Source organism: Candidatus Cryosericum septentrionale (genome assembly GCF_003570995.1).
Taxonomy (GTDB): domain Bacteria; phylum Caldisericota; class Caldisericia; order Cryosericales; family Cryosericaceae; genus Cryosericum; species Cryosericum septentrionale.
Genome location: NZ_QXIY01000002.1, coordinates 56,458 through 112,819 on the forward strand (window position 1 = coordinate 56,458; position 56,362 = coordinate 112,819).

General features: G+C 60.1%; 54 protein-coding genes and 1 tRNA gene (2 of these 55 running past the window's edge). 30 read left to right on the forward strand and 25 right to left on the reverse strand.

Annotated features, from left to right (window positions below; genetic code table 11):
* Together SMC1_RS00985 and SMC1_RS00990 are read left to right on the forward strand one after the other, a co-directional pair.
* On the forward strand, positions 1-693 hold the 3' portion of the coding sequence (locus SMC1_RS00985; RefSeq protein WP_119084949.1) for an ABC transporter permease. The gene continues 372 nt to the left of window position 1, outside the view; the window shows 693 of its 1,065 coding nt (coding positions 373-1,065); its start codon lies beyond the left edge, outside the window; its stop codon occupies positions 691-693.
* Positions 690-1,631, forward strand: a complete 942-nt coding sequence (locus tag SMC1_RS00990) for an ABC transporter permease (RefSeq protein WP_119084950.1) — start codon at positions 690-692, stop codon at positions 1,629-1,631. Before SMC1_RS00985 ends, SMC1_RS00990 begins: the two co-directional genes overlap by 4 nt.
* Before the next feature lie 177 nt (positions 1,632-1,808).
* Here SMC1_RS00990 and SMC1_RS00995 read toward each other — a convergent pair whose 3' ends face one another.
* From SMC1_RS00995 to SMC1_RS01005, 3 genes are read right to left on the reverse strand one after another with little or no spacing between them, the layout of a single operon-like run.
* On the reverse strand, positions 1,809-2,801 hold the full coding sequence (locus tag SMC1_RS00995) for a M42 family metallopeptidase (RefSeq protein WP_119084951.1): 993 nt from the start codon (positions 2,799-2,801) through the stop codon (positions 1,809-1,811).
* The gene (locus tag SMC1_RS01000; protein ID WP_119084952.1) at positions 2,802-3,842 is read right to left on the reverse strand and encodes a M42 family metallopeptidase; all 1,041 of its coding nucleotides are present in this window, start codon (positions 3,840-3,842) and stop codon (positions 2,802-2,804) included.
* On the reverse strand, positions 3,823-4,872 hold the full coding sequence (locus tag SMC1_RS01005; RefSeq protein ID WP_119084953.1) for a M20/M25/M40 family metallo-hydrolase: 1,050 nt from the start codon (positions 4,870-4,872) through the stop codon (positions 3,823-3,825). Before SMC1_RS01005 ends, SMC1_RS01000 begins: the two co-directional genes overlap by 20 nt.
* Before the next feature lie 111 nt (positions 4,873-4,983).
* Between SMC1_RS01005 and SMC1_RS01010 the strand changes: the two genes are divergently transcribed.
* The gene (locus tag SMC1_RS01010) at positions 4,984-6,483 is read left to right on the forward strand and encodes a PIG-L deacetylase family protein (protein WP_119084954.1); all 1,500 of its coding nucleotides are present in this window, start codon (positions 4,984-4,986) and stop codon (positions 6,481-6,483) included.
* Positions 6,484-6,553: 70 nt separating this feature from the next.
* On the opposite strand, the gene SMC1_RS01015 is transcribed toward SMC1_RS01010, so the two are convergent.
* Complete coding sequence (locus SMC1_RS01015; protein WP_119084955.1) at positions 6,554-6,832, reverse strand: HU family DNA-binding protein; 279 nt, start codon at positions 6,830-6,832, stop codon at positions 6,554-6,556.
* 516 nt (positions 6,833-7,348) lie between these two features.
* On the opposite strand from SMC1_RS01015, the gene SMC1_RS01020 reads away from it, so the two are divergent.
* The 13 genes from SMC1_RS01020 to SMC1_RS01080 all read left to right on the forward strand — a co-directional run bounded on the left by SMC1_RS01020 (position 7,349) and on the right by SMC1_RS01080 (position 19,231).
* Positions 7,349-7,810, forward strand: a complete 462-nt coding sequence (locus SMC1_RS01020) for a RidA family protein (RefSeq protein WP_119084956.1) — start codon at positions 7,349-7,351, stop codon at positions 7,808-7,810.
* 90 nt (positions 7,811-7,900) lie between these two features.
* Entirely contained in the window at positions 7,901-8,374 is a 474-nt protein-coding gene (locus tag SMC1_RS01025; RefSeq protein WP_119084957.1) for a (2Fe-2S)-binding protein, read from the forward strand.
* Positions 8,371-9,003, forward strand: a complete 633-nt coding sequence (locus tag SMC1_RS01030) for an NTP transferase domain-containing protein (protein ID WP_119084958.1) — start codon at positions 8,371-8,373, stop codon at positions 9,001-9,003. Before SMC1_RS01025 ends, SMC1_RS01030 begins: the two co-directional genes overlap by 4 nt.
* Positions 9,003-9,842 (forward strand): XdhC family protein, encoded by an 840-nt coding sequence (locus tag SMC1_RS01035; RefSeq protein ID WP_119084959.1) that lies wholly within the window; start codon positions 9,003-9,005, stop codon positions 9,840-9,842. The genes SMC1_RS01030 and SMC1_RS01035 overlap by 1 nt, the downstream gene beginning before the upstream one ends.
* Positions 9,839-10,720 carry an FAD binding domain-containing protein gene (locus SMC1_RS01040; RefSeq protein WP_119084960.1) on the forward strand — a complete coding sequence of 294 codons (882 nt, stop codon included), beginning with the start codon at positions 9,839-9,841 and terminating at the stop codon, positions 10,718-10,720. The genes SMC1_RS01035 and SMC1_RS01040 overlap by 4 nt, the downstream gene beginning before the upstream one ends.
* Positions 10,710-10,943 carry a MoaD/ThiS family protein gene (locus tag SMC1_RS01045; protein ID WP_119084961.1) on the forward strand — a complete coding sequence of 78 codons (234 nt, stop codon included), beginning with the start codon at positions 10,710-10,712 and terminating at the stop codon, positions 10,941-10,943. Before SMC1_RS01040 ends, SMC1_RS01045 begins: the two co-directional genes overlap by 11 nt.
* A 19-nt stretch (positions 10,944-10,962) precedes the next feature.
* A complete protein-coding gene (locus tag SMC1_RS01050) occupies positions 10,963-13,221 on the forward strand; it encodes a xanthine dehydrogenase family protein molybdopterin-binding subunit (RefSeq protein WP_119084962.1) in 2,259 nt (752 codons plus the stop codon).
* Positions 13,222-13,496: 275 nt separating this feature from the next.
* On the forward strand, positions 13,497-15,116 hold the full coding sequence (locus tag SMC1_RS01055; protein ID WP_119084963.1) for a stalk domain-containing protein: 1,620 nt from the start codon (positions 13,497-13,499) through the stop codon (positions 15,114-15,116).
* A gap of 44 nt (positions 15,117-15,160) precedes the next feature.
* Positions 15,161-15,871: an SIMPL domain-containing protein gene (locus SMC1_RS01060; RefSeq protein ID WP_119084964.1), complete on the forward strand. Its 711-nt coding sequence runs from the start codon at positions 15,161-15,163 to the stop codon at positions 15,869-15,871.
* Positions 15,872-16,126: 255 nt separating this feature from the next.
* Positions 16,127-16,819 (forward strand): response regulator transcription factor, encoded by a 693-nt coding sequence (locus tag SMC1_RS01065; protein WP_119084965.1) that lies wholly within the window; start codon positions 16,127-16,129, stop codon positions 16,817-16,819.
* 9 nt (positions 16,820-16,828) lie between these two features.
* A complete protein-coding gene (locus tag SMC1_RS01070) occupies positions 16,829-17,995 on the forward strand; it encodes a sensor histidine kinase (RefSeq protein WP_119084966.1) in 1,167 nt (388 codons plus the stop codon).
* Between the two features lie 84 nt (positions 17,996-18,079).
* Positions 18,080-18,541, forward strand: a complete 462-nt coding sequence (locus SMC1_RS01075; RefSeq protein WP_119084967.1) for an OsmC family protein — start codon at positions 18,080-18,082, stop codon at positions 18,539-18,541.
* Positions 18,542-18,796: 255 nt separating this feature from the next.
* The gene (locus SMC1_RS01080) at positions 18,797-19,231 is read left to right on the forward strand and encodes a hypothetical protein (protein WP_119084968.1); all 435 of its coding nucleotides are present in this window, start codon (positions 18,797-18,799) and stop codon (positions 19,229-19,231) included.
* Positions 19,232-19,334: 103 nt separating this feature from the next.
* On the opposite strand, the gene SMC1_RS01085 is transcribed toward SMC1_RS01080, so the two are convergent.
* Complete coding sequence (locus SMC1_RS01085) at positions 19,335-19,817, reverse strand: adenosine-specific kinase (RefSeq protein ID WP_119084969.1); 483 nt, start codon at positions 19,815-19,817, stop codon at positions 19,335-19,337.
* 1,075 nt (positions 19,818-20,892) lie between these two features.
* Between SMC1_RS01085 and SMC1_RS10300 the strand changes: the two genes are divergently transcribed.
* Together SMC1_RS10300 and SMC1_RS01095 are read left to right on the forward strand one after the other, a co-directional pair.
* Positions 20,893-22,614 carry a PxKF domain-containing protein gene (locus SMC1_RS10300; protein WP_126855130.1) on the forward strand — a complete coding sequence of 574 codons (1,722 nt, stop codon included), beginning with the start codon at positions 20,893-20,895 and terminating at the stop codon, positions 22,612-22,614.
* A 544-nt stretch (positions 22,615-23,158) separates the two neighbouring features.
* Complete coding sequence (locus SMC1_RS01095; RefSeq protein ID WP_119084971.1) at positions 23,159-23,833, forward strand: TIGR00266 family protein; 675 nt, start codon at positions 23,159-23,161, stop codon at positions 23,831-23,833.
* A gap of 88 nt (positions 23,834-23,921) precedes the next feature.
* On the opposite strand, the gene SMC1_RS01100 is transcribed toward SMC1_RS01095, so the two are convergent.
* The 12 genes from SMC1_RS01100 to acpS all read right to left on the reverse strand — a co-directional run bounded on the left by SMC1_RS01100 (position 23,922) and on the right by acpS (position 37,531).
* Complete coding sequence (locus tag SMC1_RS01100) at positions 23,922-25,943, reverse strand: hypothetical protein (RefSeq protein ID WP_119084972.1); 2,022 nt, start codon at positions 25,941-25,943, stop codon at positions 23,922-23,924.
* 252 nt (positions 25,944-26,195) lie between these two features.
* Positions 26,196-26,288: transfer RNA gene (locus tag SMC1_RS01105), tRNA-Ser, on the reverse strand.
* A 75-nt stretch (positions 26,289-26,363) separates the two neighbouring features.
* Positions 26,364-29,504 carry a diguanylate cyclase gene (locus SMC1_RS01110; RefSeq protein ID WP_126855131.1) on the reverse strand — a complete coding sequence of 1,047 codons (3,141 nt, stop codon included), beginning with the start codon at positions 29,502-29,504 and terminating at the stop codon, positions 26,364-26,366.
* Between the two features lie 123 nt (positions 29,505-29,627).
* On the reverse strand, positions 29,628-29,864 hold the full coding sequence (locus SMC1_RS01115; protein ID WP_119084974.1) for a hypothetical protein: 237 nt from the start codon (positions 29,862-29,864) through the stop codon (positions 29,628-29,630).
* Positions 29,845-30,333, reverse strand: a complete 489-nt coding sequence (locus tag SMC1_RS01120; RefSeq protein WP_165848906.1) for an RNA polymerase sigma factor — start codon at positions 30,331-30,333, stop codon at positions 29,845-29,847. The genes SMC1_RS01115 and SMC1_RS01120 overlap by 20 nt, the downstream gene beginning before the upstream one ends.
* A gap of 29 nt (positions 30,334-30,362) precedes the next feature.
* Positions 30,363-30,818 (reverse strand): hypothetical protein, encoded by a 456-nt coding sequence (locus SMC1_RS10410; protein WP_165849111.1) that lies wholly within the window; start codon positions 30,816-30,818, stop codon positions 30,363-30,365.
* Positions 30,779-31,333 carry a hypothetical protein gene (locus SMC1_RS01125; RefSeq protein ID WP_126855132.1) on the reverse strand — a complete coding sequence of 185 codons (555 nt, stop codon included), beginning with the start codon at positions 31,331-31,333 and terminating at the stop codon, positions 30,779-30,781. Before SMC1_RS01125 ends, SMC1_RS10410 begins: the two co-directional genes overlap by 40 nt.
* A gap of 75 nt (positions 31,334-31,408) precedes the next feature.
* Positions 31,409-32,803 (reverse strand): hypothetical protein, encoded by a 1,395-nt coding sequence (locus tag SMC1_RS01130; protein WP_119084977.1) that lies wholly within the window; start codon positions 32,801-32,803, stop codon positions 31,409-31,411.
* A gap of 101 nt (positions 32,804-32,904) precedes the next feature.
* Positions 32,905-34,893, reverse strand: coding sequence for a ferrous iron transport protein B (feoB, locus tag SMC1_RS01135; protein WP_119084978.1), 1,989 nt, complete (start codon positions 34,891-34,893; stop codon positions 32,905-32,907).
* A complete protein-coding gene (locus SMC1_RS01140) occupies positions 34,890-35,519 on the reverse strand; it encodes a DtxR family transcriptional regulator (RefSeq protein WP_165849112.1) in 630 nt (209 codons plus the stop codon). The genes feoB and SMC1_RS01140 overlap by 4 nt, the downstream gene beginning before the upstream one ends.
* Before the next feature lie 94 nt (positions 35,520-35,613).
* Complete coding sequence (locus SMC1_RS01145) at positions 35,614-37,170, reverse strand: NAD(P)H-hydrate dehydratase (protein WP_165849113.1); 1,557 nt, start codon at positions 37,168-37,170, stop codon at positions 35,614-35,616.
* Positions 37,151-37,531: a holo-ACP synthase gene (gene acpS, locus SMC1_RS01150; RefSeq protein WP_119084981.1), complete on the reverse strand. Its 381-nt coding sequence runs from the start codon at positions 37,529-37,531 to the stop codon at positions 37,151-37,153. The genes SMC1_RS01145 and acpS overlap by 20 nt, the downstream gene beginning before the upstream one ends.
* A 159-nt stretch (positions 37,532-37,690) precedes the next feature.
* On the opposite strand from acpS, the gene SMC1_RS01155 reads away from it, so the two are divergent.
* From SMC1_RS01155 to SMC1_RS01170, 4 genes are all read left to right on the forward strand, one after another.
* Entirely contained in the window at positions 37,691-38,206 is a 516-nt protein-coding gene (locus SMC1_RS01155) for a type 1 glutamine amidotransferase domain-containing protein (protein WP_119084982.1), read from the forward strand.
* A gap of 88 nt (positions 38,207-38,294) precedes the next feature.
* Positions 38,295-38,630 carry a helix-turn-helix domain-containing protein gene (locus tag SMC1_RS01160; protein WP_119084983.1) on the forward strand — a complete coding sequence of 112 codons (336 nt, stop codon included), beginning with the start codon at positions 38,295-38,297 and terminating at the stop codon, positions 38,628-38,630.
* Positions 38,631-38,743: 113 nt separating this feature from the next.
* Positions 38,744-40,348, forward strand: a complete 1,605-nt coding sequence (locus tag SMC1_RS01165; protein ID WP_119084984.1) for a CTP synthase — start codon at positions 38,744-38,746, stop codon at positions 40,346-40,348.
* Positions 40,338-42,545 (forward strand): hypothetical protein, encoded by a 2,208-nt coding sequence (locus SMC1_RS01170; RefSeq protein ID WP_119084985.1) that lies wholly within the window; start codon positions 40,338-40,340, stop codon positions 42,543-42,545. The genes SMC1_RS01165 and SMC1_RS01170 overlap by 11 nt, the downstream gene beginning before the upstream one ends.
* Positions 42,546-42,657: 112 nt before the next feature.
* On the opposite strand, the gene era is transcribed toward SMC1_RS01170, so the two are convergent.
* Positions 42,658-43,548 (reverse strand): GTPase Era, encoded by an 891-nt coding sequence (era, locus tag SMC1_RS01175; protein ID WP_119084986.1) that lies wholly within the window; start codon positions 43,546-43,548, stop codon positions 42,658-42,660.
* Positions 43,549-43,626: 78 nt separating this feature from the next.
* Here era and SMC1_RS01180 point away from each other — a divergent pair, with 78 nt between their 5' ends.
* From SMC1_RS01180 to SMC1_RS01195, 4 genes are all read left to right on the forward strand, one after another.
* Complete coding sequence (locus SMC1_RS01180; protein WP_119084987.1) at positions 43,627-44,202, forward strand: hypothetical protein; 576 nt, start codon at positions 43,627-43,629, stop codon at positions 44,200-44,202.
* 15 nt (positions 44,203-44,217) lie between these two features.
* Positions 44,218-44,988 (forward strand): DUF554 domain-containing protein, encoded by a 771-nt coding sequence (locus tag SMC1_RS01185; protein ID WP_119084988.1) that lies wholly within the window; start codon positions 44,218-44,220, stop codon positions 44,986-44,988.
* Positions 44,989-45,086: 98 nt separating this feature from the next.
* Positions 45,087-45,257, forward strand: coding sequence for a YvrJ family protein (locus SMC1_RS01190; protein WP_119084989.1), 171 nt, complete (start codon positions 45,087-45,089; stop codon positions 45,255-45,257).
* Positions 45,257-45,772, forward strand: coding sequence for a peptidoglycan recognition family protein (locus SMC1_RS01195; protein ID WP_119084990.1), 516 nt, complete (start codon positions 45,257-45,259; stop codon positions 45,770-45,772). Before SMC1_RS01190 ends, SMC1_RS01195 begins: the two co-directional genes overlap by 1 nt.
* Positions 45,773-45,836: 64 nt before the next feature.
* On the opposite strand, the gene alr is transcribed toward SMC1_RS01195, so the two are convergent.
* Positions 45,837-46,946 carry an alanine racemase gene (alr, locus tag SMC1_RS01200; RefSeq protein WP_207799254.1) on the reverse strand — a complete coding sequence of 370 codons (1,110 nt, stop codon included), beginning with the start codon at positions 46,944-46,946 and terminating at the stop codon, positions 45,837-45,839.
* 140 nt (positions 46,947-47,086) lie between these two features.
* On the opposite strand from alr, the gene pcp reads away from it, so the two are divergent.
* Positions 47,087-47,704: a pyroglutamyl-peptidase I gene (gene pcp, locus SMC1_RS01205; protein WP_119084992.1), complete on the forward strand. Its 618-nt coding sequence runs from the start codon at positions 47,087-47,089 to the stop codon at positions 47,702-47,704.
* 51 nt (positions 47,705-47,755) lie between these two features.
* Positions 47,756-48,724 (forward strand): hypothetical protein, encoded by a 969-nt coding sequence (locus SMC1_RS01210; protein ID WP_119084993.1) that lies wholly within the window; start codon positions 47,756-47,758, stop codon positions 48,722-48,724.
* 73 nt (positions 48,725-48,797) lie between these two features.
* On the opposite strand, the gene SMC1_RS01215 is transcribed toward SMC1_RS01210, so the two are convergent.
* The 6 genes from SMC1_RS01215 to SMC1_RS11085 form a co-directional block, all read right to left on the reverse strand.
* Positions 48,798-50,411 carry a DUF349 domain-containing protein gene (locus tag SMC1_RS01215; RefSeq protein WP_119084994.1) on the reverse strand — a complete coding sequence of 538 codons (1,614 nt, stop codon included), beginning with the start codon at positions 50,409-50,411 and terminating at the stop codon, positions 48,798-48,800.
* Positions 50,408-52,276 carry a molybdopterin-dependent oxidoreductase gene (locus tag SMC1_RS01220; protein ID WP_119084995.1) on the reverse strand — a complete coding sequence of 623 codons (1,869 nt, stop codon included), beginning with the start codon at positions 52,274-52,276 and terminating at the stop codon, positions 50,408-50,410. Before SMC1_RS01220 ends, SMC1_RS01215 begins: the two co-directional genes overlap by 4 nt.
* A gap of 156 nt (positions 52,277-52,432) precedes the next feature.
* On the reverse strand, positions 52,433-53,413 hold the full coding sequence (locus SMC1_RS01225; RefSeq protein ID WP_119084996.1) for a DUF4097 family beta strand repeat-containing protein: 981 nt from the start codon (positions 53,411-53,413) through the stop codon (positions 52,433-52,435).
* Positions 53,385-53,795 carry a DUF2089 domain-containing protein gene (locus tag SMC1_RS01230; RefSeq protein WP_119084997.1) on the reverse strand — a complete coding sequence of 137 codons (411 nt, stop codon included), beginning with the start codon at positions 53,793-53,795 and terminating at the stop codon, positions 53,385-53,387. The genes SMC1_RS01225 and SMC1_RS01230 overlap by 29 nt, the downstream gene beginning before the upstream one ends.
* 7 nt (positions 53,796-53,802) lie before the next feature.
* A complete protein-coding gene (locus SMC1_RS01235; protein ID WP_119084998.1) occupies positions 53,803-54,198 on the reverse strand; it encodes a hypothetical protein in 396 nt (131 codons plus the stop codon).
* Between the two features lie 27 nt (positions 54,199-54,225).
* Positions 54,226-54,354, reverse strand: a complete 129-nt coding sequence (locus tag SMC1_RS11085) for a hypothetical protein (RefSeq protein ID WP_279386556.1) — start codon at positions 54,352-54,354, stop codon at positions 54,226-54,228.
* A gap of 521 nt (positions 54,355-54,875) precedes the next feature.
* Between SMC1_RS11085 and SMC1_RS10835 the strand changes: the two genes are divergently transcribed.
* Both SMC1_RS10835 and SMC1_RS01250 read left to right on the forward strand, forming a co-directional pair.
* Positions 54,876-55,646: an acetyl-CoA carboxylase biotin carboxyl carrier protein gene (locus tag SMC1_RS10835; RefSeq protein ID WP_207799255.1), complete on the forward strand. Its 771-nt coding sequence runs from the start codon at positions 54,876-54,878 to the stop codon at positions 55,644-55,646.
* Between the two features lie 4 nt (positions 55,647-55,650).
* On the forward strand, positions 55,651-56,362 hold the 5' portion of the coding sequence (locus tag SMC1_RS01250; RefSeq protein WP_119085000.1) for a sodium ion-translocating decarboxylase subunit beta. Its footprint extends 461 nt past the window's final position; only the first 712 of its 1,173 coding nucleotides appear in the window; the start codon lies at positions 55,651-55,653; its stop codon lies off the right edge, out of view.

The window sequence follows — 56,362 nt, forward strand, 5'->3', positions numbered from 1 at the left end:
ACCCTTGGAGGAGCGCTGTGGGCTATCATCCCCGCACTTCTCAAGGTGTACTGGAATGTCAACGAGGTCATTGCGACACTTCTGCTCAACTACATCGCCTCGTACATTCTGTGGTTCTTCATGTATGGTACATGGGGCACCCGCGGGTTTCCACTCTCCAAGAACTTCGCCCTCAATGCTCAGCTTCCGCGCATCCTCCCGTCTCCCTCCCGGCTCCACATCGGGCTGTTCTTCGGGCTGGCCGCAGCGGTGATCGTCTGGATCATCATCCGGAAGACGCGCTTTGGGTATGAGGCCAGAGTCCTGGGAGAGAACGAGCGCGCAGCCAGATACGCCGGCATCAATGTGTTCAAGACGGTCATCATCGCTGCGGTCATCTCAGGAGGGCTTGCCGGCCTGGCCGGCATCGCGCACACCTCAGCCGTGCTGCGCGTCCTGCAACTCGAGATCAACTCAGACTACGGGTATACCGCTATTATCGCCGCCTGGCTGGCAGGGCTCGACCCGCTGGTCGCCGTCGGGATCTCGGTGCTCCTGGCGGCTCTCGAAGCCGGCGGCTACCAGATCCAGATCGTCATGCGGGTGCCCTTTGGCATCGTCGGCGTGATCGAGAGCTCGATCCTCTTCTGCCTGTTGGCAGGAGAGATCGTCACGCACTACCGCGTAACCCTGACGAGAAGGTTGGCCGCATGAATCCTACCTTTGGCAGCATCCTGATCAAGGTTCTCGCAGGAGCCGTCCAGTCGGGGACGATTCTTCTGCTCCCCACGCTGGGCGAAGTTCTGACGGAGCGCAGCGGCGTGCTGAACCTTGGGCTCGAGGGACTGATGTTGATTGGCGCGTTCTTCGGGTTCCTAGGAGCCATGAAGACTGGCAATCCTTATATCGGCCTGCTGCTCGGCATGGCAGCAGCAGCAGCAGCCGCCGCTATCCACGCATTCATCTGTGTGACTCTCCGTGGCAACCAGACGGTTACGGGCCTTGCGCTCACGATCTTCGGGACGGGCCTCACCAGTTTCTATGGTGACAGTTGGGTCTCTCAGCGTCTCACGACCGCCATCAAGCCTATGGCTATTCCCGGGCTGTCACAGATCCCGGTCGTCGGCCCAATTCTCTTCAGCCAGGACCTGATCGTTTATGCCGGCTACATCCTGGTAGCCCTATTCTGGTTCCTGCTGTTCAAGACGAAGGTCGGTGTGAACCTGAGGGCGGTCGGCGAAAACGCGAAGGCTGCAGACGCCATGGGCGTCAACGTCGTGGGCACGCGCTACTTCTGGACCATCCTGGGAGGGGCGCTTGCGGGTGCGGGAGGAGCGTACATTACGTGCTGCATCCACCCGTACTGGCTCAACGGCATCACCTCCGGCAAGGGGTGGATTGCCGTTGCCCTTGTAGTCTTTGCCATGTGGAATCCCTTTAACTCTCTCTTAGGAGCGTTCCTGTTCGGAAGTATCGAGGCCTTGCAGCTTCAACTCCAGGCGGCGGGCACCTACATCAACAGTGCTCTGCTGTCGATGCTGCCCTATATAGCGACGTTCTTGGTCATCATCGTGGCAACCCTGATTGTCCGTGTGCGTCACGTCGGGACGCCAAAGGAACTAGGGATACCCTACGCACGCGAGGAGAAGTAGAGGGCGTCTCTGAACCTGAGAGGTCAAGATCCATGCGAACCGGCAGCCCCCATTGTGGCTGTCGGTTCGGTTCATCCAGGGACGCCCGTCAGGATATTGCCGGTGAGAACAGAAAGGTCAGGGGCTTGTCCTCCACGGTCAGCGTGACCGAGATCATGCCACGAAGGCACCCCGCTGTTACTTTAGAAGGACGGCGACCAGGAGCTTGATGCAGCCTTCGACGTCCCCGAGGTCGACCATTTCGCTGGCGCTATGAACATAGCGGTCGGGGATGCTGATGACGCCGGTAGGGACGCCACTGGCGTTGGTCTGGATGGCAGCTGCGTCGGTCGTGCCACCTTGGAGGACCTCGAGCTGGAACGGGATGCCGTGTTTCTTTGCCGTCTCGATGAGGAGGTCACGGACGGCAGGCGTCGCGACCATCCCGGCGTCCTTGACCTTGATGGCGGGTCCCTTGCCCAGACCGATGTCCAGAACATAGCTTTCCGGGGTATCACCCCAGGCAGTGACGTCCAGAGCGATGGCGAGGTCCGGCTGGACGCCCCATGCGCCGACCTTGGCGCCCTTGATGCCGATCTCTTCCTGTACGCTGAACATGGCATATGTCTCGTAGTTCAGCTCCTTCCCCGCTGCGGCCTTGAAGGCCTCGATGAGGACATAGCAGCCAATACGGTCGTCGAGTGCCGCAGAGGTCACGCGGTTACCCACCTGCACACAGTCGCCTGCGTAGACTGCGAAATCGCCGACGGCGACATGCAGGAGGGCGTCATCCTTGGATGCTGCGCCGATATCAAGGAACAGTTTGTCCAGTGTCAGATGCTCAAGCGTCTTGTGTTCCTTGCTTTCGACGGCTGCAACGCCGACGGTGCCGTTCGCGAACACGAAGCGGTGTCCCAGGACCTTGTACGGGTCAAGCCCACCGACCGCGCCGAAGCGAAGGAATCCGTCCTTGTCGACGTGAGTGACGATGATACCGATCTGGTCCATGTGGGCGGATAGTAGCAGCTTCGGCTTTCCTGGAGCGCGGATGCAGTAAATCAGGTTCCCGAGCGCGTCCACCCTGCAGTCCACATGCAGAGAATCGAGTTCGCGCGTGATGACGCCGCGAATGCCCTCTTCGTAGCTGGTTGGTCCCCAGGTCTGTGTCAATGTGCGGATAAGTTCGTTCATCTATGCCTCCGTGGTGGCAAGTTGTGCCAGGAACTTTGAAAGAAGCGATACCGTATTCTCGTAGTCGCAGACCTTGATGAGCGACACGGGAGAGTGGATGTAGCGCGAAGGGACGGCGACTGCCAGTGCCCGCACACCCGCCTTGGTGAGCTGGATGCTGCGAGCATCCGTGCCGCCTGCCGGCATGCGCTTGAACTGCCAGGGAAGTCCGTTCGCCTTTGCGACCTCGATCAGCTGGTTGCGAAGCCGGTGGTCCGTGATCATGCCGCCGTCCTTGATGGTGAGGACGGTGCCGGCGCCCAGACTGGTGACCTCCTGGTAGTCCTTGACCTCGCCAATGTCGGCGGCGATGGTGCCCTCGACGGTGATGCTGATGTCAGGCGTGTATCGCCACGCTCCAACGGTGGCCCCTTTGGTTCCCACTTCTTCCTGTGTCGAGAACATCCCGATGACGGGGAAGGGCCAATCCATCTTGAGCAGCTCAGCCACGATGGCGCAGCCGACCCGGTCGTCAAACGCCTTGCCAACCAGATACCCATCGCCGAATGCTCCAAACACCGTGTCGAACGTGATCTGATCGCCGATGGCCACCTTACCCGCCAACTCCTTGTCCGATTTGGCGCCGATATCGACGACGATGTCGTCGGCTTTGACGACAGTGGTCTCGATTTCTTCGTGGGTGGACAGATGCACGGCCTTGATGGCTGTTACGCCGGGAAGGCGGTCCTTGCCAACCAGCACCTTCTTGCCCAGTAGCAGCCGGTCGTCGATGCCACCGGCCTTGCCGATGTGGAGGTACCCTTCCTTGGTGATGCAGGTCACGTACAGCCCGACCTCGTCCATGTGCGCGTTCAGCATGACCTTGGCCCCAGGCTTGTCCATGCCCTTGAGCGCAAAGAGATTCTTGATGGGGTCGCGCTCGAACCGGTCGACGTGACCCTCAAGCTCTGTTCTGAGGATGGCCGCAACCTCGTCTTCGTGCCCCGAAATGCCCCGTGCTTCGGTGAGCTTCTTCAGCAGCTCAATGCGTGTCTGTTCCATACAACTCTCCTATGAACGCCGCGTCGAAGTCCTTCGCGACCTCGGCAATGAGTCTCGCTGTCCTGTCGACATCAATCTGGTCGGCGGTCTCGACGGGGGAGTGCATATAGCGTAGCGGAATGCTCAGGACGCCGGTGGCGATACCGGAGCCGACAAGCTGCAACTCGTCCGCATCAGTGCCGGAATATGACATGCAGGGTTCTTCGCTGGTAGGGATCTCGACCGCTTTGGCTCTTCTGCGAATGAGTTCGAGGACGTGGTCATTGGTGACAGGGCCGACAGCGACGCCCGGGCCGCCGCCGAGCGGGATGGTCTTGTGCTCAGGAACACCGTCGGTGTCGGCATGCGTGACGTCGACGGCGATACCGACGTCTGGATGCGCGAAGTAGCCGCTGGTCCAGGCACCGTTCCCGGTGATTTCCTCCTGGACGGTGAAGGCCATGACGACGTCATATGGCAGCATCATGTCCTTGAGTAGTTCGAGGGCCTCCACCAGAGCCACGCCACAGAGGCGGTCGTCCTGGGTCTTTCCCGCGAAGCGCTCGTTCATGAGTTTGCTGATGCCAGCCGTGAAGGTGACGGTGGAACCGATGGGGACCATCTTGACGACCTGCTCGCGTGGGAGTCCGACATCGATCCAGAGTTCATCTGGGGCAACCGGCTTGTCCATTTCGTCGTGCGACATGACGTGGACCGGCTTGAGTCCGATAATGCCGGGCAGAGGCTCGGTGCCATGGACAACGACCTGCAGTCCCGGCCAGACGCGCTCGTCGATCGAGTGGCAATGGATGCCGAGAAAACCCTTATCGTTGATCCTTGTTACCCAGGCGCCAACCTCATCGAGATGTGCGGCGAAGAGGATGGAGTGTTCGCTCGAGCGGCCCTTGCGGATGGCGATGAGATTGCCAAGGGGTGTGTCGTGAATCTCGTCGGCGATGCCGTCAAGTGCGCTGCGCAAGATGTCATGGAGACGGCGTTCGTCTCCTGAAACTGCATAAGCACTTGTCAACTGTTCTACAAGCTTGTGCATGTTCGTCTCCTTTCCTGTGACCTGACTATTGTACGACAAACGAACAGAACGTCAAAGCCGGCTTCGCGGGACAGCTTGACCACGTCGTTCGCCACACTAGAATGAATTGCAATGAGGAGACACACTGACACGATACCGCACGAGAGCTCTCGCAACCGGCACGTTGCGACGGTGGTGGCTGCACTTATTCTCAGTGTCGCCATGTTCGCCTCGGCATTCATTATGGCACGTTTTCCGTCGGCAGTCGCGCCCGTTGTTCAGACAGACGTGACGATGACGAAGGCGGATCGGGTCCTCGTTGTGTCTCCGCATCCAGACGACGAGTCCATCGCATGCTCGGGTCTCATCCAGCACGCTCTCGAGGCAGGAGCACAGGTCCGGGTGCTGTGGATGACGGCGGGCGATCACAATATAGTGGGTCCGCCGTTGTTCTGGAGGACGGCGGCAGTCACACCCGCACAGTTTCGGAACATCGGCCACAGAAGGATGCAGGAGGCGATGGCTGCAGCACACGTGCTCGGCCTGAGTTCGAATGACCTCATTTTCCTCGGGTATCCTGACGGAGGACTGTCGGACATCTTCATGACGGTATGGACATCGAAGCCGTACCGGAGTGGCCTCACAAACGCGACGTCGGTTCCCTACGCGGAATCCGCAGTCGCAGGCCAGCCACAGACGGCCATGAACCTCCTCACCGACCTGGAGCAGGTCATGACGTCGTTCCAGCCGACGATTGTCGCCTATCCGAACCTGATCGACGACCACCCTGACCACCAAGCGACCGGGCTGTTCGTCACTGCCGCCTTTGCCGACCTGCATCTCTCTCCGCAGCGTCTGGAGTATGTCGTTCACGTCACGGGATGGCCGAGGCCCCTGCGATACGCGCCGTTTGTCGATGCCTATGCTCCTCCAGCTGCACGGATCCTGGGTCTGCGTCAGGAGGTCGTCCATCTCACTCCACAGGAGGTCGGTATCAAGACGCTCGCGATCAAGGCGCACGCCTCGGAGCTTCTTCCGTTTGCGACCCTGGTCGCGTTTGCCCGCCGGACCGAGGTGTTTCTGGCTCCTGCCGACCTGAATGATCGCACAGATGCAGTCCGAATGGCCCAGTTCTTTTTCCCGGTCAACCGCGTGGGGGACGAGGATCGCCCCGTCATTCAGACGTTCTCCGCTACGGAGGGCGGTGGCGGTCTCCAACTCTCGCTGGACTTGGGCCGTGTACTCAACAGGCTCGAAGAGATGGAGCTGTTCCTGTTTCCAGTCCCGGCGGGCGGTGCCTTTGGCTCCGCGGCGAAACTGCACGTGGTCTACCGCGGAGGCGCGACAACTGCAGAGGTGTCGGATCTGGAACATCCGACTGCGAAGCCTGTTACTGCTAGAGTCAGCAATGACGGGACAACGATCAGTCTGACGTTCGATAATGCGTTGACAGGGGGAAGCACTCCTCAGAAGCTCCCCTCGCATGGGACGAAAGTGCTCGGGGGCCTTGGACCAAAGGGCTCGGGGGGACACCTCCAAGGGTTTTTCCTCCGGATCGAGAAAGGACCGGGGCGCGTCGATCTGACGCGCAGTAGAACTGTCTGGATCGGCATCGTACCAGCTGTTTCGTGAGAGTAGCGGCGGCTCGATAACAATGAAGCGGCGCGCAAGCGCCGCTTCTGTTTTTCTATGCCAGAGAATACTACTTCTTGGCGATGGCGTCCTTCAGAGCCTTGCCGGGCTTGAAGAAGGGGGCCTTCTTTTTCGGAATAGTGATGGCCTTGAGGGTCTTGGGGTTGACGCCCTTGCGAGCCTTGCGCTCCTTGACACCGAACGTACCGAATCCAACGAGTGCGACCTTGTCGTTCTTCTTCATGGCTTCCTTGACGGCATCCATGAAAGCATTGACCATGACCTCGGACTCCTTCTTGGTCATCTTCGTCATGTCGGCGATTCTGGCTACAAGTTCTCCCTTGTTCATGCGATCTCCTTTCTTGTCTTTTATCGCGCTTTTCCCCGCGACTGGGAAGGTACGCACGTAGTATAGCACATTTTGGCAAAATCGGGTAGCGTTATAGCCGCTCCTCATGGGAGATGACAGCGAAACGCGCCCACGATGGGGCATCACCGCGTGGTGATATGCAGTCCTGGACAGCAGTTGGTGGATGTGACGGGAAAGTTGCCCCTCATGCCGGATAAGCCGAATCTCCCACCGGATTTGTCAAGATTGACCGAGGAAATTTGAAAGAACGGCAGGTCAGACACCCTGAAATTGGTTGTGTCGGGTCGGCCCGGGCACCCCTCGAGGTTGTTTGTGCGTGATGACGGAATGACGAAAAGGACATAGCCACCACTCATGGGGGCGCCAGCCACCTACGGCGGCTGGACGGCTCTTCCTGGAATGCTGACAGTCCGACTGCAAAGCGGGACATGGCAAGCACCATGTTGTGTGTATACTATGCATGAGAACTTGTCCACATCGTATCGGGAGGTATGTATGGCGATAGAGGAGAAGCTTGCAGAGCTGGGTATCATATTGCCAGAGGCGACGGCGTCCGTTGGCAGTTATATTCCGGTCAAGCTCACCGGCAACCTTGCGTTCGTGTCGGGAATGCTGCCGAGCGAGGGCGGTCGTGTCAAACAGACCGGGCGCGTTGGAGAAAGCGTCACTACCCAGGAAGCCTATGATCTTGCCCGCATCTGCGCCATCAACGGTCTCGCTGCGCTGAAGGGCGTCATCGGCACGCTGGACCGCGTCAAGGGCATCGCGATGGTGCAGGGATTCGTGCAGGGGGCTCCGGACTATGCGGAAGTACCCAAGGTGATCAATGGGGCTTCCGACCTGCTTGTCGCGCTCTTTGGCGATGCCGGTCGTCACGCGCGCTTCGCCGTTGGTGTCGCATCCCTTCCCATGAATGCGCCCGTCGAGGTCGCGTTCGTTGCGGAGTTCATGCCCTGACATGCGTCTGGGATCACCAGCAGTCGGGAGCCTTCGTTCAAAGCGACGCCCGGTCGTACTAGTATTGAGCCTGTTCAGGGGGTAGCCAGAATGACCAGCGAGGTACGTGTTGTCATGAAGGTCAACGGCACGGAGTATCACGTCACGACGCAGACTAACAGGACGCTCGCCGAAGTTCTGCGGGAGGACCTGGGGCTTCTCGGGACCAAGATCGGCTGCAACAAGGGCGAGTGTGGTGCTTGTACGGTCATCATGAACGGCCGTTCGGTCACCAGCTGCCTTGTGCTGGCGGTGCAGGCAGACGGAGTGACCATCACGACGATCGAAGGGCTGGCGGAGGGCGGCAAGCCCTCGGCACTCGAGCAGGCGTTCGTCGAAGAGGGAGCTGTCCAGTGCGGTTTCTGCACACCGGGAATGGTCATGTCCGCAGAGGCGCTGCTCGCTCTGAACCCCCATCCATCGGAAGCAGAGATAGAGACTGCCCTGGAGGGGAATCTCTGCCGTTGCACGGGCTACAGAAAGATCGTTGCCGCAGTACAGAAGGCAAGTCAGAGCCGCGAATGACTGCAGCAATTGTTCTTGCAGCTGGACATGCCGACAGGATGGGTTCAAACAAGCTGACATTGCCGCTTGGCCCTGGGACGGTTGTCGGCTGCGTTGTTGCAACTGCGCTCGCTGCCTGTGACAGCGTGATCGTGGTCATCGGGCTGCACGATCAGGGGACGAGGACTGCTGTGGAACAGGCAGCAAGAGCTCTTGGCGCCGAAGGACGACTCGATGTGGTCGAGGGCGTACCCTATGATCCAGGCATGTTTATCTCGGTTCAGGCGGGGCTGCGACGGGTCACGGGCGCCGATGTCGTCCTCATCTTTCCCGGGGACATCCCCCTCACCCTGCCCGAAACCGCAATTGCCGTGAAAGATGCGATATCGGAGGGCCAGGCCGACGTAGCCGTGCCGTCGTGCGGTGGACGGCGCGGCCATCCTGTTGCAATCAGCACGCGGTGTGTCCCGGAACTGCTTGCCATGTCGGAGCGCTCCACGTTGCGGCAGTTCATGACGGTACATGCGTCCACCACGAAGCTGGTCCCCGTCGACGACCGTGGCATGCTGCTGGACATGGATACTCCCGACGAGTATGACCGTGTCCTCGAGTGTCTCGGGTCTGCGGGAACGTCCACTAAGGAGGTCTGATGGATTCCATCTATCAGTATGTCGCGAAGCTTGAACAGGAGGGCCGTGAGTTCGCCATCTGCACGGTCATCGACGCCCAAGGCTCTTCTCCTGGGCGTACCAGCTTCAAGATGGTCGTCCTGCCCGACGGCACCCAGCGTGGGACCGTCGGTGGTGGCAAGCTGGAGCTGACCGTTCTGGGGGCCGCTCGCGATGCCATTGCCGAAGGAAAGTCACGCGTCGTCACCTTCGATCTGAGCCAGAATGGCAAGGACAGCCTCGGGATGCTGTGCGGCGGTCAGGTCACGCTGTACATCGAGTACGTGGGCAGTCGTCCTCTTCTGTATATCTACGGTGCCGGGCACGTCGGCCGTTTTCTGGCGACATTCGCGTCTCTTGTCGGTTTCGAAGTGACGGTGCTGGACGATCGGCCGGAGTTTGCCACCCCTGGTCGTCTCCCCGAAGCACACCACTTCCTGACCGGAGATTTCGTACAACTGGTGCAGACGACCGCCTATGGCCCGCAAGGGTACCATGTCATTCTCACGGACAAGCACGTGAGCGACGAGCGAGTGCTGCAGGCACTTCTGGAGCGCAAGCTGGACAACCGTTACATCGGTATGATCGGTTCCCGGTCGAAGACGCTTGAGGTCTTCCGCCGCCTTGAGGCCGCAGGAGTAGGCAGGGAAGACCTTGCACGGGTGTATGCCCCCGTCGGCATAGACCACGGCGGCCAGACTGCCGAGGAGATAGCACTTGCCATCTGCGCTGAACTCGTAGCCGTGCGTCACGATCGCACCCTGGCCGATTCGATGAAGAACAGGGCGAACATCATTGGACTTCTGGAGAGCAAACCATGATCAAGAAACTCAAGTATCACGCAGCACACGACCTGAAGGAAGCGCTGGAACTGGCAGAACAGTTTGGGTCACGCAAGCGCTTCCTGTCCGGCGGCACGGACGTGATGGTGCGTCTCAAGGAAGGACTCGTCAGGGAAGACGTTATCGTCGATCTCTCGCACGTGGCTGAGCTTCGCTTCGTGCGTGAGGAGTCAGGCGTCGTCCATGTCGGTGCTTGTGCCACCCATGCGGACCTCAGCGCTTCCCCCATCGTGCGGCAGCACGGCTGCGCGCTGGCCCTGGCGGCTTCACGGGTTGGCGGTACCCAGATTCGCAACATGGGGACGGTCGGCGGTAACGTGGCCAACGCGTCTCCCGCAGGTGACACGATCCCGGCGTTCATCGTTCTCGATGCCGTCGTGTCCATCGCCAGCCGTACGGGCACCCGGGACGTTCCCATCATCGACTTTTTTACGGGCCCGGGACGGTCCGTGCTTGCCGCAGAAGAACTCGTGAAGGAGCTCCATTTCCCTGCGACAGGGCCAGATGAGCTGACCGGCTTTGGCAAGCTGGGTGCACGGCAGGCGATGACGATCTCCACTGCCAACGTGGCCTTCTACTTCAGGATCGGCGACAACCGGCGCATCGTGGAGGCTCGCATCGCCTTCGGCTCGGTCGCGCCGACCGTGATCCGGGCATACAAGACCGAGCAGATGTTCTGTCAACTTCCCCCACTCCTGTCATGGGACGCCATTCGCGGCGCTGCCCAGATGGCCTGGAAGGAAGTAGCGCCCATCGATGACCTGAGAGCAACTGCCGTCTATCGCAAGGAAGCCGTCGTCGGGCTTCTTGCGGAGGCCGCCTACGAAGCGCTTGCCTCCTGCTGGCATGAACGTTAAGATCAAGCTCTTTCAGGACTACAAGCAGTACCACGACACGCCCGAATACGAGCTGGAACTCCCTGCAGGAACGACAGCCGGGGAGATCGTGAGACAGCTTGGTATCAAGGGCGCAGAACTGGCGTACCTGATCCTCATTCTGAAGGGGAAGCGCGTGTATGACGAGTACGTCCTTCAGGACGGCGACGAGCTGGTGTTTGCAGCCCCTATCGGTGGTGGCTGAGCGTGAAAGGAGCGATGTGATGGACGATATCCGTTTCGAGCAGATCGCCAGGGTCGACGCACAGGGCAAGGCGTGCGGCACCACGGCGTACATGTCCGATCTCTCATTCCCGGGGATGCTGTATGCGTGGTTTGTGCGCAGCAAGTACCCGCATGCCCTGATCAAAAGCGTCGATGTCAGCAAGGCAATGGTGCTCGACGGCGTCGTCACGGTGCTGACGGCCGCAGACGTGACCGGGTTCAACGGCTTCGGGATCGTCAATCCCGACATGCCGGTCATCTGCGGCGACAAGGTACGGTACATGGGAGATACCGTGGCGCTGGTGGCTGCCACGACCGAACGCATCGCCGAGCAGGCGGCGGCTCTGGTCGACGTGGACTACGAAGTCCTGCCGGTCGTCGACGACCCCATTGAGGCGCTGAAGCCCGATGCCCCCAAGGTCCATGACAAGGGCAACGTCTGCCTGCACACCCTCATCACAAAGGGCGACGTGGAGCAGGGACTCCGCGAAGCGGACGTGGTCATCGAGCACGAATACCGGACGCCACGTCAGGCCCATACACCGCTGGAGACCGAATCTGGTGTGGCCGTGCCGGAAGCCGACGGTTCGCTGTCGATGTATGCAGGTTCTCAATATGCGTTCCGGGACCAGCTGCAGCTTGCCCGTATCCTGGGGATGAATCCCCGGATGATCCGGGTCTACAGCAACCCCGTGGGTGGCGGTTTCGGAAGCAAGGACGAGCTGACCATCCAGGGTGGCATCGCCCTGCTTGCCATGAAGACGGGCAAACCCGTCAAGGTCTTCCTCTCGCGCGAGGAGTCGCTGGTTTCCGGCTGGAAACGCCATCCGTTCATCATCCGCATGAGAACCGGTTTCAAGAGCGACGGTACGATGCTTGCCAACGATGTTACCTGCTACGAAGACAAGGGGGCTTACTCGTCGCTCGGTGGGCCCATCCTCAACCTGGCCCTCGAACATGCTTCATCCCTGTACCGTGTCCCCAACACGCGCCACGAGGGCTGGGCGGTGTTCACCAACAACGGCGTCTGTGGCGCGATGCGTGGTTTCGGCGTGCCGCAGGTCCTGTTTGCGCTGGAATCCAACATGCACGAGGCGGCGGAGAAGCTAGGGCTGGATCCGGTCACGATACGGCGGAAGAACGTCCTGCACCAGGGCGAGGTTTCCCCTATCGGCCATACCCTGCGCACAGGTGTTTCCATGGACCTGGTTCTGGATGCCATTGAGAAATCCAATCTGTGGCAGCACCGCGAGGAGTACAAAAAGACGGACAAGCCATGGCTCCGGCGCGGGGTAGCCCTGGCGCTGGCTCCACAGGGAGCCGGGCTCGGGCTCGGGATTCCTGATTATGCCGGTGCGTACATCGATCTCGACCGGGACGGCAACTTCACGCTGCGTATTGGTCTCGTAGAATATGGTCAGGGCACGCATACCGGTTTCACACAGATGGCTGCAGGTCTGCTGCACGTCCATCCGTCGCGGGTCCGCATTGTCGCGGGCCAGACCGAAGGTTCGGTCGACGCGGGGCCCGCCACCGCTTCCCGCTCGACGTACACGGCCTCGAACGCCATTGCAGCAGCTTTCCGGGACTTCGGTGTCAAGGTGGCGGGCGCGCTGGATGCGAAGTACCATACTGGAGCGGATGCGGTCTGTGAGGCGAAGGACGGCGGCATGACGACGCCGGCGGGCTTCCGGACGTACGAGGAACTGGCTCAGGAGTTTTCGCAGGAATCGCCGTTGCGCGGTGAGGGCTACTTCGTGTGGCCGACCGCCGACCGCGAAATCCCCGGGGCTGCAGGGTTGCCACACTGGATCTACAGCTTCGCCGCCCAGGCGGCTTTAGTAGAAGTCAACACCTTGACCGGCGAAACCCACCTGCTCAAGGTCGCGACAGCCCTGGACACAGGACACACGGTCAACCCACAGCAGGTCGAGGGGCAGATCGACGGCGGCGTTGCGCAGGGCGAGGGGTTCGCCCTGTTCGAGGACACGCTGATCGCTAAGGGGCAGGTGCGCACGAAGAACTTCTCCACCTACATCATCCCGACGGTTCAGGATGTGCCCGAGCACGAGTACATCATCCTGGAGAATCCCGAGGGAACCAGTGCCCTCGGGGTGCGAGGTATTGGCGAAGTGGTGATGGTCCCCGTCATTCCTGCTGTTGCCCTGGCGATCCACGACGCCACGGGTGTCTGGGTTCGTCACTTGCCCGCGACGCCCGAGCGCGTCTATCGACTGTTGCATCCAGACGTCCAGTAGCCGAATCCAACGTTCAGAGCGCCCTCTCCGGTTTTCTTGTCCTGGCGGGGGCGCTTCTCACATGGTCTTGTCAGGAACTCGTGGCACGACAGAGCAGTCTAATGAGTGAATTTGTCGCTCCAGGAGGTTCATGGTATATGTGAAGAAAGTGTGAAGTTAGACCACCGGTCAAACGACGAGATTCGCGTTGTATAGATGAAGGTGATTTTCCTTGTTTTTGGATTGCAGGATGATCTGCAACCATCACACTGTACGCAACGACTAGGAGGGGCTTGATGAGGAAAGCTTCTATACTTCTCTTGATTATCGTTTCATTGCTGGCGACTTCGTTCGCAGGGATTGGCCGAATTCCCGCGGCAAGTGCTCTGACTGCTCCGACAGTCACCCTGAGTACATACCAGGCAGGAGCTGCTGCCACATACACGATCAGTTTCTGGACGGGGGCGGTTGGGGCGCTGCAGGCCAATTATGACAAGATCACCGTGACGTTCCCTAGTGGCACGGTGCTTCCCGCTACGATTGCCCACGACCTCGTCAAAGTCAACAACTACCCGGCGTACTTGGTGACGCCCTCTGGAAATCGTCTGGACATTACGCCGACGATGAATGCGACCGCCAACTCGCCCATCCAGATCGTGATCGACAAAACGGCCAACATCAAGAACCCTCCAACAGCCCAATCATATACGTTGCAGGCATCTACGAGCATCGAGACAACGCCCGTCACCAGTGCCGCCTACACAATTGCGAACCTGCCCCGGACGCTTATCATTGTCTCGCCCGCCAACCCGGACGGACTAGCGTTGTTCTACAAGACACGTCCGACCATTGTTCTTATGGCGACCAGTTCGACAGACCCGACGCCTGTCGTCTACTATTCCATCAACGGCGGCGCCCAGCAGACGTATGCAGCTCCATTCCAGCTCCCGGACGGCAACGTGACACTCACGTACCACGCGCGTGACCGTCAGGGCAACCAGGAGGACGTACAGACCTTCACTGCCAAAGTGGACGCGACAACCCCGAGCATCACCATTACCCTCCCCGCCGACGGAACAGTCACTGGACAGGCGACGATCGGCGTGCAGGGAAGGACGGAAGCAGGTGCGATGCTGACCGTAGCCGGAGCAGCAGTGCCCATTTCGGCGCAGGGAGAGTTCCAGACCCAGGTGACGCTGAAGGACGGACAGCAGTCTATCGTGTTCACCGCCATGGACGTCGCTGGAAACGTTGGCCAGGCACAGCTCAAGGTCACCCTTGACACGACGCCCCCAGTCCTGACGATAACGAAGCCCGTCATGTACTCCATAGTGCTCACGAATGTGTGTGAGGTTGTCGGCAAGACGGAGCCCGGCGCAATAGTGAAAATTGCTGGCGCTGCGGTCAGTGTGAACGCCGATGGCAGCTTCAGCTTCAACGTCATGCTGAAGGAGGGCAACAACCTCATCGACATGACGGCGACAGATGCTATCGGTAATCAGCGCAAGACTGCTATCCCAGTGACCTACAAGGCCCAGACGCTCATCCAGCTTCAGGTAGGCAACAAGAGCGCTATGGTCAACGATGTCAAGAAGACGCTGCAGGCGGCTCCCATCAACGTGAAGGGTGTCGTCATGGTCCCGCTCCGGTTCATCGGAGAGGCGTTCGGAGCCGTGGTTACCTGGGACCCTGTGTTCCAGATTATTGATATTGAACTGAAGGGTTTGTCGATTCGTCTTCAGCTCGGAACCAACTATGCATCCGTTGCAGGCAAGAAGGTCATATTGCAGGGTATCCCTGTCAGTATGAAGGGGACGACCATGGTCCCGATTCGTTTCATTGGAGAGGCATTTGGTGCCCAGGTTGTCTGGAACGCGCCTACCCAGGGCATCGACATCACGTATCCGAAGCCCTGAGTAAGGGCTGAGGGCGAAGGACCGTCCACAGAGGAGGTGTCATCATGAAACATGAGGGACTGATCGTCGGTCTGCTGGTCGTTACGGTCGTCTGTTCCACGGCAGCGCTTGCTCTGGGTATTGCACGCCTCCCGCGTGCGTCCAGGGTTGTCGCTGCCACCGGCACGGCCCAGAAGTCGTTTGTACCAGATATCGCCCAGTTGGACCTGGGTGTCCAGACGGATGCTCCGACAGTGCAGAAGGCTCAACAGGACAACCTGGCGACGATGAACGGCGTCCTGGCTACCCTGAAGGCGGCCGGCGCCAAGAGCGAAGACATCCAGACCAGCAGTTTCTACATCAACCAGAACTTCGACTATTCAAGTGGGAAGTCGGCGAAACCGACCGGGTGGCATGTCAGCAATACCGTGACCGTCCGCGTCAAGCCGGATCTCGTTTCGGCCGTCATCGACGCGGCTTCAAAGGCCGGGGCGAACATCTTCAACAGTATCAGCTTCGATATCAGCAATCGGGAGGAGCTGAAGGCAGGACTCATGAAGGATGCCATGGCGAACGCCCGGGCCAAAGCCCTCGGAACGCTGGCAGGCACAACTCATTCCCTGGGTGACATCGTTTCGATAGCGGCAGACTGGTCAGGGCCTTCTGTGGTCTATGCTGGTCCGCAGGGAATGGGGGGCGGTACAGGTTTCGTCCCCGTGGAAACCGGCACCAATGTTCTGTCGGTCTCGGTATCCATCAGTTTCGAGCTCGACTGAAGGTTTTGCTGGCATACTGTTCGTCCGTTTCGCCCCGTCGTTATGTCCGACGGGGCGAAACCATGTTGTAGGTGTTGCATACGGGCGGCAGGATGGTAGTATAATTTCATGTTCTTCACAATTGGGAATGGGAATCCAGTTGAATGCCACTTCTTGGCGTGATTGAACCGCACGCGCTATTCATGCTGACTTGCGGTTCACTGTCTGTTCACACAGAGCGATGACACAATCATCCATCGAGGGTAGAATACAGCCATGAAGAAAATACTTGTAGTCGAAGACGAAGAGAACATCCGTACGCTCGAGAAGCTCTATCTGCAGAAGGAAGGCTATGAACCCGTTCTGGCCGCGACCGGGCGCGAGGCATTGCGCCTGTTCGACGAGCAGAAACCTGATCTTGTGATCCTGGACCTCATGCTGCCCGAGCTGAGCGGCGAGGAGGTCTGCCGCGAAATCCGCAAGAAGTCGACTGTGCCGATTATCATAGTGACGGCCAAGAGTGATGAGATCCAGAAGCTGGAAGGCCTGGAGATCGGCGCAGATGACTATGTGACCAAGCCCTTCAGCCCGCGTGAGCTCATGGCCCGCATCAAGGCGGCGCTCAGGCGGTATGACTGGGAGCGTCTGGCTGACACGGCGCCGGTGGAGAAACTGGTCTTCAAGGATATCGTCGTCTATCCGGGCAAGCACCGCGTTGTCAAGGCGGGCAAGGACATCATGCTCACCCCCAAGGAATTCGAGGTGTTTACGCTACTGGTCAAAGCCAACGGCGAACCTGTCTCGCGTTCCAGCCTCATCAAAGAGATCTACGGCGGCAGCGATGACGAAGTCTTCGACCGTACCATCGATGCCTACATCAAGAATATCCGCAAGAAAATCCAGGACGACCCCGGAAACCCGACGTACATCGAATCCATCTACGGAGTCGGATACCGTATCCTGGTGTAACGTGACCTGTTGAAGAAGACGTCCAGCTTCCATACCAGGCTGATCCTCAGCTACGCGGCGCTTCTGGTACTGGTCATGGTGCTGTCGATCACCATAGCGGACGCCTTCTTCATACGGGCATTCAAGACCTTCCTGGCCGGCGGATATGGGTCGCCCTTTGGCATCGAGTCGATGGTCATCGAGCCAAACAGCTATCTGCTGACCACTACGTATCTCAAGTTCCATGACATGATGCGTCTCTCCGTGTGGATCGGCGGATGCGCCGTCATGTTGATCGCGCTCGGCGTGGCAAGCTGGTTCACGCGACGCTTCTCTCAGCCCATCTCCGGGTTCGCCAGCTTTGCCGACCGCATCGGCCATGGCGACTACGGCGCACAGACCTCGAACAATCAGGGACTGCGTGAGTTTGCCGAGCTGTCCGACTCGCTCAATCACATGGCACACGAACTGAAGTGCCGTGACGAGGTGGAGCAGGAACTCTTCTCCAACCTTTCTCACGAGCTTCGCACCCCCTTGACAGTCATCAAGGGCTACATGGAAGCTCTCGACGCCGGGCTGATCTCCAGCCCTCAGGAGCTGCACTCGGCGGCAGAGGCGATTTCCCAGGAGACGGCCAATCTCGAGATCATGATCAACGAATTGCGGCAGCTTGCCCAGATCGACAATAATGCCGTCATGCCCGAGGAGTCAGACTTCGACGTCAATGAGGTGCTGGGGTATATCTGGCGAAGATTCGCCCCCATCGCTGCGGCCCGTGGAGTCCTGCTGCCGCACCAGTTCGAGGCGAACGTGAAGGTTCATCTCGACCGTCAGCTTCTGGACAGGGCAGTGGCCAATCTGCTGAGCAACGCCATTACTGCCACGCCGTCGGGACACTGCGTGACCCTCTCCAGCGCAATCGATGAGTCGCGCGGGGTCAACATCGTCGTCGAGGACACCGGGTCCGGGATTCCCGAAGAAGACTTGGCTCATGTGTTCGAACGCTTCTTCAGGGGGGACCGTTCGCGCAACAGGAGGAGCGGAGGCCTGGGCCTCGGTCTTCCCATTGCCAGGGATCTCGTAGAGATCGAAGGTGGTCGTCTCGACATCAGGAGCACGGTAGGTGTCGGCACACGCGTAACCGTCTCCTATCCGCGGTCTGTCATCGTACGCGACGAGTCCCTTCTGACTTCCTGAAGAGCTCGTCTTGCACCTGTCGCCCTCAGAGTTACACTGACACCTGCGGCCCGGGACGGCCGACTTGTTCACAGGGGATGGTCCATGGCCGGAGACAACATGTTGCGCGCCGAAGTTCGTCAGACTGAAGGACTCACATTCGTGGCACGCGGTCCTTCCAATCACTGGGTTGTTCTGGATACATCCGAATCGGGTGGCGGTCACGGGGCGGGGTCCAACCCCATGGAACTGTTACTGATGGCGCTTGGTGGATGCACGGGGATGGACATCGTGTCGATCCTCGCCAAGATGAAAGAGTCGTATGCGGGATTCCGTGTCGAGCTGTCCGGCGAACGTGCGGAGGAGCACCCTCACCGGTTCACCCGCATCTACGTCGACTACTACCTGACGAGTGACAGTGTTCTGACGGACAACGTTGTCAAGGCGGTCAGACTGTCCGCCGAGAAGTACTGCTCCGTCGGCGGGACATTGGGCCCGGGTGTCGCCTTGGTCCACAGGTATCACATCATCCGTGGCACAGGCGAGGAGACCGGCGAGGTTGTCTGATCTCTATACGTCATTCCCGCGCCTCTGTCCTTCCCGCAGTGCTCTGTCATTCCCGCGAAGGCGGGAATCCATCCTTGCATCATCGCGTGGGTCCCCGCCTCCCTCCGTCATTCCCGCCTCCCTCCGTCATTCCCGCGAAGGCGGGAATCCATTCCTGTGTCACCATATGGATCGACGCCTTTTCTCTATTCACGCTGAATTGAGATGATGCAGCGCGTTTGTTTACTCTGGCCCATGATTTGATATGATAAGGATATGGGAGCCAGAAGACACAGGAAGGGACACCAGGATCAGCCACCCGTTGGGGCGTCGGTCGCCGTATCGCGCAAGAAGGATGCGGCTGCGCCGAGAGGTGTGACAGCAAACATCTCGCAGGACCATACGCTCGACGCGATCTTCGATCCCGCGCATATACGTCTGAGCAGCGTCATGCAGCGCCAGTCTGAGCTGGCGACGCTCGCTTGGCACTTCGCCCTTGCGTCCGTGTTCGTGCCGGTGGCCGGCATTGTCCTCGGTCTTCTCGCGGTCCTGTTCGCGCGCGAAGCCCAGGACATGTTCGACCTTGTCGGGGGGGCCGACTTCGACAGGCGCCGGGCGCACAAGTCTCTTGTCATTGGAGGCACGATGACAGGGGCCTGGCTGATCGGGACGATCGTGCTCATTTTTGTCCTCGCATCCAAGGGATCCTAGTGCCGTGTCGCGTCCACGCCGCAGTAATCCAGACAATCCGAACGACGCGACACCAGTCTCCGACACAGAGACTGGCCGGTTGTCACAAATGCAGTAGACTGCCTCAGAACTTGTAACCGAACCGTCGCAGCAGGGCCTTTCTGTCCGCCGCGTCGCCGTCGCTCTCAACGCCCTTTGGTTTCTCTCCGTCGATGACGCCGAGGATGCCGCGGCCGGCTCCGTCGTCCGCAACGATCACCTTGAGTGCGTTCGCCGTGGCAGCAAAGATGCTGCAGACCTCTGGCACGGTCTTGATGGCGTTCAGGACATTGACGGGGAAGGCATTGCCAAGCAACAGGACGAAGATGTGTCCCGCGCCGATGGCTAGGGCGTTGTCCCGTGCGAGGTTGATCAGGCGCTGATCGGTCCCCGCGCACCGCACCAGGCAGACCCCGGACGCCTCGTTGAACGCCAGCCCGAACTTCACGCCCGGCACGGCGTTCACCACAGCCTCGTAGATGTCCTCGACACTCTTGATGAAGTGCGTCTGCCCAATGATGACGTTCATGTCTTCGTCCTTTGTGACCGTTACCAGCTCCAGTTGCATGGCATCACCTCCACAGTCATTGTAGCGCTGGAAGCGCAGGAGCCAACCGCTCCGTCATTCCCGCGCTCTCCGTCATTTCCCCCGCCTCCCTCCGTCATTTCCCCATGCCTTCCGTCATTCCCGCGCAGGCGGGAATCCATTCTGTCCTCCTTTACCTCTATTTTGGATAAGTCGTAGAAGACGCAGGCCGTCGCTCAAAGGGCTGACGTGTCGACAGGATTGTATTAAGGCTGCCTCGGCGGTGCTGTGCAGCCGAATGTCCGATGAATACTGCGTAGACGTGGGGGAGTTGATAAGTCCGGGACACGTTGTAAACTAACCCGCGTTCTCAGGACTGGGGCCACGTTCCTTTTCGGGTCGTATGCAACCTTTTGGCACCAACTGGGATATCATAGTTGAAAGGCACTTGAAGGAAAAGTTCGCACATTGTGCTGACCATCCGGACCGCCGGGTCAATGATTGCAGTAGTCTGCCGGCAGGTCATCGACATGACAGCGCGCGAAGGTGACCAAGACTGGCCGTGGTTGTGCTTTTCGCACGCATTCAGGTTCTCCTCTGCATCAGCCCAGGCCCCTTCAAATTGGTTGGACAGCCGCCGTAGTCGAGTGTCTCAAGCTCGTCGACGTCGGCAGCCGCCTCGGGTCGTACCACCAGCGACCGGCGGTGTCCTCGAAAAGCTCCTGCGATGGTGGTGGGTAGTCACGTGTATCGGGGTCGGCAGGTTTATCGCGGTCGGACGTTGACAGGTCCGGCATAGGGTTTTCATCAATATCTGTCAGCTTACTTCCGAAGGTGGGCGTTAATGAAACTTGGTGAGCAAGAAGTACATGTGGGACCCTCTCCTATGGGTTCGTGTGTCTTCCTCCAGAGGAAACTCAGATTAAATTGGAAACCAGTTGGAGGGAACAATAAACTTCCAATTTTTGATATTGGCACCTTAACTAAGAAGGAATAGAGGTTTAGAAAGAAGGGAGCAAATGACGAGAGGAAAGACCGGTTGATATATGACATTCGGGAAAGACTGAAAAAATCCTATAAGTCTTGACCAGAAATGGCAAGCAAGGAAAGGAGACTTATGAAAAAGATTCTAAGTATTATTCTTACAGCAACAATGGTATTCTCCCTTGTTGCTGCATTCAGAGCACCAACTGCAAGCGCAGTATTATCATATGTAACAACAAACCCTGCAACCTTAGTAGCTCCAACAAGTGCAACACTGAACGGTATTGTTGGCGAAGCTGACGCAGACTACACTTCTTTCTGGTGGGGGACAACAGATCCTGATTATGATTATATTAAGGCAGGAGCCAACCCTACTATTGAATCAGGTTGGGCTTACTACGATATTAGCGGTGCTCAATCAGTGGGTACTTCATTCAGCCATAACCTTACAGGCCTTACATCAGGCACTCAATATTACTTCGTAGCATGGGCTCGGGTTGGTGGAGTTTGGCATCCTGATTCTGTTTTGTCATTTACCACCGTTTATGTAACAACAGACCTTGCAACCTCAATAACTCCAACAAGTGCAACACTGAACGGCACCAATGGGGGTAATGACGCAGATAATACTTCTTTCTGGTGGGGAACATCATCAGCTGGCCCATTTACGGCTGCAGTCGACCCCAGCGGTCAACTTCCATCTGGTTGGTCTTATTCTTCTACTGGTACTGGAGCCCGATTAGCTGGCAATCCATTCAACGACGCTCTTACAGGCCTTACACCAAGCACTCAATATTACTTCGTAGCTTGGTCTCTTGTCGGTGATACATGGTATCCCGGCGCAATCTTGAATTTCACCACGCAAGCAGCCGCTAATGTTATCACTAACCCTGCAACTGTTGTGACTTCAAATGATGCAACACTGAATGGCGTCAATGGGCCTGCTGGCGCTACGGGGCACTCATTCTGGGTTTCGCTAGCTACGTTCAGCACTGCGAGCCCGATAATTCCGGCTGACGTCTATTCTACGCCTGACTTTGGCGCTATTACTGCAAATACCGCTTTCTCCGCTTCTCTTTCGTCTATTACGACTACGGGTGTTCCTACTAATCTCCCTGCGGTAACACCGGGCACGACATACTACTTCGCAGCTTGGTCTTTTGTTGGCGGGACATGGTATCCCGGCGCAATCTTGAATTTCACCACGCAAGCAGCTGCTAATGTCATCACTAACCCTGCAACTGGTGTGACCTCGACTGATGCAACACTGAACGGCACCAATGGGGGTAATGACGCAGATAATACTTCTTTCTGGTGGGGAACATCATCAGCTGGCCCATTTACGGCTGCAGTCGACCCCAGCGGTCAACTTCCATCTGGTTGGTCTTATTCTTCTACTGGTACTGGAGCCCGATTAGCTGGCAATCCATTCAACGACGCTCTTACAGGCCTTACATCAGGCACTCAATATTACTTCGTAGCATGGGCTCAGGTTGATGGAATTTGGTACCCTGGTGATGTTTTGTCATTTACCACCTCGGCGACCTATACACCCTTGGAAGTCGTGGGTCCATTCGCACCGCTTATGAAGAATGGAATCGGAATAGGACAGTTCAAAGCTGGAAGCACCATTCCCGTCAAGTTCCAACTTACTGATGGCACGAGCCTGATAACAACCGCGACAGGTACGGTGACGATCGGTTCTGCCAGCGCTTCATTCCGATGGGACGCCACAGCACAACAGTACATCGCTAACGTCAAGACAGACAAGGCGGTAATTGGTACTAGTGTGTCAGTGGTATTGGCGGTAGATCAAGCTGGAAATCAGACAATCGCTACCATCGACCTGCGTTAGATAATTCCTTTTCTCTCTCTAAGTAATCCGAGGAGGGGTGTGTGATAAAATCACCACCCCTCCTTCATTTTGAATAAGGCTGACATTTTAAATTAATGCAAAACACCTATTTCTTAGGACGCTTCTAAGAGTGAACAGGGTCTAACATCGTCCAAGCCCCGTAGCGAAAGTAAAAATATTAAACATTAACTAACAATTCTTTCATCTGTTTTAGAGCGCCTTCTGGATAACCAAACATTTCTTCCCATCTTAAAGTTCTAAAATCGTCCGCTAGAGCGAGCCACGTAAAACAAAAAATCCTCTGTGATATGGGGTCAGCTGGTAATTAGCGGGCAGAGTGGTAAGTTCACCGCCTGAGACGAAGACGTGGATTCCCGCCTTCGCGGAGAAGCACCCCTCGCCTTAGACAAAAGGGTTCGGGGGAATGACGGAAGTCAGCGGGAATGACGGAACATCGTGGGTGGCTTGACAGCGAGCCGACCCTCAGTACCCTGCATGCGGGGCCAGCGTGCGTGAAGCTGCGCCCAATTGACAGGAGGCATCCATGCAATACAAGATCATGTATCAGCCGTCCTACTCCTTGCTGGAGCTGCAGCTTGACCTGTCTGAGTCTGTCGTCGCGGAATCGGACGCCATGGTCAGCATGACGCCGAATGCCAGGATGGACACAGGAGCCAAGGGAGGTCTCTTTGGCGCCCTGAAGCGTGCCGTCGGTGGTGAGAGCATGTTCCAGAACACGTTCACGGCTCAGGATGGCCCGGGCAGGGTGACCTTTGCCCCGACCATGGTGGGCGACATCGCAGCTCGCGAGATGAGGGGCGAGAGCCTGTTCGTCCAGTCAGGCTCATTTCTTGCGTCGTCTCCGACGATCGAGCTCGACACCAAGTGGGGCGGCGCCCGGACGTTTTTCTCCAGTGAGGGGTTGTTTGTCCTCAAGGCGACCGGCGTGGGCATGTTCTTCATGTCCAGCTACGGTGCCATCCATGCGGTCACACTTGCTCCGGGAGAGCAGCTGGTCATGGACACTGGCCATATGGTTGCCTTCGACGCGACGATGGGGTATCACGTACGGACGGTCGGAGGTCTGAAGCAGACACTGTTCTCCGGCGAGGGTCTGGTCGTGGATCTCACCGGACCGGGCACGATCTATATGCAGACGCGCAACTTTGGAGCTTTCGTGAATTACCTGGTCCCCAAGCTGCCCTTCAAGCGCGACTAATCGTCTCTCCCAGAAGGGGAAAAGGCCGGCAACGTTGCCGGCCTTTCCGCATGGCAGGTTGTTGACGGACACTGACTGCCCGGCAGAACTACTCGACGATGATGACCTTTGGCGCCGTCGCTGCCATGTTACTCTGGACGAGAGCTGCGCGTTCGGCGACGATTGCCCTGAGATCCCCGTCCTGTGCCAGTTCTTCGCGTTTGAGCAGCAGGACGTCATCGCGACGGTCCAGCCGCCCTCTCTCGACAAGAAGATTTCCCGCGTGCAACAGGAGCATCCGGGCGCGCGACAGCGACTTGGCGACGTAGAACCAAGCCTTTTCGGTAACGGCGGACGTCCGTATCATCGCCTGGTACCTCTTCCTGAGCCGGGCGTCGCCTCCGCCGGGCAGCGAATCCAGCCAGGCAAGCGGATCACGGGCTGCTTCCACGCGAGTCGCTGCCCCGGTTTCGCGTGCCCGCAGCAGGGCGACAGGAAGCAGGTCACTGCGTTCCTGCAGGGTCGGAGATCCGACGTCGACGATAGATGTCCTGAAGAAGGAGAACGCCCGCATGAAGGCTTCCAGGTCGCGCTCGACAGTGACGTCCGTGCACAGGGTGCGCAGGGCCTGTTCGGAATCGCCCTTCGCTATGGCTTCGGCAGCGAGGCGTGCGGTATCGTCGGAGACCCTGGCTGCGATGCGGTCGAGATGGGTCCACGGGTCCAGGCCGGCCGTGTCGCTGGCTGCCTGCAGTGCCTCGACGAAGCGGTCCTGAATACCGCGATGTGCCAGCGCACGCTTCAGGTCGTCTGCCCGGAACGAGGACGAAACGAGCAGCAGGAGGAGGTTCAGAACGAGAGGACGCATGAACGTTAGCAGCTGTTGCAGGTTGGCCTGCGTCTCGTCGCCGGTCAGGGTCTCGACGTGGGCACCGTCCAGCTCCGTGAGGCGGGTACTGTTGTCGCTGATCCATCGCTGCAGGCGGGGCACGGCAAGGCGAACGGCTACCGCTGCCCGGGACGCGCGTGGAAGACGGATGAGCGACTTGGCGGGCAGTCTGATGCTGGCAGTTGTCTGCTGCAGCAGCACGTCGTCCAGTGCGCCCGGTGGCAGCCCTGTGTGGTCGAGCAGGTAGCGGGCGAAGGTCAAGTCGATGTAGACGAAACCGTCGAACACTCTCGCGACATCCGGTGGAACCGGTGGCGTCCGGTTTCCGAGCAGCAGTGCCCCAGTGCCCTGCAACAAATCGTGGAGAAGTTCAACGACGATATCGGAGGCCATCGGACCCAGTGGACGTGGTATCAGACGAGCCAGCGAACGACGTGAGAATGTTCGTGCGCCGACGTGCGCTGGGGCAGGAAGGGCAGACAAAAACGTCAATTCCTGACCATCCCAGATCCAGTTGAGGGTGCAGGGCATGGCTGTGCGGTCACCGAGGAGCACGGCCAGACGCGCAGACTGGATAATTGGGCGTTCGTCAGCGGGTGACGGCGTTGGCCGGCGGAGGACCTCTCCGGTCGTGCTGACAGTCCACTCCCAGGCAGCGGCTTCACCATCGCCTGCGCCCAGTGTGCACTGCACCATGGCATTCAACTCCCCAAGGCTGGCATTCGGCGACCAGGCGCGGCCCGAGAGTCCGGGGTGGAGCTCGGCGCGTTGTACGAGGACCGCCATGGAGGCGGTCGACAGATACTCGGCCTCCGTCACGCCGGCGTCACGGGCTCTCTGGATGGTCTGAATGTCCAGAAGTTGCAGCCATGATTCCCGGATGCCGTCTTGCAGCTCCGCGAGTCCGCGGAAGATTTCCGCTGTGTCGAAGGTCGCAGGGTCGAACCAGGACCAGGCTCGTGGCACGACCGGGGAGCATCGTTCCATGATGTCGGGACCGATCGATTCGACAAGTCGGGTGAAGGAGGGAGCGTCGGCAGAGAAGTCGTACTTCTCCAGCGCACGCCGGGCGTCAGCCAGCGTTTTTGCTCCCGCGAGGGCATGACGATATGCGATTCCGGTCAGGACAAATGTCTCAGTGACGTTGAAGCTGGCTGCAATCATGGCGAGGGTGGCCTGGCTAGCCATGCCGACGTCGCGAAGAGGCAGGAGGCGTCGTTCCTGCAATCGGATCCATTTCATCGTGATACCGTGACCGGGATGATGGCGCCGACCCCGAGGAGACCGATAAAGATAGTAAGGAACACGGCAGCAAGGATCCGTCGCGTCTTGAGTTCAGTGCAAGCGTACTGTGCCATCAGGTCACCTCAATTGGCCGCTCATATGCTCAAATGAAGCCTTTGAGTTCAAAGACGATAGTATCGTATCTGTGCGTGGGAGGGCTTGAATTGATCCGACGTGAGCATCTGACCACAGACATGGACGGTTCCAGACTGGCGGAGAGGGTGGGATTTGAACCCACGAGGCAGGGGTTACCCACCTACTCGCTCTCCAGGCGAGTGCTTTCAGCCGCTCAGCCACCTCTCCGCATGGTAGGAACACGAACAGAACAAGTATAGAGAAAACGTCCCCAGATGCAACGAATTGGGAGCAAACGGCGGACTATTCTTGCGATCCCGGCGGAGCCTGCTTCTGGCTGGCCAGGCTTTCCAGGATGTAGATAGCGTTCTTGCCACTCTTCTTGGCCTGGTACATCGCAAGATCGGCGAGCAGGAGCAGGTTCTTTGGGTCGGACACGCGGTCCTCGAAGCTTGCCACGCCACCGCTCAGCGTGATCACGGAACGGAAATGGCGGTGGTCACGGGCGCTGTTGCGTTCGACAGACGCGAGGATACGCTCGGCGACCTTGCGGGCGTCGGTGGAAGAGGCCCCCGGCATCAGGATGACGAACTCCTCGCCGCCGTACCTGTAGGCTGAATCGACAGTCCGGATGCTATGGCGCAGGATATCCGCGATGCCCTGGAGGGCGAGGTTTCCATCCAGATGGGAGTAGGTGTCGTTGTACTTCTTGAAGTCGTCGATATCGAAGAACAGGAGGGAGAACACTTCACCAAATCGCGCTGTGCGTTCCGACTGTTCCGTGGAGTGTGTCACGAACGCGCGGTAGTTGCCGAGGCCCGTCAACTCGTCGGTCACCGAGAGTTCATCGATGCGATGCACGTAAAGGATGTTCTCGGCGACCAGACTGCAGTCTGAGACGAACGCCTCCACCATGTGCCGCTCTTCGTCTGTCAGAAGCACGGGGCGTTTGAATGCCACGTACAGGACTCCATAGAGAACGCCTTCGAGCGTCATGCGGAGTGTCAGCTCGGTCATGGCTCCTGGGGCGAGCGGGACCATCGTGTTCGAGACTTCAGAGTGGACGACTGCAAGGCTGGGACTGCTGAACGCTTCGCCCAGGATACCCGGCTCGACCCCGGCTTCGGGAATGAACCCGAAGATGTCGGCCTGGCTGACAACCAGCTGTCTGGACCCTGCTTCGAAGGGGATGTATGCCGATGCGTCCGCCTCCATGACATCTTGCAGCTTGTGAGCCGTGGCAGCCAGGAACTGCTGCAGGTCTGTGCGCTTGAACGAGGTGTCGAGCAGTTCCCTCGCCGCGAGTCGATACTTCGTGAGCAGGACGGAGCGCTGCTTCACGAAGATCTTCTGTACGATGGACTCCGCATAGGCCATGAAGAGGTCGAATGCGCTGGTTTCGCTGACTGTCAGCAGTCTGTGTTCTCCAATGCCCATGATGACGAAGCCGACGAGGCGTTGCTCGAAGTCAAGGTGACGCACCAGCAGGTCGTGGCCCTGCAATAGGCCGGTGACCGAGCGCGACAGCGAGTGTGTCATATCCAGTCGAGCCCGTAGCTCGCTTTCGAAGACACGGACAGGTTCCGTCTCTTCCGTGCCAGCGGCCCAGATGGCAGTCCAGGGGCGTGCCGTGTTGCCCGCGTTTTCCAGCAGGATGACACTCCCTGGCCCTGGCAGGATTCGCCGCAGGAGGCGACTGAGATGCGCTGTTGCCTGTTCGGCTGTCGAGACGTCGATGTTTTCCAGTTCCGCCCTGTTGATGGCTTCGCGGATATTGCGCTGCTCTTTGACTTCTTCCCAGATCAACCTTCCCTGCAGGAATTCCTGTACCTCTCCGGAAACCGCCAGGACGTCCGCGGAGACGTCGCTGGTGAAGTAGTCGCTCTGGCCACTTTCCAGGCTGAGCACGGCGATGACCCCCCCTTCCGCATTCTTCATCGGGATGGCCAGCTCACTGCGCGTGGCCTCATCGGCCATGATATAGTTGGCATACTCGGCGGTGTTGGGGACATTGACGATCGCTCGCTCACGCAGGGCCTGTCCAATGGCGCCTGCTCCTGCGTTCATACGGGCAATGATCTCCTGAGGTGGCACAGGGGACTTGGACGGCGGCACCGCAAAGAACCGGGTGAAGCGGTCGTTTTCCACCATAAGCAGGTTGATGCGCGACAGCTGGAACGCATTGTTCATGATGGAGAGGAAGCTGTTGACCTCGTCCTCGAACGGCAGGGGGGAGACGATGGCTGAGGACAGCTGGTTCGTGACGGTCAACGTGAAGTTCTTGCGCCTCAGTGCCTCCATGATCGTGGCATTGTCCAGCACCGAGGCAGCGATGTTCGCAAACGACGTGAACAGGGCGAGGTCGTCTTCGTTGAACGGATTCTCGACGCCAATGCGGCTGACGGAGACGAGACCGAACTTCTGGCCGCCCTTGCGCAGTGGAGCGGCCATCATCGATTCGGGCTCTTCGGGCGTGCCGTAGATCTGCATGGCGCGCGGGTCCAACAAGGCGTTCTTGATGAGTTCGGGGGCGTCGCCGTCGAAGATCTTGCCCAGAATTCCCCGTCCCCGTCGGATGTGCATGTGCGAGAGAACTTCGTGATATTCGCTCTTGGCGGCGACGACGGACAGGCCCTCCATGTCAGCGTCGATGGTTGCTATGATGGCGTCGTCGGCCGAGAAGAACAGCGCTGCGCGGTCCGTGATGGCCTCCAGAACCTGCTGATAGGCCTGAGACGCGGCCATATCCCGGATAATGGCGGTAAGGAAGGACAACTTGTGGAACGCAGCCTGCATGCGTTCCTTGTCACGATTGACATCAGCGACATGGGTATCCATGGCGCGAAGCCTGCGCCTGACATGTTTGTCTGCAGCATACGACAGGATCCCCACACCCGCGACAGCAAGCATCCCTGCACTGATGTCCCCCCAGTTGGCTGACCGGAGCGCCTGCATGAAGCCGCCGCCCTGCTGCTGAGCAATCGACAATCCCTGGCTTACCACGAGACTTGCAAGGGCTGCCGTCAGGTACAGGGGGAAGTGCCCGTTTTGCAGGAGGACGGACGCAATGACGACGAAGGTCCCACTGACGACGAAGCTGACGTCAAACGGCAGGATGCGCGTTCCGCCATAAAACACGGGCCTGCCCATCAGCAGGGGGCTGCCCATCGCGCCCAGGAAGAGGTTTATAGCGATGCTGTCGAACAGGATCTGGTGGCGGAGGATGGCGCGCACCGCGCCGCTGCGAGGCGCGAAGCGGTCTATGAGATCAAGCGCAACGTTGAAGGCGATTGCGGTGACAAGGAGTCCAACCAGAAACACGAGCCCGATGGGCCGAGGGGGCTGACTGAGCATGGCAAGAAGCCACCAGACACTGCCTCCGGCAATGATAACATACCGGAGCAGAATGAGTATCCTGGCTATGTTGCGTTCGCCAGGTTTCACGGTGTCCAAACCCTCTCCATAGAGAAACTATAGCGTGCCCATGGAAAATGCAAACCGCAGCGCAGGTCTCTCGCTGACAGGTCTGGACGAGAGTCAGGGAGAGCTTGTCAACGAGACGGCAGTCTAGAAGCTGAGCAGAACCTCGACAACGCGCGAGGAGGCGAGGATGATGAGGAACGAGGCGCCGGCCAGAGCGAAGGCCAGGACTGGCGTCCAGCGGGCCGTACACCCGCGTTGTGGTTCGGTTGCTGTCAGGACCTGGCGCAGGAGGTGCTCTGGTACCGTCACGCCGTCGACAGCCGCGTGATAGTGTGTCCGAAGCAGCTGGTCAAGCTCGTCGTCACTGTGTTCCATGGTCACGATGTGCCTCCAGGAAGGCCTTCAGCTCTTCCTTCGCGCGAAAGAGGCGCGATTTGACGGTTCCCACGGGCTTCCCAATGAGTTGTGCAATCTTCTCGTAGGGCATCTCCTTGTAGTAATAGAAGTACAACACGTCTCTCAGGTCGCTCGGGAGGTGCCGCATGCCTGCTGCGACGTCCCGTACGGTCTCGGCTTGCACCGGGTCATATCCCGTCCCGTCCGAACCCGGCTGCGGCAGGGCGTCTCCCGGGGTCAGCAGGGGAAGCTCCCGTCCCTTGCACTGGCGAAAGCTGCTTGCTTCATTCATGGCAATCCTCATGACCCACGTTGTTGGGCTGGAATCGCCGCGAAAGGACGGGAGGAAACGACGCACCTTGAAGAACGTGGACTGGAAGACGTCGTCCGCGTCGAACCGGTTGCCCATTCGTGAGACCAGGTATGTGTAGATTTCATCTGCACAACTGTTCATAAGCGTCTCGAAATCCAGGAGCATCGATGCTAGAAGAAATCCGTCAGGCTTGGCAGGAGGAGATACCTGTACGGCAGGACGACGGCCAGTGCCACAATCCAGCTGACAGCCAATGTGGCGGCGAACGCCATGCTCCACCATGACACGGCCTGTTTGAAGGACAGTCCCAGCACCGCCGAAACGACCAGACATGCAAGCACGAAGGCTGCGACGAACCAGAGGACCGCCCACGGCAGTGCCTGGAACAGCGTGCCTCGGATAAACGAAAATCGCAGCAGCGCTGTCGTACGAGGCAGGATCAGTGGCCCGAACAGCAGAAGAAACGAGATGGCAGACACCAGAAATGCCTTGAACCAGGAAAGCCTGACGGGCAGACGGTACGCATCGTAGCGCACCATAAACAGCATGACAAATGGTGCGACGACGACTCCGCCCAGCAGTCCGGTCAGTCGAGCCGTAATAAGGCCCGGAATGATGCCGAACATCTGTCCTCCTTACCCCCCATCCCCGTCAGGCCCTCCTTACCCCCCATCCCCGTCAGCTGGGCATGCAGTACGTTGCACCTGGCCACAAGAAGCCCGGTCCGCGTGATGGTTGTCAGGAAACGCTCCTGTCCTGCAGTACCTCTCTTCAGGAGTATCCATGCGGCTTCTACATGCTTCTCGGCGGTCAGTGCGAGGACGTCGGCGAGAAGGCGGTCACTGGTATGCTGGTCCCGGGCAACGCGTCGGGTTGCGCTGTTCACCTGATCGAGCGCAGTCAGGTAGGTGCGGGCGAGGAGACGGTACTGTGGCATAGTCCCCTTGACTGAGCGCGCAAAGAGCAGTTCAGCGGTGACGTAGGCCGCCAGCTCGTGCGCAGCGTCCGAAGTCGTCTTATTGTGAGTCCTGTAGAGGTCCAGATCGGCGGTGAACGTCGATGCCGCACTGGCGACTGGTGCCAGGAGGGAACAACACAGCAAGCCCACGATCAGGCAGGAAATCAATCTTAGTTTTCTCATCACATCACCTATTATTAGACGGCCGATGATCCGACATTGTTCAACGGACGGGCGCAGTCCTGCCCGGGCCGGAGGCTAGCTCTTATGACTCAGCTCCAGGAAGGCCTGCAGCGCTTCCTCGAATCGCGAATCTTCTAGTAGACTGTTCGCGTATCGCATCGTTATATGAGTGGGTTCGGCCGGTTGCGACGGTCGTTCGGAAGAAGTCAGCTCGGCGACGGATTCGGCTACGGATACTGGCTCCCGATTGGTGGTGGGGATCGGCTCAGGGACACTGGACACTGGGCTGGATTCTTTCGGCGCACGGGACAGCGGAGCCGGCGCGGGTGTCGGCCGCAAGTCGCGTGCGATGAGCTGTGCCTGTTCCAGCATGCTCGCCATGTGGGCCATGACAGGTTGTGAGGGACCTGCCGGCTCTTCGCTCGTCAGGGACGCGACCGCGGGGGAGACCTGGGGAGGTGCTTCCGGCTCAGGAACCTGAGGTTGCTGTGGAATGCTCGGCAGGGTGAACGTTTTCTCAAGCGAGGCAGCTTCCCTTTCCTCCCGCGGCGTCAGGGCTGTGATGTCGAGAGCATCCGCTTCCGTCGTTCCAATGAGGTTCTCCAGCTCCCGCACGGGCAGTACCCTGGCGAAGATGGAGTCGGGAAGGTCCTCGAGAGACTTGATGAAGTTGATATGGCGCAGCGTCTCCTCATCAAGGTTGGAGTAGCCTAGACCGGTAGCCCGATCGTTGAGTGGATCGACCTCGAGCAGGCGGCGGACGAAGAACTCTCCTTTCTGATGGTTACCGAGGTGGTCGTCATACGTCTTCCACAGCAGATAGAGTCTCTCAGGAAATGCTTCATAACTTGCCAGGCTGGTCTCAAGCAGGACGAGGGCCTCACGGATCTTGCCGCTGCGTCGCTGCAGAGAAGCAAACAGTGCCTTCAGCACAGGGTCGGTCGGGTTCTGCTCGACCAGTTGCTGCACGTCGGTCTCAGTCACGTCCGGGACGCGCAGCCTGAGGTTGCTGTATGCTGCGAGAAGCGGGTTCTGGAGCTGGGCGGCACAGATGGCCCTGCGGTTGCGGAGTCTGAGGTCGGTGAGGAAGGTGTTGTCAGAGGAGAGCGAGAGACACTTCAGGAACGCGAGTCTGGCTTCGTCGGTGCGCTGAAGGGCTAGCAGGATGCTCGCGTGGACCAGATGGCAGAGTGGACTCGCAGGATCGATGTTGAGCGCGTACCGGCTTTCGATGAGCGCTTCGCTGGGTTTGTTGCGAAGGTAGTACCCGAGTGCGATGGCCAGTTGGACGCGCAGGCTCTTGGAAGAGACCGACAACGATGCTTCCAGGGCGGACTTGAGTGCATCCTGCGGCCGATCGGAGAGGATGTACAGATACGTCTTGCCGACGCTGACCAGGCCGTCGCGCGGGGTGCGCTCGGACATTGCCTCGTACAGATTCAGCTGTTCACCCAGGTTTTCCTGTGTCATTGCGTCACCTCTCCTCGCTTATTATTGCCCTCGGAGTTGTTTTGTCAAAGTATTGTGGAGCGGCCGCGTCCTGCAAAACGGCAGCACGTCGTCACTCCCGCCTAGCGCATGAGTGACACCAGGTTCCAGCCCCAGTTGATCAGAGCGGCAAGGACGAGCGCCAGCACGACCTCTCCTGCACTGACGAGTGCCGCACGGCGATTGCCAAACTCGCGTCTCAGAGCCGCGATGGTGCTGACGCAGGGGACATAGAGCATGACGATCAGGGCGAAAATGTACATCTGCTGAGGTGTCATGACTGTCCCAAGGTGGGGGGTGTGCATCAGCGTGGCCAGCATGATGAGTGCAAGTTCCTTGCGCAGGACGCCAAAGATGAGGACGACCAGCGCCACAGGAGGAAGCCCCAGGACACCCTCGGTGAAGGGTGCCGCCCATGTCGTGAGAGGAGTCAGCCACCCCAGCTTGTCGACGACGTAGAGGACGACGGAGCCACCTGCGATGATGGGGAACGCGAAGACCACGAAGTCCTTGAGCCTGAACCAGGTCTGCTTGAACGTGATGCGCAGTGGCGGCCACTTCAGCTTGGGCATCTCCATGATGAGCCCGGGATTGGTACCCGGGATGAACCGGTTCAACACGCGTCCGACGATGAAGACGATGATGAGGCTGATGACGTACAACGACAGTGCGGGCCAAAAACCCATGAAGGCGCCCACAAGTCCCAGAATGACGACCGTACGTGCCGAGCACGGGATGAGCGTCGCAAGCACACCGGCGATGAAGCGATCCCGGTCGCGTTCCATGATGCGTGTCCCCAGGACTGCGGGTACGTTGCACCCAAACCCGAGGATGATGGGCATAAATGCTTTGCCATGCAGGCCCATGCGGTGCATGATGGCGTCGGTCAGAAATGCCATGCGTGCCAGGTATCCCGAGTTTTCCAGGAACGACAGGATAATGTAGAATGGAACGATATAGGGGAGGGCCACGGAGACGCCTGCCAGGATACCCTGCAAGACGCCGCCCCACAGGAAGTCCCGCAGCCACGGGACGATGGGGAGCGCCAGAAAGGCCTTTTGCAGAGAGCCGAAGAGAGCGTCCAGGACAGAGGAAAGCCGGCCCCCCAGGACGAAGATGAGACCGAAAACGGCGAACATGACGGCGACCAGTGTCACCCATCCGAAAACGCGATGGAGCAGGAGCTTGTCGAGGCGATCACCCGGCGCGTCGTCGCGAGCTTCGGGTCGCCGTACTGATGCGGCGGCAATGCGGGCACAGGCACTGTACCGTTCCGCCGACATGATGCTGGCGCCCGATTCCCCGTGGATCTGTTCCAGGTCGTGCGCAAGCCTGGCTGCCATTGTCGTCACGGAATCACACGCCTCGCAGCGGCCCATGATCTCGGCGTCTCCCTCCAGCAGCTTGATGGCGAGGAAACGCGGAGCGTAATGGACCAGGCTGTCAGGCAGGGCGATCGTCTTGAGTTTCGTCTCCAGCGCTTGGATGGCACCCTCGACCTCTTTGCCATAGGCCACCGGCGCGACGGGGGGTCTGCCCGCCGTCGCCAGGCATGCGTCGACCAAAGCGTCCAGCCCCTTGCCTGCAGCTCCTGACGTGCGGACGACGGGTACACCCAGGAGCGAGGAAAGCTTCGACTCGTCAATGACCAGACCCTCTCTGACGGCGAGGTCGATGAGGTTGAGCGCCGTGACGAGCGGGGCGCCCAGTTCCCTGAGCTGAAGGGTGAAATACAGATTGCGTTCCAGCACCGTCGAGTCGACCACGTTGACGACGACGTCCGGCTGGGCCTCAGCGATGAACTCGCGGCTCACCACCTCTTCCTGTGAGTAGGTCGACAGGGAGTAGATGCCCGGCAGGTCGACGACCCGGATGTGCTTCCCCTTGTAGTCGAAGGAACCCTCTGCCAGCTCGACGGTCTTGCCTGGCCAGTTGCCGATGATTTGGTTCATGCCGGTCAGGGCGTTGAAGATGACGGACTTGCCGACGTTCGCATTGCCGGCCAGTGCAATGGTCAGGTCGAAACGCTCCCCGCGCACGATGCGCGGCGTGACCTCACAGCACTCCATCATCGGTCCTCCGGTGTGACGAGGATCTTCAGGGCAACGCCGCGCCCGAGGGCAATACACGCTCCGTGGGCTTCGACTTCAACAGGTCCTCCGGATTGACGGTTGCAGACCGTCACGGTCGAACCCTGCCCCAGCCCCATGTCTTCCAGGCGCCTCCGGACCACCTGGCCCCCGCGTATCCAGCGCACGCGGTAGGGTTTGCCCATGTCTGCCTGGTTCAGCGTGACCGCTCCGAGGTCGACCATACTGATCACCATGGCCATACGCTTTTCGAGGTCCGCGGCGTCAGTGTCGGTCAGGACATGTTCCAGTTTGCATGCCTCTCTGTGGGCGGCGTCCTTCTGCAGCCCAAGCATGCACAGCATACGCTCGGCCAGCTGGTGCCGACGCACGATGCGCCTGCCGGTCGCCCGCCCCTTCTTCGTGAGACTGAACGAGGACCCCTCGGTCGTGACATCGCTGGACATCACCAGGTCGAGCAGGAGGTCGGCGAGCCGCTTGCCGGCGAGGTCCTGTTCTGCCGCCAGGTCCGCGGCTGTCGAGGAGTGGTGCGCTTGCTCAAGACGACAAAGCGCCTCCAGGCATTCTTCGCGGTCTTCCGACGTGACTGATTCGTTTTCGTTGCTCATGTGACACGATCCTCTCTGACCGCTGCATGCGGTCTGCCGGGCCATGCCCGGTCGGTGATGCTGACCTTCCCTATCGGGTGGTCTGCCGGTGATGTTATCCGGCGTTCAATTCTTTAATCGTAGCGGCCAGAGCCATGATGAGCTCCGGCGTCCCCATCGACTCCTCGCCCATGACCTCGGCTGCCGCGTCTCCGGCAAGTCCATGGATGTATGCCCCCTGAGCCGTTGCCAGGTCAGGCGCCACTCCACGCGCAACCAGCGACAGGATGATACCCGCGAGAGCGTCACCCATACCGGGTTTGGCCATGCCGGGATTGCCAGTCGTATTGATGTACAGCGACCCGTCGGGCAGTACGGTGAGCGAGCGATGTCCCTTGAGATGCACGACAGCACTTGCCTGAGCAGCAAGTGTCTGCGCTGAACTTAGCGTTCCACCCTTCTCGACGTCCTCCGGTGTCAGGCCCACCAGACGGGCGAATTCGCCGGAGTGCGGGGTCAGGATCGTGGGAGCGTCGCGTTTCCATAGGACGTCCAGATGACCCACGCAGGCGAACAATGCGTCGCCGTCCAGGATGAGCGTTTTCTTGAAGGCGGTGGCAAGAAGCAGGACGGCCTCCAGCGTCCGGGGGTCGCGCCCCACACCTGGACCTATCAGTGCCGCAGTCGTATCTTCCAGCAGTTCCAGGATGTGAGGAAGCGCCTCGACGGTAAGGACCTCGCCGGCGAACGCATGAACGATCGGCCCGTCGACCTTGACGCGGACGACGTCCGCGATGCTCTGAGGCACGATGAGGTGGACAGTGCCTGTCCCGGCGGTGAGCGCAGCCTCGGCGGCAAAGACGGGGGCGCCCGTGTAGTCGGGAGAGCCGGCGATGATAGCCACCTTGCCATAGGTGGCTTTGTGCATGGTCCGCATCCGTTCCGGGAACTCGGGGGGCTCGGTCAACTGAGCATGGATCGCACTCTGCTCTAGCAGGATGTCGGGATAGATGAGCTGTTCGACGTGGACTTCGCCTGCCGCTTCTGCACCCGCGCCCATGTACAGGCCCAGCTTTGGCAGGCCGAATGTGACGGTATCGCTGGCAAAGATGGGAGTCCCCAGCGCCATGCCGGTGTCGCAGTCGATGCCGGATGGGATGTCTACCGCGACGACAGCGTGCGCCAGACTTGCGTTGACGATCTCGATGATGTCCTCGGCTATTCCTGAAACCGGATGGTCGAGGCCGATGCCAAACAGGGCGTCGATGACGATGGCGTCCTCGTCGATCGATTCCTCGATCTTGTCCAGGACCTCTTCGTCCGTGACGTTGATCAACGTGTCTTCGGGGGCGACTCGCTCCAGGAATGCGCGTTCCGTCTCTACATCGTCGCTGGGGTGTCCTTTGACGGGGACCGCGAATACCGTGACGGGGAAGCCCGCGAACAGGAGGTCGCGCGCTGCGACGAAGCCGTCGCCTCCGTTGCCGCCCGTTCCACACAGAACGACGAAGTGCGGCCTCAGTCCCTCTTCTGCGTCCTCGTCCGCGATGTTCAATGCGGCGTCCGCGACAGCCTGGCCGGCGCGCTCCATAAGCACGATCGACGGCATGCCGTATTCGTTGAAGGTGTGTTTCTCGATACTGCGGATCTGACTACGAGTCGCCGCTCTCATACATGCTCCCATATTCTCCCTGGATCACCATGGCCACGGCGACTGCGTAGTCGCGTTCGTGGCTGATGCTGAGGGAACAGTTGAACCAGGGTGTCCCGCGGATGACGGCAATCGGCGCGCCCTCCGGTCCTGGAGCGATCTCGACCTCGCGCAGAGTCGGGAGGTCCCTTGAAGGCAGCAACTTGATGACGGCCTCCTTGGCGGCCCAGCGGCCTGCCAGACACTGCCAGCGGTCGGGGCGGTCACATGTCGAGAGTTCGGAGGCGGAGTAGACGCGGTTCAGAAAGCGTTCTCCATACCGTTCCCCCAGAGTCCGGATACGCGCCACGGCCACTATGTCCACGCCGAGTTGTTTCATCATTTCAGTATAGCAGCAAAGACGTGTACGGCGCGGTCTTCACCGTGAATCGACTCAGAAGGCCCACGCATGTGGGCTGACCGGCGTCGAATGTCCGCGTTTCATTTTGCCTCTACTTGGCTAGAATATGGATAGAAGTCAAGCATGTCAAGGGAGGCCGATATGGCAAAGAAGGTTGCTGTTCTGCTGGACGAGATGGTGCACGAGCATGAATTCATTTATCCTTATTATCGTCTCAAGGAAGCCGGGTTCGAATCGGTCAGCGTTGCGACAGAAAAACGAGTCTACAAGGGCAAATTCGGCGTGCCCTTCACGCCGGACATGCTCATTGCGGACGTTACCCCGGGAGAGTTCGAGGGTGTGGTTGTGCCCGGTGGATATGCGCCGGACTTCCTTCGCCGGACGAGAGCTATGCTTTCGCTGGTTGGGGAGATGAACGACAAGGGCAAGCTGGTGGCGATGATCTGCCATGCCGGGTGGGTGGGCATCAGCGCAGGGATCGTCAAAGGGCGCACGCTCACCAGCACCAGCGCTATCAGAGACGACATGTCGAACGCCGGGGCAATCTGGGTCGACCAATCGGTTGTCGTCGACGGCAACCTCGTCACGTCCCGCTCGCCGGCGGACTTGCCAGACTTCATGCGTGAAGTCCTGAGGGTGCTCTCCGTTCAGAGATAACACGGTCTGGGTCAGAGTAGCAGCATGCACCGCCGGCCGGCGCGGTTGGCGGCCGACGGTTTCCATATACAATGAATAGGGAGCAACCATGGGGTTCAAAGAGAACGTCGAGGTACTGCTGTCAAGGAGCCACTGGAGCCAGCGCCAGTTGGCTGCCGCTGCCGGCATCTCCTCGGGGCGGGTCTCTCAGATCCTCTCCAACCCTACGTCGCCCACACTGGCTACAGTGACCAAGATCGCCTCTGCATTTGGCCTCGACGTCGCAGACATGGTGCGCGACGAGACGCTTTCTGCTCCCGGCGATGAACTCGAGATGGCGCTGCGTCACCAGGGAGACCTCAGCTCCCAGGACATCCAGGCAGTCCACGCATTCATCGCGTACATCCGCGAAGCACGTCCAAAGAGGAACAGGCGTGGCAAGTGAGACGGTCCTGACCCCGCGCTGGCTGAGGAGCCGGCTCGTTAATTGTCGCTTACGTACGGCGTGCCCATGACCATGGCGCGCAATTCCATACCCCAGTCAATCGCGGAGGCAGCATGAGCAAATTCATCTTCATTACCGGTGGCGTCATGTCGTCGTTGGGCAAGGGCATCTTCTCCGCCTCTCTAGGACGCATCCTCCTCGACGAGGGCTTCTCTGTGACCATGCTCAAGATGGACCCGTATCTCAACGTCGACGCCGGTGTGCAGAGCCCGTTTGAGCACGGCGAGGTCTTTGTGACTGAGGACGGGGCGGAGACCGACCTGGACCTGGGACACTACGAGCGCTTCCTCAACCAGAACCTGCACCGCATGAACAATGTCACCAGCGGGCAGGTTTACCTGTCTGTCATCGAGAAAGAGCGCAAGGGCGAGTACCTGGGGCACACGGTGCAGATCATCCCGCACCTCACCGGGGAGATCCGCAGCCGTGTCACGAAGGTTGCCGAGGCGTCGAAGGCCGACTTCGTGATCGTCGAGGTCGGTGGCACGGTCGGCGATATCGAAGGCCTGCCGTTCCTCGAAGCCATCCGCGAGTTCTGGGCTGAGGATCCTGCCAACTCGATCTTCGCTCACCTGACGTACGTCCCTTATCTCGAGACCACGGACGAACTCAAGACCAAGCCCACCCAGCACAGCGTCGGCGAACTGCGCAAGATCGGCATCCAGCCCACGCTGATCGTGGCCCGTGGGGTGAAGGAACTGCCGGCCGACCAGAAGCGCAAAGTGGCCCTGTTCTGCGGTGTCCCCGTCGATCACGTCATCTCGCTGCCCAACCTAACCTCGGTGTACAAGGTCCCAAACTACCTGCAGGAACAGCGTGTCGGCCAGCTCGTCCTGTCTGCGTTCGGCATGGCGCCCCGCATGGCCGAGACCGAGACGCCCTGGGTGCGGTTCACGTGGACCATCGACCAGGCGAAGACACCGCGCAGGCTGGCCATCGTCGGCAAGTACGTTCAGCTGAATGATGCCTATCTGTCCCTTCGCGAAGCGCTTCACCATGGCGCATGGGCGACCGGGTGTGACCTGCACATCGACCTGGTTGACAGCGAAGACGTCGAGAAGCAGGGGACGCGCCTGCTGGATGAGGGCAGGTACGACGGCATCCTGGTCCCGGGGGGCTTCGGGAAACGCGACGTCGAAGGCATGATCCTGGCTGCGGGATACGCACGTACCCACAATCTGCCCTACCTGGGCATCTGCCTGGGCATGCAGGTTGCCAGCATCGAGTTTGCACGGAACGTGCTCGGCATTGCGGACGCGAACTCCCAGGAGTTCAAGCCCGATGGCAGGGACCTTGTCATCTACCTCATGCCGTCGCAGAAGGGTGTGCAGAAGCTGGGCGGGACCATGCGGCTCGGCGTCTACGAAAACACCATCACACCGGGGAGCAGGGTGGAAGAGGCCTACGGGGCATCCACGCTTTCCGAACGCCATCGTCATCGCTACGAGTTCAACAACGAGTACCGTGCGGCCTTTGAAGAACATGGCATGCGCGTCGCTGCTGTTTATCCGGAGGAGGACCTGGTCGAGGCCCTCGAACTCAAGAGTCATCCGTTCTTCGTCGGTGTCCAGTTCCACCCTGAGCTTTCGTCCAAGCCACTCCAGCCCGGACCCCTGTTCGTGGCGTTTGTGAAGGCCATGCTGGCGCATGAGGGGTAGAAAGCGGGTCCGCACTGTCACCGTCAGCCAGGCTGCGAGCGATGTGCTGGACCGGCTGCAGATCATCGGCGGCGTGGGACAGGTGCGTACGGAATCCGAGGCGCACCTGCGAACGGTGCTGACACAGACGGCCTCGGCGCTGTTCAAGCCCGAGGAGCTGCCACGCTACCTGCAGGTACAGCTTGCCGGCAAGACCGGGAGCATCCCGTCCTGGGACAATCTGACCGGCGAGCGCCTGACGCATCTGGGCCTGCCCCGTCATCCAGAGGGCGTGCGTGCGGACGAATGCGGCACGCTCATCCTGACGCTGGTGCCTGCCACCATCGACTACGTGGCGCAGGTGGAAGGGCGCGAGGTCTGTTCCTCCGCAGCGTATGACCCGAGGGCGACGATGGCTTCCTTCGAAGACGGCATCCACCGCATCGTCATGACGGCACCCGAACTCACCGTGACCAGGAGTGCGTTTCCTCATGGACTGATGGACTTGCCCTTCGTTCAAGTCACGTTCCGGCTGCGTAACACCAGCGACCAGTTTCACGCCGTAACGCTCGTCCTCCTCATCAAACCGTTCGACGAGGTGGGCATCACGAGTCTGGAACGGTTCAGTTTCTCGCGTGAGAACCTCATCATGCTCAACGGACAGCGCGTTGCCTTTGCCTGTGAACGACCGAGCACGACCAGGGTCACCATCTACGATCCCCGGACTGCCAGCATGGTCGACGCCGATGCCGGCGGCGAAGTCGTCTCGCCGACGGGGCTTATGCAGCTGCGGCTTGCATTCGATCACCAGCTCGAACCTGGCGGCGACACCGAGGTCACGTTTTTCTTCTTCGTCGACAGGGACCGCGTCTACAAACCTGAGGAACTCACGCTCCTCCTTGGACAGAGCGCCGGGATCCTCGAGCAGGAGCACCGGCTCGTCGTGACGCAGGAAAAGCACGTAGGATATCGCACGGGCGACGAGCGCCTCAACCGTTTTGCTGCCAACCAGCTACTCCACCTTTCGTCCCTTGAAGCTGCTGCTGCTTCAGCGTTTGACGACGGCCTCGATGCCGTTGCCTTGCCGGCGCTCGTCGAGGCGTATGACCGCGTGGGAGAGGTCGACACGGCTTCCGGCCTCTTGCGTTCCTATGCGGCGCAATTGCCCCCAGGGCCCGCTCTGTCGGCGGATGCACTGTTTACATACGCAAGCCTCGTCATCGCTCTGGGTTGGCATCTGAAGGTGGCGCGCCAGGTACAGCTCCGCAGACAGCTGTTTCCCGTCGTGGACCAGTTCGTCACCTGGCTCAGCCAGTCGCAGACAACAGTGGAGCCTGTCGCCATCGGCTTGCTGGGACCATTGCGGCGTTCCGGTCCCATGCTGCATCTGGTGCTGGGCAAGGCCATTGAGAGCTATCAGAGCATGCTTTCCGAGAAGGACGACGTGCGCCTCAGACTGTGTGACGACCTCCAGCTGCGGCTGCTCAAGCAGGCGGATGCGGCCGACACTCATGTTGGCCCCGGCAAGCCGACGTTTGCCGACATAGCGCCGGTTGCGGCCTACTCCCTGTTCGGAGCGCACGGTACCGAGGACTCCATCCTGACCGGCACCATGAGCTGGATCGCCGAGCATTGGCTGCGCGACGGCTTCGTCGTAAACCCCTCCCTCGGCTCGCTTGGCGACATCCGTCTGTCACTGCTGTGCGCCAAAGCTCTGGTTCTGCGCCGTGAGAGTGGAGCGTACGGTCTGATGCAGGAGGGCCTGGAGCAGCTTGGAGTGTCCGATGCCCTCCCCGACTACATCGACCTGCACACCAGGAGAGCTCTCGCCGGTCCGCGGCACAGCGCCGTCGCGACGGCGCTCGCCCTCGAGCTGCTGACCAGCCTCATCTTCGTCGAACGCGGCACCTATCTGAGCATCATCCCGGTGCCAACGCCCGAACTGTTTGCCGGCGACGGTATCGACGTCCACGGCCTGCAGTCTACGTTCGGCGAACTTTCCGTGCGCATGCAGCGTCTGGGCGACAAAGTCCGGTTCAGCATGCGTTCAGATTTCCTCCGGGGCGTCAGCGCCATCGAACTCAACTTCCCCTGGGAACTCAAGGAACTGGTCGCCCGCAAGGGAACGGTCAAGTACGTGACCGGAGGAACCATTGTCATGGAGCCTGCAGACCTTATTGAAGGTGAGGCTATCGCGGCCAGCCCTGGCCCGTCGTAGACGGTCCGTTCTTCACATCATGCACGAGGGAACGACCCCTCTCGACAACCGACGTATGGAAAAGCGCCGGGCGTGAGCCCGGCGCTTGTGCGTTCAATAGAAGATGGACAGGCTACTTCTTGGTGACCGCCAGTCCGAAGTGCTTCATGGTCACCAGCTTGCGGTTCCAGTTCTTCTCGACCTTGACGCGGAGGTCGAGTTCGACCCGCTCGCCCAGGAAATGGACGAGGTTCTTGCGGGCGACGTCCTTGATGGTTGCGATGAGTTCACCGCCCTTGCCGATGACCATGCCCTTCTGAGAGTCCTTGGCGACGTACACGCTGACCATGGCGCGGATACCCTTGGCGGACTCCGTGATGTCGTCTGTGACGACTGCCGTCGAGTAGGGGAGCTCGTCCTGCAGACGGCTGAACAGCTGTTCGCGCACGGTGTCCGCAACGATGAGTTCGATCGGGTGGGACGTCAAAGTCTTGTCGTCGAAATAGGGCTCACCGATGGGCATTGCGTCAATGGTCGCCTTTACCAGCGGCGAGATGCCTGCGCCGGTCGCCGCCGAAACGTGGAAGACAGCCGTCGGATGGAGCTTCTCCACGAAGGGAGCAGCCACCATCTCATGGCGCTTGGCCGTGTCCAGGTCCAGCTTGTTGACGACGAGGAAGATCGGTTTGCCGAGCTTGGTGACAATGGGGATCATCTCCTCGTACTCGGCGTCAGGATAGGCCGACTGGTCGATGACGAAGTAGACGACCTCGATGTCCTCCAGCGACTGCAGCGCCGTCTCCACAAGGTACTTGTTGAGCTTGCTCTTGCTCACCTTGTGATATCCGGGCGTGTCAACGAAACAGAGTTGGGCATCCTTCTTGTTGAGGACGCCAAGAATGTTGTACCACGTGGTCTGCTGTTTGGGCGACACGATGGATAGCTTGGTACCAAGGATAGTATTCATCAGCGACGACTTCCCGACGCTGGGCTTGCCAAAAATCGATACGAATCCACTCTTCATAATGGGAGTCTACAGGCTTTTGCGCCCCACACAAACACGTGTACAATGGATTTCATACTATCTCATTGGAGGTTCCCCGTGCTGATCCAGGTGGCTATCAACAATATCGAAAGCATTGAGGAAGGCGAAGAGATTCTCAAGAAGTGGCACTACCACCTTGACGAGGACCAGTCTCACGTCGTCGTGGAGCGTGACGTCGACGGCGTCACCGTTCGCATCTCGGGGTTCCATCCGTGGGCTGACGAGATGGGAGAGGACGGCGAAGAGTGCTCCTGCGGCGGCGGCGATTGTTGCAAGGAAGGCGACGAGCACACCGAGGGCGGGTCCTATTGCTGCCAGGGCGGAGATGACGCCGCGGATGGCAAGGACAAGGAAGCCGAGGACGACGAGGGCGAGGAGTCCGAGGTCATCTATCTTGGCCAGGCCCTGTTCATGCCAGCCGAGGACCAGGCTCGTGTTTTGGCCAATGAACTGATGGACGACGACTACATCGGTACGGTATCCGTTTCCATGGCCGGCGTCGAGCTCACCGACACGGATGCATTCCGCGCGCTGCCTGCGGACACAAAGAATGCCGTCATCGTTGCCATCGAGGAACTCGGCGACGCTGAGGCGTATCTCTCGATGTACGAGGTCATGGGGCTCAAGGACTAGGAACATCATCTGTTCATGAGTATTCTTTCGGCAATTAGTACGTTGGTTACCGCCCCTTCGGGGGCGGCAGCGGGTTTTGTGCTCAGGTTCCCCCTAAGCGCGACAGTCAACGCGATCGCAGTCGTGATCGGCAGCTTGGTCGGCATGCTCGCCGGCAAGTTTCTCAAGGAGGACACCCGCAACGCCATCTTCATCGCGAATGGGCTGGCGACGCTTTCCATCGGGACTGGCATGGCTCTCAAGACGGGCAATGCCGTCATCATGGTCATGGCTATCGTGAGTGGTGTCGTCGTGGGAGAGATCCTGCGGCTCGAAGACCGGGTCGACGCGGCGGCCGAGCGCTTCCAGAAGCGGCTCCATGTCGCATCTGGCAGCCGGTGGGCAGAGGGGCTTGTCACTGCTTCCCTCATCTACTGCATCGGCCCCATGACCATCATTGGTTCCATCCAGGAGGGGATGACGGGCAATGGCACGCTCATCTACACGAAGTCCATCCTCGACCTGGTCATGAGCATATCGCTCGCTGCGGCGCTGGGCAGCGGCGTGGCGTTCAGCGCCATCCCTGTATTCATCATCCAGGGAAGTCTGACCCTGCTGGGTTCCGCGCTGGGGTTCCTGATGCAGCCCTACATCCTGGGCGAGCTGACGGCCACGGGCGGCCTCATGGTCATCGCTATCGGCATCAACCTGTTGGGCCTGAAGAAGATCAAGCTGGCCAACCTCCTGCCCGGCCTGATCTTCGCCGTCCTGTATGCCTTTCTTTTCCACGCCCTGAAGCTCGTCTGACCCCGTTTCTCCCGTCAAGGAGACGCCACCAGTGCGTCCGCCATACATGCCTCTCCATAACAGGAGAGCAGGGCACCCCCCTGCCAAGGAGGCACGACATGGACGAACTTGTCACGCTGATCGGCAACATTGGCTTCCCAATCGCCGTCTCTGTGTACCTGCTGACGGTATTCGGAAGCAAGCTGGACCGGATGCAGGCAAGCTTGGACCGGCTGGCTGACCTCATCCAGGCCGCTTTGCGCATCAATGGTTCGGCAGTCACGCCCTGATGCGGCCCATCACCCATATGGTTCTGCACCACAGCGCGACGGATGCGACCCTCAGGAGCGGAGATCCCGAGGGCGCTGCGCTGTGGGCTGCGATCGAACGCAATCACCAGAAGCACTGGGCGAAAACCGTCGCCGGCTACATCTGTGACTACCATTTCGGCGTCGGGCCCACCGGCGTCGTCCTCACTGGGCAACCGCTTGGCATGGTCTCATTCAACTGTGGCAATGCGCGGCTCAACGCTGTGAGTATCGCCGTATGCTTTCTGGGCAACTTCCAGGTAGCGCGCATGCCCGCGGCGCAGTACGCGGCCGGCGTGCAGCTGCTGCGTTCACTGTCCGTACAGCACAGCATTTTGCTTTCCCATATCATGCTTCACCGCGAGGTCCCAGACGAGAGGACCGGTATCCCCGGCTTCACGGCGTGCCCCGGGCGCTGGTTTCCGTCCGCGGCTATGCGGATCGCCTTTCAGGAAGACGGGGGAGGCGGCTCATCCCGTGCCGCCATGACACGGTAGTCCTGGTACCATGACAAAACCCCCGCCTGCAGGCGGAGGTTTTGTCATGTCCTGATGCGGCGCTTCAGGGACTCCTGTCGATGTAGACGCGCGGCACGCGCTTCGAGATTCCAGTCAAGACCTCGTAGGAAATGGTCCCCATGAGTTCCGCGAGTTCGTCGGCGGTGATCGAACAACCGTCTTGCTCACCAATAAGGGTCACGCGATCGCCGGGCATTGCGGCGGGGATGTCTGTGACGTCGAGGGCGCAGACATCCATACTGACACGACCCACGACGGGCGCGAACCGTCCCCGGAGGATGACATGCGCCTTGTTGGACAGTCCGCGCAGATAGCCGTCGGCGTACCCTATGGGGATGAGCGCCATATGGGTCGGCCGGTCGGTGATGAACGTCCTCCCATAACCGATGCCGTGGCCTGCCGGCAGCTCCTTGACCATTTCCAGCTTTGTCCGCAACGAGAGTACCGGGCGTACGGGGCAGGTCGGGGCAGGGACTGGCGGACAGCCGTACAGGAGGATGCCGGGGCGCACCCCGTCTAGCATGACGCCGGGAGACGTAAACATGCCCGCCGAATTGGCCAGGTGCACCATTGCCGGCTGGAGGCCGCCCGCGCGGAGCTCTCTCACGACCGCCGCAAACCGTGCTGTCTGTAGCGCCGTGAACTCCGGGTCGGATCCGGCGCACGCGAAGTGCGAATAGAGGCCGACAATGCTGACGCGCGGGACCGCAGCACTGTACAGGATCTGCTTTGTCGCATTGTCTGCCAGGACGCCTGCGCGCCCCATGCCGGTGTCGACCTTGTAATGCAGGCGCACCGTATGTGTGCCCGCCGCTGCTGCGTACATCATCGTCGTCGCCTGGTTAACCGTTGTGAGGGCGACATTGTTCGTGACGGCATACGGAACGAAGTCGGCGGGCGAGTTCCCCAGGACAAGGAGTTCCGCTGTAATACCGTTCTCGCGGAGCTCGACGGCCTCGTCGGGCGTCGCCACTGCCAGCAGCCGGACCTGTTCCTGTTCCAGCACTGCCGCAATGCGTGCTGCGCCGTGTCCATATGCGTCAGCCTTCACAACACCAATGACCTGCGTCTTGAGCGGAGTGAACGCCCGGATGGCCCGCAGGTTGTCGCGGATTGCTGTCAGATCGATCTCTGCTACGGTAGGCCGATACATCGTCGCTCTCGTCGTTTCCTCCAGATTCAGGTATCTCGTTTTCCAGCCTGATGCCATGGTACCGATGCCCAGCTCCATGTCAAGGACGTTTGGTCGGAGGTCACGTCCGGGTATACTGTCTCCATCCTGGGGAGGAATGCATGATGACGATACTTGTGACCGGATTCGAACCCTTTCGCGGCGAAGCCCTCAACCCGTCATGGGAAGCCGTCAGGCGGCTGGGCGGCGATACGGGTGATGCCCGCATCGAACGCCTGCTGGTTCCGACAACCTATGCAGAGAGTATTGGGACCGTGACAGAAGCGATCGACCGGCTTCGTCCGGCCGCTGTCGTGATGGTCGGTCAGGCGGGAGGCCGGGCTGAGCTGAGCATCGAACGCGTCGCGGTCAACTGCGACGATGCGCAGACTCCCGACAATGCCGGTGTCCTTCACGAGGACGCGCCCATCGTTTCACAGGGCCCGACCGCCTACCTGGCCACGCTGCCCATCAAGCAGATCGTTGCCAGGCTTCGGAGTGCCGGGTTCCCAGCTGCCGTCAGCAACACGGCGGGCCTGTTCGTCTGCAACCATCTCTTCTATGGCGTCCTGAACCACATCGTCATACACAATCTGGAAACGCAGGCCGGGTTCATCCACATGCCGTTCCTGCCCGAGCAGGTGGTGGGTAAACCGGGGACCCCCTCCATGTCGCTGGAGACGATGGTGGCCGGGCTCGACTGCATGGTCGCTGTCCTGACGTCGAACGCACAGCCGTAGCGGGTCTGCACAACTACACGAGTGATAGAAACACTCGACAAAGGGGGAGCCATGAAGAGGAATCGGAAACTGCTGTGTGCCGCACTTGTCGTCGCCCTTGCGCTGTTCTGCCTCGTCAGTCCGGTGGACGCCTGGAACAGCCATGGTGCCTGTACGAAGCTTATTATCAGTGATCAGGAGTGGCTCAAGACGTATGACAGCATTACCGTCACGCCGTGGACCTACCAGGACGTGGATACCGCCACAGTCGGACCCAACTTTGTCCTGCAATACATCGAGGGCAAGCCGGGCACGGTGACCAGCGCCGCGGCTATCCTGACCAACTATGCAGATGAACCCGACTGGAAGATGGATCAGGACCTCCAGCTCAGCCCGTTGCAGGCGTTGACGGGTGGTTCGCAGGGTTGGCGTCACCAATACTATGGCCTGGGCTGGCTGCGCTTCGGCGTCGCACCGTCGCGTGCGCAGTACTTCTTCGACTTGGCAGGCAAGGCAAGGGAGAAGGGCGACCTGTACTGGACCTTCCGCTACCTTGCGCGCGCGATGCACTATGTGCAGGACACAACTGAGCCCTATCACGGCGTCCCTGCGCCTGTTGGCCTCATCTTCAAGGGTATCGGCGACTTCGGCACGCTCATGGGATCAGCTACCAACCATCACTACAACCTGGAGGAGTATCAGGGTGCGATGGTTGCGCGCAACAGTCCGGTGTTTGTAACCGCGTTGCAGAACGCCCTTCCGCTGGACATTGCGACGGCAACCTCGCCAAGCTGGCTGTGCCGCCACGGCGCTTATCTGGGCAGGCCCGAGGTCCGCGAGCTGTGGCCACTGGAGACCACATTCTTCGGGGACAGTATCAACGGCAAGGACAGCTGGCTGTTCGACGCAAGCACGGTACATGTAGCTGATCCTGGCACGGTGCAGGCAACGTATGATCAGGAGATCAGTACTCCGCTGGGCTGCATGTCCAGCTACACCAAGACACTGTTTCTGCTGGCACGCCAAGAGTACGGCCTGTAACAAACCAGATCTTCACCAATTGTGAATCCCTTTGGTGTCAGGCACTTTGGGGATTCACAATTGGGAATTGGGGTCAGGTGCCGTGGATATCCTCCCACTCGGCGCGGGCCCGCTCGAAGATCTTGTCAACGGCTTCGGTGAAGCGTGACCACAACACCTCGTTCTCTTCCGGCGGAACGGGTCCTGAGAACTTCCACCGCTGCTGGAGCTTCTTGGCTTTTTCCTTGGCCTCGAACGGGTCACGCTCGTCCAGCAGTGCTTCCGCCTCGGCGCATAGCTGTTCCTTGACCTCGACGTTGTCGCCGGTCCACGAGCGGTAGAGCTCGAAAAAGCGGTCACAGGCGGCCCGATACTCCTGCCACAGGGCTTCGCCCTCGGCGTGCGCGACGGGACCAGCTCCCATGTACTGCTTCTGAAGGAGCACGACCTTGTCGCGGGCGTCGCGCCATGAGGCGCCCTTGCCGGCCTTGTCGGTCAGCTCGCGGATGAGCCGGATGACGTCGCCCCGCTTCTCGGTACTGTTGCCCCGCAGGGTTCCCAGCTTGCTGACCACAGCCTGGCAGGCGGCGCGGTATGCCTGCAGCAGGTTGGCTTCGCTGTCTGCGGCGACCGGACCCACATCCGTATACGCCTGTTGCAGTTCCAGCAGGACGGCGCGCGTTGCCTTCCAGTTGTCCAGGGGACGGCGGCTCAGCGCCTGGATGCGGGCGACGATCTTCTCCTTCTGCTTCAGAGCCTCGTGTTCCACCTCGCCCTGACGGACGTGGAAGGCAGCGAGGACGCGCCGAAGTTCACGCTCCATGATCTCATGCTGGTCGTGGGGCAATTGCCCTGCTTCGTGCCAGTCGTGCTCCTCGATGTCCGCCACTTCGCGTCGCGCTGCCTCCCATGCGAGTCCGCTCGCGGTGTCCGCCAGGGTCTCGATGCGGTGCAGCAGCTTTTCCTTGCGCGCGTGGTTGGCGTCGTACCATGCGTCCCGATGTGCTTCGAAGGCCCGCTCGGCGGCGGCAAAACGTGCCGACAGCGCCGTGTCTTCCTCGTGCCGGGCCGTTTTCTTCCACAGTTGGGCCAGCTGCTTCAGGCGCTCGCTCGAGGCTGCCCACATCGTGTCGTCTATCTCGTCCAGCAGCTGCTCGGCGCGCGTGCACAGGTACTCGCGGTACTCGTGGGTAGGGGCGCCGCGCATGCGCTGTTCATCGAACCACTGCTCCTGCCTTCGTGTGAACGTCGCCACGGCGTCGTTGAACACTTTGCGGAAGGGAGCCGTCGCTGCGTCGTCCGACCAGCCTGTCAGGCGCCACTCGTGCATGAGGCGGTCCAGTGTGGATCGTGCGTTCTTCCAGTCGGTGGACTGGGCCAGAACCACGGCTGCGGACGAGAGCTGCTTCTTGCGCTCCAGGTGCTCGGCCGCCAGGCGTGCGGCTTCCTTCTGCATGTGCGCGAGACGTGCGAGCTGTTCTTCGGCTTCGTCCCGGCCTGCCAGGGCGGCGATGCGGACGGAAGCGGCTGTCAGCCGTGGCAGCAGCTTCGCCTTGTCTCGTGCTTCGCTATACGCGTTCGCCAGGGCCGCGACGGCGTAGGAGATGGCCTCCAGCGAAGGGTCGGCCCGTTCTGTGTGGGGAACGGCGCCCTCTGCGGCAGGCGTGGTGGTCAAAGGCTTCTGCGGTGGCTTGTCCTGCCGTTTCATTGTTGTGCGGGCTCGAGCAGGATCCAGCTGTCGTTGATGCAGGAGTTTCCGTCCGGCGTGAGTCCAGGAGCGACGAGCAGGTTGACGCCCTCCACCCCCTGCGGGAGCACGACGGTCTGAGCGGCAATGCTCTTGTCCAGGTGGATGCGCACATCCAGCGAACCCTGCGCATTGCGCAGGGTCACCTTCTGGCCCTCGATCAGGCAGCGTTCGTGCGCAAGCTCCGTCGACACCGATGCCACGGGAGGCAGGGTGCGTGCCCGTGCCTGGTTTGGGTCGATGCCATTGATGTAGTCGCGCACATGCACGGTGATGAGGCGCAGCATGCTTGGGAGGGCGGCTACCTCGGGCACGCGGGAGGGGAAGTGAAACGTGCCCTGGATGCGTGGCGCTTCTTTGAGGCGCCACATGCCGGGACCCGCGGGCGTCAGCCGGGGGTCGTTCTCGACATCTGCCAGCCGCGCCCTCTCGGTGATGAACCGGTCCGGCAGCCCAAGCCGCAGGGCGACGTCCCGGACAATGTTCAACTCGTCGCGGACGCCCTCGGGCGGCTCCGCCGCCTTGTTCGTCTTCTGCAGCAGGTCATGAAAGTAGCTCATGACGTAGTCATCGCCGCGTTCCAGGAACACGGTCGTCGGCAGGACAAGCGTGCAGGCACGTGCGGTCACGCTCATGTGCCAGTCCAGGCAGACCGAGAAGGGACACTGCTCAAGAAATCTCAGCACCTTGCCGGCGTCCGGGCACTGCGACGCGGGGTTCCCCCTCACGAACATCGCAGCCTCGACGGGTGGGTCGGCTTCCAGCAGTGACGCTCCCAGACTGGGACGCGGCACGAAGCGGGTCTGAGCGCCGGGCACGGTCGCGAAGCCGTCCGGCAGCAAATTGTCGTCGTCCTGGTCGAACCAGACGCCGCCGCCGGGGACGCCGTGGTTGCCAAGCAGGAAGCCAAGCGTGTCGATGACGTGGACCAGGTCGGCGCCCCAGCGCGTCCTTTGCAGGCCGTAGCCGGTCCAGATGCTGAGGGGCGGCTGATCCACCACGAAGCCGACGAGCGCATGCAGGGCTGCGGCGGAGAGGCCAGTGGCCAACTGTGCATCCTCGGCGGACACCAGCAGACACGCCTGCCTGAACGCGTCGTATCCCTCGTGTGCCGCTTGCGGTTCGCCATGGAGGATGAGGGCTTCGTGGCATAGGTACAGGGCGAGCGTCAGGTCCGATCCTGGGCGCACGACCCACGCGGAGTCACTGATGGTCGTCGTGGGCGTGGCGCGGACGTCGATGGTCCCCAGGTGGGCACCTCGTTGACGGGCGTCATGCAGAATGGCGAGGAAGTGCACGCTGTTCTCGGCCGGGTTGCGACCCCACAGCAGGATGGACTTGCTCTCCAATGCCGCCAGCGGCTGGTCGCGGCCGACCGTGCCATAGCTGCGAGCCAGGCCGACCTTGCCCTCGGAGCCGCACAGCGACCCGGTAGCCATCGTGCTGCCCCCCAGCATCAAGGGAAGCAGGTGCTGGACCTTGTTGCCCATGAGCAGGTTACCGGAACCCTCGTAGAAGAGGAAGGACTGGTGACCGTGACGCAGGGCGGCTAGCCGGATCGCCTGTGCCGTCATGTCCAGGGCCTCGTCCCAGCCGATAAGGACGAACTTGTCGTTCCGGCGTGCCAGGGGCGACGTCAGACGGTCCTGGCCCCGCAGATCACGGACCCATCGGCGCCCTTTGTGACAGATGAAGCCACGTGTGTATGGGTTGTCCTTCCGTCCTTCCAGCTTGACGAGTCGCCCCTCGCTGCAGGTTGCGACCATGCCGCACGAGTCGGGACAGTCATACGCGCATACACTTAGATAGTTGCCATCGGCCAGCATTGGTTCCTCCACGGTTCAGGGTACCGACAGTATATCTGAGAACATCGAAGAAGGTGTAACATTCTCGGGACGGTTCCGAAAGTGTTACACCTTCTTCAAAGCTGCACCCCCGGCTGCGATGACCGGGGGTGGGTGATGCCGTTTTCGGAAGGAGAACTATGTCAGTCTGACCTCGATATCACCGCTGCCGGTGTGGACCGAGAGTTCGACGGTCGCCAGGCCCACGGGAATACGCTGCCGCTGGACCTCGACATCGACGCCTGGTCCCCTGACGGACGCCTCGCCCGACCGTGTCTCGACGTCGACCATGACGTCGTGCTGGTCAAGTTCTGCGCGCACGTCTCCGCTCGTCGTCTTCAGGCGGGCGCCGCTCTGGACGGTCACACCTTCCAGGCTCACGTCCCCGCTGAAGCTGAGGACGTCGGCGTCGTTCAGGACAGCATTGAGGACGGAGACATCGCCTGAATACGACTTGACCATGCCACGGACGGTCGAGTTCCGGATGTCGACGTCGCCTGATTTGCTCACGATGTCGCCATTCACGAGGCACTCGTCCAGGTCGACGTCACCCGACGTCGACTGTGCGGACGTGAGGTGTGTCAGCGTGCTGGCGTCGATGTCGCCGGATACGCTGCGCACGACGACTTCGCCCTTGAGATTGCTGAGCGTGATGTCGCCCGAGACGGTCTTGAGCTCGCATGGCATGTCGGCAGGCACCTCGAGCTCCACCGGCTGCCCGTCGCTGCCAAACCCGAGACTGAACGAGAAGCCATGGAATTCGCCTGCCGTCAGCCTCGATTCGACCTCGACAACGTCACCGTCCTGGCTGGTACGGATGCTGGGCTGACCCCGGACGACCCGGACAGCTGGGAGCCCCTGGACGCCGCGTACATGCAGGTCCTCAGAGATCAGGCGTACGGTCAGACTGTGACCCACGGCTTGCGGAGCCGGTGTGGGAGTCATCGGCTGAGCAGGGGGCATGGGTGCCGCACGTTCAACTGGCAGACGAGGCGCTTGTGGGACCTGCGGCAGCTCGTTCTCGACCGTGCCGAGAGCAGCCAGCAGTTCATCGTATTGCTCCTGCGTAATAAGTCCTTTGTTGTTCAGTTCACTCAGTCGTTCCTTTGCCCGGCTCATCGCTTCCTCCCTTGATGGTTTTCAGGACCGCATCGACGCTCAAGTCGCCAGCTTCCAGCTTGTCCAGCAGTTCCATGACGTCAGGTTTGCGTGCGGTCTTCTCGGCAGACTTGTCGTCGCCGGCCAGTGCCAGCGCCGCAAGTACCTTGTCCAGACGGCCGCGCACGGTCGGGTAGGACAGGTCCAGGCGGTCCTGGACTTCTTTCAGATTCCCGCGGGCCGCCAGGAAGGTCAGCAGGAACTGCTCGTCCTCGGCGGACAGGGCCGCGAACCGGTCGAGCGGGTACGCTCCTCGCACGGTCGTACCACAGGCGGGGCAGTGCAGCTCGGAGATCTCCAGCTGTGACCCGCAGGACGGGCACGTTGTCGGGAGACGCTTCATGGCGCCCTCACTCGATGCTTAGGACGACGGTGTCTCCGTCTCCCGTATGAACGGTCATGAGTTCACCGACGAAGGCAGGGTCCGCAATCAGACGCTTGATCTCCTCGGTGTCGATCGGGACCTCCTTGCCGTCGAGGTCGATCGTCGCCTTTCCTCTCCGGGCAAGGATGTTCAGGCCAACGCCCACAAGCGCCATAGGAAACCCCAGGTCGACGTGTTTACCGTTGGCTTGGTCGACGTGGATCCGGAACGTCCTGCGTGTGCGAGGCTGTGTTCCCTGGATGGATGGGCGGGACAGCCCGGATTCCTGCGGCTCGAGGGTCGCGAGTAGTTCGTCTGCCTCGGCACGTGAGAGCTTGCCTTGTTGCACCATGCGTTCGATCTTCTCTTGTTCTTGCGACATGTTGTCCTCCCGCTCTCGGATGTATGGTCAGTCTTTGATGATGTATTCGCGCTTGCCACTGACCGTCCAGAGGACGTTAAACAGCAGCGCCGCCGTTGTCGTGTCCAGCCGGCCACCATACATCATGTCCATCAGTCTCGTCGTCGTGTCGGTCATCTCGTGCCTCCTGGTAGGATTTTGCTCACTTACAACTAAATAATATTAAGTCGCGAATGAATGTCAAGAGGCAAGTCATGATATAGTGAAGAAGACGTGAACGCACTCAATGTCAGAGAAATACTGGCCTCAGCACAGATCATGCGTCCACAGGGTCTGTTCACTCGCAATCCATATTATTCATGTACCACGCCTTGGCATGGTCGAGCCGCTCAGGTCCGGGGTACCGTTCTTGTGGACGTGGAGAGCGTGGGCGTCCCTGAGTTCGCTCAGGACGTGCTTGCTTTCCTGCCCAACCCTGCCGACGCCGACCGCACCCGGCTGTTTCCCGAGTTCATCCAGACGGCGCCGTGTAGGTCCGAACCCTGTTTGTTGGTGGAGTTGTATCGGCAAGAACGTCGCCCTTCCCGTTGATTCATTTCAGAATGTGGTATAATAAACAAGAAATAATCGGGGTCATTGTCGAGGCTGTTTACCCGCATATGGAGTGAAGCCAGGCCCTTTCCAGTCGGAAGCAGGAAATGAGTGATAAGGAGATGATGGCGATGCCGGATACTGTTGCTTCGAGCCTGTGGTTGTCCCTTGTGGACATGCTGGTGGTGTTTGCGGTCTTGGCGTTTCTCATGTTTGTGTGCTACGGGTTGAAATTCTTCAGCCGTGGGTCCCTGGATAAGGGGTCCGCTGACGACGACAGCCGGGTCGGCGCCGTGGCAGATGAGCCTACCTGCAAGCTCCCGATGATTCAACCCGCGTCTGCAACCGGGGAGGGCTCCGAACGGGTATCAGCGATGCCGGCCATGGTTGACCCCGGTCAACTGAGGACAGATGGTGCGCTCAGTGTTGGCCGGAGCGAGGGAGGCCTCAGGACGGCGACCGCGCAATTGCGCATCTTCAGAATCACGGTCAATGGGAAGGCGTTCGAGGTGGAGGTCGAGCAGGCGACTGGTACACAGCCTGTAGTACAGTCTGTGAGTCAGGTCGCGGCAACTCCTGCGCCTGTTGCACAGCGGTCTGTGGTTGCCCCTGCGTCTCCACCCGCCGCACCTCGTCCTGTACCCTCTGCGCGCGCGAGTGACGCGTCCAATCTCATGAAGTCGCCGTTGCCCGGCAAGATCCTCAAGGTATTTGCCGCGCCCGGCAAGGCGTTCAAGCGGGGTGACACGCTGCTTACCATCGAAGCAATGAAGATGGAAAACGAGATCCTCGCCCCGCGTGACTGCGTGGTTGGCGAGGTCCATGTCGAGGTCAACCAGTCCGTCAAGACGGGCGAGCCTCTCCTGAGGATAGAGTAGAGCCATGAGCATTATTCTGTCTGCGATCAAAAGCTTCAGAAGCTTCTCTGGCATCTACAACTTCAGCGTGGGCAACGCCATCATGCTGGTCGTGGCCTGTGTGCTCATGTATCTGGCTATTGCCAAGGATTTCGAGCCGATCTTGTTGCTGCCGATTGCGTTCGGCTGCTTTCTCGCCAACATCCCGGCGGCCAAGGGCACCTTCTTCAGTATCAACCCCGCGTATGTCCGTGACCTGACTGGCACCGTCAAGCCGACGGCCCTGCTCGATTTCTTCTATTTTCTGGTCAAGTCCGAGATCCTGCCTCCGCTCATCTTCATGGGCATCGGCGCCATGACAGACTTCGGGCCGCTGCTGGCCAACCCCGTGTCGCTGCTGCTGGGCGCGTCTGCACAGTTGGGTGTCTTTGTCGCCATGGTCATCGCCAAGCTGCTGAACTTCACCATCGCCCAGGCAGGCGCCATCGGCATCATCGGAGGAGCCGACGGGCCGACGGCTATCTATACCGCCACGAAGCTGGCCCCGGAGCTGCTGGGTCCCATCGCGGTTGCTGCGTACACGTACATGTCCCTGGTACCGCTGATCCAGCCGCCCATCATGCGGCTGCTGTCCACGCATGAGATGCGCAGCACGGTTATGGAGCAGCTGCGCCCGGTCGGCAAGCTCGAGCGTATCCTGTTTCCCATCGTCACCACCTTCGTCATCGCCATCCTGC

Coding starts and splice junctions, on each gene's coding strand:
- SMC1_RS00990 (WP_119084950.1), top strand. CDS start 690: ATGAATCCTACCTTTGGCAGCATCCTGATCAAGGTTCTCGCAGGAGCC.
- SMC1_RS00995 (WP_119084951.1), bottom strand. CDS start 2,801: ATGAACGAACTTATCCGCACATTGACACAGACCTGGGGACCAACCAGC.
- SMC1_RS01000 (WP_119084952.1), bottom strand. CDS start 3,842: ATGGAACAGACACGCATTGAGCTGCTGAAGAAGCTCACCGAAGCACGG.
- SMC1_RS01005 (WP_119084953.1), bottom strand. CDS start 4,872: ATGCACAAGCTTGTAGAACAGTTGACAAGTGCTTATGCAGTTTCAGGA.
- SMC1_RS01010 (WP_119084954.1), top strand. CDS start 4,984: ATGAGGAGACACACTGACACGATACCGCACGAGAGCTCTCGCAACCGG.
- SMC1_RS01015 (WP_119084955.1), bottom strand. CDS start 6,832: ATGAACAAGGGAGAACTTGTAGCCAGAATCGCCGACATGACGAAGATG.
- SMC1_RS01020 (WP_119084956.1), top strand. CDS start 7,349: ATGGCGATAGAGGAGAAGCTTGCAGAGCTGGGTATCATATTGCCAGAG.
- SMC1_RS01025 (WP_119084957.1), top strand. CDS start 7,901: ATGACCAGCGAGGTACGTGTTGTCATGAAGGTCAACGGCACGGAGTAT.
- SMC1_RS01030 (WP_119084958.1), top strand. CDS start 8,371: ATGACTGCAGCAATTGTTCTTGCAGCTGGACATGCCGACAGGATGGGT.
- SMC1_RS01035 (WP_119084959.1), top strand. CDS start 9,003: ATGGATTCCATCTATCAGTATGTCGCGAAGCTTGAACAGGAGGGCCGT.
- SMC1_RS01040 (WP_119084960.1), top strand. CDS start 9,839: ATGATCAAGAAACTCAAGTATCACGCAGCACACGACCTGAAGGAAGCG.
- SMC1_RS01045 (WP_119084961.1), top strand. CDS start 10,710: ATGAACGTTAAGATCAAGCTCTTTCAGGACTACAAGCAGTACCACGAC.
- SMC1_RS01050 (WP_119084962.1), top strand. CDS start 10,963: ATGGACGATATCCGTTTCGAGCAGATCGCCAGGGTCGACGCACAGGGC.
- SMC1_RS01055 (WP_119084963.1), top strand. CDS start 13,497: ATGAGGAAAGCTTCTATACTTCTCTTGATTATCGTTTCATTGCTGGCG.
- SMC1_RS01060 (WP_119084964.1), top strand. CDS start 15,161: ATGAAACATGAGGGACTGATCGTCGGTCTGCTGGTCGTTACGGTCGTC.
- SMC1_RS01065 (WP_119084965.1), top strand. CDS start 16,127: ATGAAGAAAATACTTGTAGTCGAAGACGAAGAGAACATCCGTACGCTC.
- SMC1_RS01075 (WP_119084967.1), top strand. CDS start 18,080: ATGGCCGGAGACAACATGTTGCGCGCCGAAGTTCGTCAGACTGAAGGA.
- SMC1_RS01080 (WP_119084968.1), top strand. CDS start 18,797: ATGGGAGCCAGAAGACACAGGAAGGGACACCAGGATCAGCCACCCGTT.
- SMC1_RS01085 (WP_119084969.1), bottom strand. CDS start 19,817: ATGCAACTGGAGCTGGTAACGGTCACAAAGGACGAAGACATGAACGTC.
- SMC1_RS10300 (WP_126855130.1), top strand. CDS start 20,893: ATGAAAAAGATTCTAAGTATTATTCTTACAGCAACAATGGTATTCTCC.
- SMC1_RS01095 (WP_119084971.1), top strand. CDS start 23,159: ATGCAATACAAGATCATGTATCAGCCGTCCTACTCCTTGCTGGAGCTG.
- SMC1_RS01100 (WP_119084972.1), bottom strand. CDS start 25,943: ATGAAATGGATCCGATTGCAGGAACGACGCCTCCTGCCTCTTCGCGAC.
- SMC1_RS01120 (WP_165848906.1), bottom strand. CDS start 30,333: ATGAACAGTTGTGCAGATGAAATCTACACATACCTGGTCTCACGAATG.
- SMC1_RS10410 (WP_165849111.1), bottom strand. CDS start 30,818: ATGTTCGGCATCATTCCGGGCCTTATTACGGCTCGACTGACCGGACTG.
- SMC1_RS01125 (WP_126855132.1), bottom strand. CDS start 31,333: ATGAGAAAACTAAGATTGATTTCCTGCCTGATCGTGGGCTTGCTGTGT.
- SMC1_RS01130 (WP_119084977.1), bottom strand. CDS start 32,803: ATGACACAGGAAAACCTGGGTGAACAGCTGAATCTGTACGAGGCAATG.
- feoB (WP_119084978.1), bottom strand. CDS start 34,893: ATGATGGAGTGCTGTGAGGTCACGCCGCGCATCGTGCGCGGGGAGCGT.
- SMC1_RS01140 (WP_165849112.1), bottom strand. CDS start 35,519: ATGAGCAACGAAAACGAATCAGTCACGTCGGAAGACCGCGAAGAATGC.
- SMC1_RS01145 (WP_165849113.1), bottom strand. CDS start 37,170: ATGAGAGCGGCGACTCGTAGTCAGATCCGCAGTATCGAGAAACACACC.
- acpS (WP_119084981.1), bottom strand. CDS start 37,531: ATGATGAAACAACTCGGCGTGGACATAGTGGCCGTGGCGCGTATCCGG.
- SMC1_RS01155 (WP_119084982.1), top strand. CDS start 37,691: ATGGCAAAGAAGGTTGCTGTTCTGCTGGACGAGATGGTGCACGAGCAT.
- SMC1_RS01160 (WP_119084983.1), top strand. CDS start 38,295: ATGGGGTTCAAAGAGAACGTCGAGGTACTGCTGTCAAGGAGCCACTGG.
- SMC1_RS01165 (WP_119084984.1), top strand. CDS start 38,744: ATGAGCAAATTCATCTTCATTACCGGTGGCGTCATGTCGTCGTTGGGC.
- SMC1_RS01170 (WP_119084985.1), top strand. CDS start 40,338: ATGAGGGGTAGAAAGCGGGTCCGCACTGTCACCGTCAGCCAGGCTGCG.
- era (WP_119084986.1), bottom strand. CDS start 43,548: ATGAAGAGTGGATTCGTATCGATTTTTGGCAAGCCCAGCGTCGGGAAG.
- SMC1_RS01185 (WP_119084988.1), top strand. CDS start 44,218: ATGAGTATTCTTTCGGCAATTAGTACGTTGGTTACCGCCCCTTCGGGG.
- SMC1_RS01190 (WP_119084989.1), top strand. CDS start 45,087: ATGGACGAACTTGTCACGCTGATCGGCAACATTGGCTTCCCAATCGCC.
- SMC1_RS01195 (WP_119084990.1), top strand. CDS start 45,257: ATGCGGCCCATCACCCATATGGTTCTGCACCACAGCGCGACGGATGCG.
- alr (WP_207799254.1), bottom strand. CDS start 46,946: ATGTATCGGCCTACCGTAGCAGAGATCGATCTGACAGCAATCCGCGAC.
- pcp (WP_119084992.1), top strand. CDS start 47,087: ATGATGACGATACTTGTGACCGGATTCGAACCCTTTCGCGGCGAAGCC.
- SMC1_RS01210 (WP_119084993.1), top strand. CDS start 47,756: ATGAAGAGGAATCGGAAACTGCTGTGTGCCGCACTTGTCGTCGCCCTT.
- SMC1_RS01215 (WP_119084994.1), bottom strand. CDS start 50,411: ATGAAACGGCAGGACAAGCCACCGCAGAAGCCTTTGACCACCACGCCT.
- SMC1_RS01220 (WP_119084995.1), bottom strand. CDS start 52,276: ATGCTGGCCGATGGCAACTATCTAAGTGTATGCGCGTATGACTGTCCC.
- SMC1_RS01225 (WP_119084996.1), bottom strand. CDS start 53,413: ATGAGCCGGGCAAAGGAACGACTGAGTGAACTGAACAACAAAGGACTT.
- SMC1_RS01230 (WP_119084997.1), bottom strand. CDS start 53,795: ATGAAGCGTCTCCCGACAACGTGCCCGTCCTGCGGGTCACAGCTGGAG.
- SMC1_RS01235 (WP_119084998.1), bottom strand. CDS start 54,198: ATGTCGCAAGAACAAGAGAAGATCGAACGCATGGTGCAACAAGGCAAG.
- SMC1_RS11085 (WP_279386556.1), bottom strand. CDS start 54,354: ATGACCGACACGACGACGAGACTGATGGACATGATGTATGGTGGCCGG.
- SMC1_RS10835 (WP_207799255.1), top strand. CDS start 54,876: ATGAGTGATAAGGAGATGATGGCGATGCCGGATACTGTTGCTTCGAGC.